Consider the following 55,491-nt stretch of genomic DNA (forward strand, 5'->3'; position numbering starts at 1 on the left):
ACCTCCACGGCAAACATCCCTGGCCGCTCCAAAAGGAACAACCTTATCCAATGGCTGGTTTTTACACCGCCGCGCTCAGCAAATCGCCGGCGCTCCATTGGCCTGGTTTGTCACCGCCCTGCACACAACTTCACGTATGTCCCGGCCCTGTCCGAGGAACCCGAGGGCAGCGACTGGGACGGTGCACGCGGTTTCGTCCACGAAGCGGCAGGTGCCTTTTTCGACAACGATTTCCGGGGGCACAAGGCCTATCTCTGCGGCCCGCCGATGATGATCGAGGCCTGTATCCGCACGCTGATGCAGGGGCGCCTGTTCGAACGCGACATCTATACCGAAAAGTTCCTTTCGGCTGCGGATGCCCAGCAGGTGCGATCGCCGCTGTTCAAATCGATCTGACGGAGGATGCGGTGACTGAAGAAGGCCCGGATTGCCCCGTCGAGATCGTAAGCGATGGTACGGCGTTCACCTGCAAGGCGGGCGAACATCTGCTGGGTGCCATGATCCGGGCGGGCCGGACCGGGATCAAGGTCGGCTGCCGCAATGGCGGATGCGGGATCTGCCGCATCCGCATCCACTCCGGCGATTACTCCAGCGGAAAGATGACCCGCTCCAGGATCAGCGAGGAGGATGAGCGCGCCGGGGTTGTGCTGGCCTGCAGGATCTATCCGCAAGCCGCGCTCCAGGTGGAGGCCCTGCCTCTGCCCAGCTGAGGCCCGTTGGCGCGGAAACCTTCCGCCCGCCTGCCGCTCCAAAATACGACACCCCGACAACCGGAGTTGACGTCGCTGCTGCGGGGCGCATTGCTGGCCGCCCGCGCGCGCAGATCGGGCCGCGCTGTTTTCAGGTCACCCCGGATGGGAGAGCGGCAGGCCGTGTCCGAACGTTTCCGTTTCAAGCCCTTGCTGGCGCTCGCCGGTGCATTCGTTCTGGGAAGCGCGGGGCCGGGCCAGTCCACCGCCGCGCAGGACACCCATCCGCCCGAGGTCGTTGCGCCGGCTGAGGGGCCCTATCCGTTCTACATGCCGATGCAGGGGCTGCGCCCGCCTGCGATCAGGCTGTTCATCAAATGCGATGCCTCGCGTGCGGCGGGACGCGAAGTCTACGCGGGGCGCGACGCGGCTTCGCTCTACGGCCGGGTCGAGGGCGGCTACGAATTCGTCTACGAGGCGCTCGATTCCGCCGGCAAGCCCTGCGTCTATCCGTTTGCCCCGTGGATGCCGCAGATCGTTGGTCCGCTGCAGGGCACGCAGTACATTCTGCGGTCGTCGATGCCGGGCCAGCCGGTTATCTTTCGCACCGCGGACGAGTGGGCGAGCGTCGATCTCAGGCTGTTCGACATCGGCCGCCAACGCATCCACTTCGAGATGCAGGACGTGCACCTGGACTTTTCCGGCGCGAAGCAGCCCAAGGGGGCGCTTCACCTGGAAGTCTTCGGGGGCGAACGTCCGGGGCTGTTCACGGCTGTCGTCCGCCGGGCCAGTATCTTCGGCGGCAAGAACGCCATCTTCGTGCCGGGCGGCCAGACCATGCTCTATGTCGAGGACAGCGACATCGCCGGCAATATCAGCTCCAGCCCCGACCAGGAGCATACCACCTACATCAACGGCACGCTGGTCACGCATCTGCGCAATTCGATCTGGCGCGGTCAGCGCGGCTGGTCGAACGTGGCCAGCGGTCACCAGCTCAAGGACAAGGCCTACCTTCGCATTTACGAGAACGTGACGGTGGCCAACACACCCAACGGCGCCCCGCCTTCGGCGATGCCGTTGATCGACGCTTCGATCTACGGCTTTACCTGGTCGAACAACTTGCGGATCCTGCGGCAGGAACCTGCGCAGGCGGTGCGCGACGGGCTTGTCGACCTGCGCAGCGAGAACACGTATGCGCCGCCGCAAAGCTATCCGTGGAACGTGTTGGCGAACCCCGGCTGGAACATGCCGGCTGAGCCGCTGTCGGTGCTCGACAAGGTCTATCTCTCGGTCTTCCTGAACACCTCGGTGCAGAGTTTCCGCACCGAACCCCATGTCTTCGCGATCAGGCCGCAGGGAACCCGGATCGTGCCGGGCACCACCCTGGTCGAGGGCAACGACACGACCACGCGCAATCAGCAGCGCGCGGTATCGCTCGCCTTCAATACCACCGGCGACATAAGCCGGGTCTATTCGAAAGAGGGATGGGGCTTCGTCGATCCGCAAGTTCCCGCGCAAGGCCAGTGGATATTCGATCGCGACGCATTCATCCGTCATGCGCTGGACCTGATCGGACGATAGTGCCTGCATGCATCCGGTAAGGCAGGATCACGCGGCTATGGCGCGCGCCCGTTCATTGTCGCAAAGTACGATCATGCTTCCGCCGACGCAGGGAGAGGACTCGACAGGCCATGAATGGCAAGGACGTTGCATTGGATGAGAGCCTCGCCTTTCGCGGGGAGGGGCTGGAAAAGGTCTATCAGACCGGTGAAACCAGCGTGCGCGCGCTGCGCGGGGTCGATCTGGCCATCCCGCTGGGGGAAATGCTGGTGCTGCTGGGGCCGTCGGGCAGCGGCAAGTCGACCCTGCTCAACATCATCGGCGGACTGGACCGGCCAACCTCGGGCCGGCTCTTCTACCGCGATACCGAACTCACCGCGCTTGATGATCGCGAACTGACGCGGTTTCGCCGGGCCCAGATCGGCTTCATCTTCCAGTTCTACAACCTGATTCCCAGCCTGACGGCGGAAGAGAACGTACGTCTGGTGACGGACATTGCCAACAATCCGATGGAACCGCGCGACGCGCTGGAACTGGTCGGACTTGCGGACAGGTGCGATCACTACCCGGCGCAGCTTTCCGGCGGCGAACAGCAGCGCGTCGCCGTGGCGCGCGCCATTGCCAAGCGGCCGGGCGTGCTGCTGTGCGACGAGCCCACCGGTGCGCTGGACAGCAGCACCGGCGTGCGCGTGCTCGAGACGCTGGAACGGGCGCACGCCGAACTGGGCACGACGGTCGTGATCATTACCCACAACGTCGGCATCGCTGTCATGGCGCATCGCATCCTGCATTTCCGCGATGGCCAGATCGCGCGGGTCGAAACGAACGAGCATCCGGTGGAACCGCGGCAGATAAGCTGGTGAAGGCGCTCGACCTCAAGCTGGCGCGCGACTTGTGGCGCATGCGGGGGCAGGCGCTGGCGATTGCGCTGGTGCTGGCGGCGGCAACCGCGACGTTCGTCCTGTCGGTGGGCGTCCATGGTTCGCTGGTCGCGACCCGCGATGCCTATTACGCACGCAGCCACTTTGCCGACGTCTTCGCCACCCTGAAGCGTGCACCGCGCAGCATCGTCGCTCGGATAGCCGACATTCCCGGCGTGCAGCGCGCCGAGGGCAATATCATCCAGTATGCGACGCTCGACTTCCCCGGGCGGGAAGAGCCGATCCGCGCCCTGATCAATTCGGTCGACGAGTTCGGCCGCTCGCGGCTCAACGCGATCACCTTGCGCAAGGGCATCCTGCCGCGCCCGGAGCATGCGAGCGACGTTGTCGTCGATGAGAATTTCGCGAAGGCCAACGGGCTGGGGCTCGGCAGTACGGTAGCGGCGCAGATCTATGGCCGCAGGCAGACTCTCGTGATCGTCGGGATCGGCATGGCGCCCAACTACGTCTATGCCCTCGCGCCTGGCGACCTCGTTCCCGACGAGCGGCGGTTCGGCATCTTCTGGATGGGGCGCAAGGCGCTGGAAGCCGCGACCGACCGGCGCGAGGCGATCAACACGCTCTCACTGACGCTCGACCGGGGCGCCTCGCAGGCCGAAGTGATTCGCAAGGTGGATTCGATCCTCGCACCTTATGGTGGGACGGGCGCCTATGGCCGCGAAGACCATCTCTCCAACGCCTTCCTCGACAGCGAGCTGAAGCAGCTCAGTGCGATGACGCGCATCATCCCGCCGATCTTCCTGCTCGTGTCGACGTTCCTGGTCTATATTGTGCTCGGCCGCATGATCCGCACCGAACGCGAGCAGATCGGCCTCATCAAGGCCTTCGGCTATTCGGGCTGGGCGATCGGCTGGCACTATCTCAAGTTCGCGCTGGCAGTGGCGCTTCTGGCGATCGTGCTCGGGTCGCTGGCCGGGATCTGGATGGGGCAGGCGATGACGCGGCTCTATGCCGAGTACTACCGGTTTCCGTTCCTGACCTACCGCTTGTCCCCACCTGTCTTCCTCGCCGCGGGAGCCCTGGCGATCGGTGCGGCGGCGCTGGGCGCGCTGGGCGGCGTGCGTTCGGCCATGGCGCTCCAGCCCGCCGTCGCCATGTCACCGCCACCGCCGCCGGTCTATCGCGCGGGAACGGTCGAGCGGCTGGGCCAGCTCGCCGGTTTCAGCGCTCTGGGGCACATGATCGTCAGGCATGTCGCGCGTTGGCCGGGGCGGTCGGCGATCACCGTGCTGGGGGTGGGGCTGTCGATGGGGTTGCTGTTCGCGACGATGCAGTTCGTCGATGCCAGCAAGGCCATGCTCGACCAGTTCTTCGCCCGCTCCCAGCATCAGGACCTGACGGTCACATTCACCGAAGCCCGCAACGAGCACGCGATCCACGCTCTCGCGCAGATCCCCGGCGTGTTGCGGGTGGAGGCCTCGCGCACCATTCCGGTGATGTTGCGGCTGGGTGCCCGAAGCAAGCGGACGGCGATAGAAAGCGCCGATCCCGCCTCGCAGCTCACGGCGCGGATCGACGGCACCGGTCAGGAGGTTGCGCTCCCGCCCGCCGGCCTCATGCTCAGCCGACAACTCGCTGACCAGTTGAGGGCGAAGATCGGCGATCCCATCGAAGTCGAACTGCTCGGCGGACGCCGCACCCGCTCCGTGCAGCAGCTTGTCCGCATCGTCGACGAGGTCGTCGGTGCCCGGGCCTATGCCGGGCAGGGCACGCTCGAACGGATAGCGCGCGATGCCGCGCCCGCGGATGCCGTGCTGCTCAGGATCGATCCGCAGGCGCGCACCCGTATTCTGACACGGCTCAAGGACATGCCGGTCGTGCTCGGTGTAACCGAACGCCAGGCGGCCCTGGAGAAGTTCACCGAAGTGATCGACAGCAACATCCTGACGATGATCAGCTTCTACATCGCCTTCGCGGCGGCGATCGCGGTCGGCGTGGTGTACAACAGTGCGCGTATTCTCTTTTCCGAACGGGCGCATGAACTCGCCACGCTGCGCGTGCTCGGCTACCTGAACAGTGAAGTTGCCATCGTCCTTCTGGGCGAAATCGCGCTGCTGGTGGTGCTGGCGTTGCCGCTGGGCTGCATGCTGGGCTATGCCATGGCCCAGCTCATGATCGCGATGTTCAGCTCGGACCTCTTTCGCCTGCCTTATGCGGCGACGCGCGCAAGCTATGGCTTCGCGGCGGTCGTGGTCCTGAGCGCGGCGCTGGCGACGGCCCTGCTCGTCGCCCGGCGCGTGATGAAGCTCGACATGGTCCGCGTTCTCAAGGCCCGCGAATGATCTGGCAAACCATCAAGCGCTGGCGCTGGGCGCTGGCCATTGGCGGCCTGCTGCTGCTCGCCATCGGCTATGCGTTCTGGCCGGAAACCCGGGCCGTCGATATCGGCAAGGTCGGCAAGGGGCCGATGGCGGTAGGCATCACCGATGACGGCGTGACCCGCGAGGACGAACTCTACGTCGTATCGGCCCCCGTCACCGGCTTCGCCTCGCGGATCACGCTCGAGGCCGGGGACCGGATCGAAAAGGGGCAGGTTATCGCCCGCATGACCGGCCGCCCCGCGCCGCCGCTCGATCGCCGGACCCAGGAGGAACTGCGCAGCGCACTGGCTGCCGCGCAGGCTGCCGAGAGCAGCACGGCGGCCAGTCTGGTGCAGGCGCGTCGCGATCTTGCCCGTGCCGAGGAACTCGCGCCAAGCGGCGTCACCTCGCGTGCCGACCTGGAAGCCGCGCGCACGCGGGTTTCCACCGGGCAGGCCTCGCTGGCGCAGAACAGGGCCGAAGTCCGGCGGATCGAGGCCTCGCTGGCCGCGTCCGGACGAGCGGCCGGCGGTGCTCCCATCCCGGTCGTGGCTCCCGCCAGCGGCATGGTCCTGCTGGTGCAGGGCAAGAGCGAAGGCGTGATTACGGAAGGAACCCCGCTCGTCACTCTCGGCGATCCGGAAAGGATTGAGATCGTCGTGGACCTGCTCTCGCGCGAGGCGGTTCGCGTGAAGCCGGGGGACCGGGTCGAGATCACCCAATGGGGTGGCGACACGCCGCTGGTGGGGCATGTCAAATATGTCGAGCCCTACGGGCGCCTGAAAGTCTCCGCGCTCGGGATCGAGGAGCAGCGTGTCAACGTCGTGATCGGCTTCGATCCGGCTTCCGCCCGCGATGCGGCGCGGCTGGGCCACGGCTATCAGGTCGATGCCACGATCATCGTGTGGAGCAAGGCCGATGCGCTGCGTGTCCCGGTCGGCGCGCTGTTTCGCGGCAAGGACGGAACCTGGCACGCCTTCGCGGTCGAAGGAGGCCGGGTGCATGACCGTCCGGTGAAGATCGGCCACGTCAACGACGACTACGGCGAAGTGCTCGGCGGGCTTCCCGAAGGTGCGAGCGTGGTGCTCAACCCCGCCAACGACATCCTGGACGGTGAGCGCGTCAAGGCCCGCTGAGGCTTGCCGCGCTCAGGGCCGATTGCCACCGACACCCCGAACCGGCTGATCGTCCGTAGAAGGCTTGTCGGCAGGGGCTTGGGCGGGCTGTGTACCCGAGCATATCCGGAAAATGCTGTCCTGACCGGTCCGGAACAAGGCAGGTCGGCGAAAATGCCCGTCACCGGGCATCGCCGACAACGACGAACGGGGCCCAGGAACTGGGATGCGCTGCAGTTTCGTCGGGGGAGTTCTTCCGGATGTCGATCATCGTGCGGCGCAGAGCTTCGGCCCTGCTGATGGACGGGTCTTCCTGGCGCAGCAACACGGTGCGGCTGGACAACAGGGCGGCCATGTCATCGCGGACCTGCCAGTGCGAAGCAAGGAGGCTCTTTGCGCCGGCATAGAAGAAGGTGCGCGCCAGACCGGAAAGGGCCTCCGCGTTCGTGCCTTCACCGCCAGCAGTGTTGCAGGCGGACAGAATTACCCAGTCGGCAGACAGCGACAACTGCATGACTTCGGAGGCGGTAAGAAGCCCGTCGTCCATCTCCGTCGCTTCCTCGGGAGGCGTGAAGACGAGGCCGGGTTCGACCACGGAATCGATTTCGCCGGCCAGCAGGCCGTGCGTGGCGAAGGCCAGGATGCCGACGTGGGACAGGTCTGTTTGCTTGACCATCGTCTCGGTGGCGTTCCGGCCCAGGAAGAGGCCGTTCTTGGAAGCGTGGAGCGCCGAGCGGATGGCTTCGAGTTCCGTGGCCGTTCCCGGCAATCTGGAAAGCTGCGCAATGCTGTCGATATCGGCAAGGCTGCCACCACGAAAGGGATTGACCCGTGTGTCGATGAAAGTCCCGTCGAATGCCCCGCGCGTGGCGGCCTTGCCTTCGAGCACGGGGTCTCCGAAACCGGCGAAACTGGCCGGTATGGAGCTCTTTTCGCCTGTCGTCTTTTCGCGCAGGAAGCGCAGCGATTGTACCGACGGGATCTGCACGACGGCAAAGTCGTCGATCAGCCAGTGCGTTGTGCGCATGGCTTCCAGATCGTCGTCGTCCCCTTCGGGCGGCGCTGTTACCAGAACGCCTGGAGGCAGGCGCGCCAGGTCTCCGGAAAGCGCGAAATAGAGCGTGTCCTTGCCTTTCAGCGCACCGTGCAACGGCATGAGCAATTCGGTGTAGAGCTGGTAGGCCAGCGTTCTGCGAAAGATGTAGAACCATGGCGGCGGGATCTTGCTCCCCGCGGGATCCAGATCTTCCCGCAAGGCTGCTACCAGCGCGCCGATCTTGCCGCTGTCGAGATCCGAACGGTGCCAGACCAGTCCTTCGCGTGTCACTGCCATGGCATGGGTGCCATGGCTGGTCGGTACCAGCAGGACGATCGCCTCGTTCGGCCCCAGCATGTCCTGCACCTCTGCCAGCGGCAGCGCCTCCGGTCGCATGAGCCTGAAGAAACCGGGGGCTGCCTTGCGCAGCTCGAGATCGACTTGCGCGCGCTTGTCGCGGGCTCGGGCGAGGGTCGTCAGGTCGCGTTGTGTGTTCAGATTGCTGCTCGCGGCATCGCTTTCCGCGAGGAGCCTGTCACGTTCTTCCAGAAGGTTCGCGACCCCTGCGTTTTTGAGCAGGTCCCTGGCCGCAGAGCGCCCGACGGCCAGCGTGACGCCGCTCGTCATCGCATCCTGCAGGGCCGAGAACGCTTCTCGGTCGGCGTCCGAGACCGCGCTCTTCCGCTGCCAGAGAGCGTCGGCCAGCAGTTCGAATTTCTTTTGTCCCGCCACGTGAAGATTGGCGAGGAATCCAGTGCCGAGCAGCGCTTGTTCGTACAGTTTCTGATCTGCCTCGCTGAAGCCCAGCGATTGCAGGTAGCCGCGATGGCCGGTTGCCGCCATTCGGGCGGCTTCGAGGGCTGCCGCGTCGTCCTTGTCTGCATCCAGCAGAAGAATGGCCAGCCGGGCGTTGAGGGTCTCGAATTCACCGAACGGGTCGTCGAAAGCCAAGGACGTCGCGCGCCGATAGGCGGCGGGATCGGCGAAGACGTTTGCCTTGGCCCGGTTCACATCGCTCCCCAGAACCGCCTCTAGCGAGGCAATCGCTTCTTCGGCCCGGCCAAGATCGACGAGCACATCCACCTGATCGCCCAGTGCCGCGTAAACGGTGAAATAGTCGTCCGGGTGGGCGGCGCGTTGCAGCGCCAGATTGCGCTTGGCGATGGCAAGGGCGGCAGCGGGGTCTTCGCCGTCCACCACAAAGTAGAGATCCCGGAGCCTGTCGAACTGTTCCTGGCTGCCATCGCCGTGGAGTTCGGTCGCCAGGTCCACCATTTCCCTCAGGACGGCAAGGTGTTCGGGGCTGCTCCGGGTCATGCTGTCCGCCTGTTTGTCCAACTTCTCGAGCTGGGCCTTCAGGCTCTCCTGCCCCAGGGTCGAGGCGAACAGGTCGCTCTGCGAGACGGACGCAAGAAAAGCCTTTCCGCGCTCGCGCGCCCCAAGCCTGGAGGCGAGCGAGGCATAGGTCTTCAGTTTCGCCTCGATGTCTTTGACCTCGTCCTGCTCGTCACTGGAAAGGCTGTCGCCGTTCCGCCGGAGCCAGCCGGATTCGCTCATCGACAGCCGGATGATGGTCTCCAGCGGTCCGAGCCGGTCTTCCTGCCTGCCAAGGCCGTCGAGCGCGCCGTCGAGGTCGCGCCAAGCACTGCGGATCCGGTAGTTGCTGCAGTAGCGATCGTTCTCGCGCAGACAGGGTTCGAAGCGTGCGGCCTTGCTGGCAAAGATGCGCTGGTAGATCTCCGCAGCGCGGGCCTTCATGCCGTGGTTTGCGAAGTAGTCGGCTTCCGCGCTGTCTATATGTTCGCGATCCTCGGGGACTTCGGAGCAGTCGAACTTCCATCCGGGGCCGCCGCATTGGCCCCATTTTGTCTCGAGTTCACCCCTGACCCGGTCGAACAACGCCGGCACCTCTTCGCCGCGTCCCGCATCGGCCAGCGTGCCGGCGAGCACGCCCAGCGACGTGGCGAACAGTGCCTCGTTGTTGTTGCATCCCAGGATCAGCCCCGGTGTCACCCGGCCACAATTGAGCACATCGGCAAGCTCTGCTTCGAAACCTGTGAGATTGGCTTGCGCGGCTTCTTCGGGATAACCGGCCAGTGAGAGGGCCCTGGCATATTCGTTGTGGATGAGGTGGTACTGTTCGCTCTCGGCACCGTAGAGCTTTTCGTTGAGCGAGATGATCTCTGGGTACAGCAACCTTGCCTCGGTCACCCGGCTGGGCACTGTCAGGTCGCGTGCGTGCGCTTCCAGCTCATAGAGGAAGAGTTGGCTCTCCTTGCCGTACTTGTCTTCGACGTAGTCGACGAGCTTTTGGGACGCGTCCGCTATGCCGGGGTCGTCCACCAGGAAGGCGCCGCTGCGCCTGCGTTCTGCCTCGGAAAGCAGGCGATCATACCGCGGGTCGTTTTGTGCAGCCTCCTGCTGGACCGGCGCGCGATATTGAGCCTCGGCCGGAGATGCCAGGACGGCGCAGAGGAGCAAAGCAATACGAATCCACCGAGACAAAACCAGATCCTGTTCCGAGCAAGCAATGTGTGAGCTGGCGTGTGATTACACGCCGAATGTTGCCATCAACTTGCCCAAGCAGCGTCTTGCTTTCAAACGCATTGCATTGCTTGGCAATTACGGGCCGCCGTGCCTTCACGGCAAGCGGCCGGTGTCAGCGCAGCCCGTGGGGTTGAACTGCCGAAAGGGTGCCTCGCCCTGAGGTCCCTCATTGTACGATCTCCGCCTTACGCAGCTTGCCGATGATCTCTTCCGGTTTGTGCTTCCGCGCCATTCCATTCCTCCTTCGTGGTCCAGACTACGATAGTCGAGGGAACACCCAGAAGGGGGGCTGATCAGAGGCCTGGCCATCCTGTCAGAGTGCCCTCGGCCGGTCTGCGACTGACCCGGATTATCGGGTCGCGACGGCCTGGCTTTTGCCCGACACGCCGGAGCGATCGGGCAGGCGCAGAACGGCGCAGAACCGTTCTGCCCGCGTCTCGAACGACAGTGTGCCGCCGTGCGCTGCCGCGACCCGCTCGGCGATGGCAAGGCCAAGGCCGGCACCGTCTCCGCCGCGCGAACTGTTGCCGCGGGCGAAGGGGCGGACGAGCTGCGCGGCCGTGCGGGCATCGAAGCCTTTGCCGGCATCGCTGACCACAATCTCGAGCGCTGTTCCCGTCTGTCTGGCCGAAAGGGCGACGGGCGGCGCGCCGTGGCGCAGGGCGTTGCCTACGAGATTGCCGAGAGCGCGGCCGACGGCATCGCGGCGCAGGGGTATGCGCAGGCCATCGGGGGCATCGACCGCGATCGCCTCTTCGCCGGCGTGATCGCTTGCCACAGCGAGCAGCAGCGCCCGGACATCGCATGGCGACACCGGCTCGTTCTCGAAGCCGCGCGCATAGTCCAGGAACTGTTCGAGCATGGCCTCGATCCGGTCGACCTGCCGCGCGGCTGTCGTTTCCAGTTCGGCATCGTCGACGTTCATCATCTCGAGGCACAGGCGCAGGCGAGTGAGGGGCGTGCGCAGATCGTGGCTGACTCCCCCGAGCATCAGCGATCGCTCCGCCTCGTCGCGCGCGAGGCGCTCGGTCAGGCGGTTGAGGGCGCGGGCTACGGCGGCGACTTCCTCCGGCCCGGACGTGTCCAGCGCGGGTGGGACCTGAGCCTTCTTGGCATCGTCCGGGCCATAGGCGTCGACCTCGGCCGCCAGCCGTCGCAGCGGTGCGTCGAGCCGGCGCTGCAACAGCAGCCCGCAGGCGACCGCGACGAAAAACGCCACGGCCAGCGCATAGAAGAGGCTCATGATCGCGCTGCGCCGTGTCGGCGGAGTCACGCTGATCCACGTCTCGCGTCCGCCGAGCTGCAGGTGGAACCACAGGCGGTTCTCGTCTCCCGTCCGCCAGACCAGTTCGGGATGGCTCGACAGGCGCGACGACATGGCCCTGATGAACTGTCGCTCGATGAAATTGGGAAAGCGCGGGCGGCCTTCGGGTTCGGCCTCGTTCTCGCGCACGAGCACGTCGCCGCCCCGTTCCAGCCGGGCGATCAGTTGCGCGCGGCGCTGTTCGGGCATTTCCTCCATGACTTGCGAGAGCGCGACGATCATGTCTGCGCTGACATTGGCGACACGGTCGATCTGCGGCCGGATCACGAACGCGAGCACCAGCAGCCCGGCGACGACCTGCCCGGCCAGTACGACGCCGACCATCAGCGTGACGTTGCGCCGAAAGAGCGTGCCGGCCATCAGCCTCAACCGTCCTGCCCTGTGGTGAGAACGTAGCCCACGCCCCAGACGGTGCGAACGAAGCGCGGGTCCGCGGCATCGTCGCCGATCGCCCGGCGTAGCCGCGCTACCTGCACGTCGATGGCGCGGTCGGTCACTGCCGCGTCGCGACCGAGCGCACGGTCGATCAGCTGCGCGCGGCTCAGCGGGCGGCCCGGGCTGCGGGCCAGCGCCGCGAACAGCGCGAACTCGCGCGAGGACAGGGTGAGCGCCTGCCCGTCACGGCTGACCGCCATGGTGGAGAAGTTTACCGCGAAGGGCCCGATCTGCGCCGTCTCGTCGTTCGAGACGCCCCGCTCCGGTGCGATTCTGCGCAGCAGCGCGGCCACGCGTGCCACCAGTTCGCGCGGCAGGAAGGGTTTTCCCAGATAGTCGTCCGCGCCCATTTCCAGGCCCAGTACCCGGTCCACCGGATCGCCGCGCGCGGTCAGCATGATGACCGGAACCTGCTCGCCCTGGCCGCGCAACCGCCGCAGGATCGCGAGGCCGTCCTCGCCGGGCATCATCAGGTCGAGCACGATCACGTCGGCGGGCTCGCGCTGCAAGGCCGTGTCCATCGCCTTGCCGCCATCGACCGCGCGCACCGCGTAACCGTGTTCGGAAAGGAAGCGCTGCAGCAGGCTTCGCAGTTCGGGATCGTCGTCGACGACAAGAATACGCGCGGGTTTCTCGCTCATGGGATCTTTCCTGCCACCGCCTCCGTCGCCCTGCCAGCCCGCAACCTGTGACAAACCGTGACATGGGCCGGTGTCTGTCGCCTTGTGCCACGAGATCCGGTTTTCGCGACACCACCGTGATGCACTCCGGTGCCAGAAGGGCCCTCGTCCACCGGACACAACCGGATCCAACACGGGAGTAAGCGAAATGACCAAGTTGCCAACCATCCTGACCGCCGCAGCCGCCCTTGCCGCGACGGCTTTCATCTCCACGGCAGATGCCAAGGGCACGCTGCGGGTGCGCGGCCAGAACGGCCATGGCGCCGCTGCCGCCGGGCAGCGCGGTGTCGCCGGCCGCGCGGCGGGAACCGTGGTGGCCGACGACGGCACCGTGACCCGGACACGGGGCGGCGGCTTCATGGGCGCCAACGGCGCGCGCGGCGCCAGTGCCGCGACCACTTCCGTCTCTCCCGATGGCACCGTCAACCGCCAGGCCGGAGCGGCAACCAGCGGTGCACGCGGCAGTGCGTCGTCGCAGGGCGCGTTCACCCGCAATGCCGACGGCACGACTTACGGTACCCGCACCACCAATGCGACCAATGCCCAGACCGGCAACAGCTATTCGGGTTCCACCACGGTGGACAATGGCGCGGTCAGCCACACAGGCACCTGCACCAATGCTGGCGGTGAGGTGATCCCCTGCCGCTGATCGTTCGGACTTCCTGACCCTGAAGTCCCCCCTTTGGCACGGTCCGGCGTGGCCGCTTCTGTCCCACCCCCCGCACCTCGCGCGGGCCGTGCCGCCTTTTCTTCCGGAGACCCGACCATGGTTCTTTCCCGCATCCTGCCCCTCGGGTTCGCGCTCTCGGCGTTCGTCCCGGCCAGCGCACAGGCCTCGGCCCTGGCGATGGCCGGGCGCAATTTCGACGGCAGCCAGGCCGTGGAGCGCATAAGGGCCGCCGATACCAACCACGACGGTACTGTCAGCCGCGCCGAACTCGGATCGTACCGCAAGAGCCAGTGGCAGCGTCTGGACCGCAACGGCGACGGCTATTTCAGCCAGGGTGATTTACCCCGGTTCGTGCGCGATCGCTGGAACGGCGAAAAGCTCGCCGGGATGCGGGCTACCTACGACCGCAACAAAGACGGGCGTATCAGTCGCGACGAGTTCATTTCCGGCCCGACGCCCGCTTTCGATCTGGCCGACACCAACAACGACAACCGCGTGACAGAAGCTGAACTCAAGGCGCTGCTCGCGGCTGCCGGAAACTGAGGGAGCTTGCACCATGCGTCTTGCCCTTCAGCATCCCTGGATCCTGTTCGTCATGCTGACGCTCGTGGCTGCGGAAATGACGTGGCGGCGGCGCAGCGCTCTCGGTTATGACGGGCGTGCCGCAGCCGCCAGCCTCGGCGTCGCGCTCGGTCAGACGGTGTTCCGCCCGCTGACCGGTATCCTGCTCGGCATGATCCTGTTTGCGCTGGCCGATGTCGCGCCGCTGCATTTTCCGGCCGAAGACTGGCGCACCTGGGTGGCGGGCTTCTTCGCGGTGGAGTTTGCCTATTACTGGTTCCACCGCTGCAGTCATACCGTGCGCTGGATGTGGGCGACCCACGCGGTGCACCATTCCTCACCCGAATTCGTGCTGCCGAGCGCCATTCGCCTTGGCTGGACCGAGTTCTTCTCGCTCGGCTGGGTGTTCTTCGCCGCGCTGGTATTGGTCGGCTTCCCGCCGCTGGTGGTGGTCACGCTGCTGGGCGTGAACCTGATCTACCAGTTTCCGCTCCACACCGAGGCGGTAGGCCGGCTGGGGCCGCTCGAATGGCTCTTCAACACCCCTTCGCACCACCGCGCCCACCACGGCAGCGAGCCGGAATTTCTCGACTGCAATTTCGGCGGCGTCCTGATCGTCTGGGACCGGATGTTCGGCACGTTCCGCGCCGAGCCCGTGAACCGGCGGCTCCGTTATGGCCTGGTTCACGAACTCCGGTCGCGCAATCCGGTCCGCATCGCGCTTCACGAATGGGGCCGAATGCTGGGCGACATGCGCCGCGCCAAGGGGGCAGGGGCGAAGTTGAAAGTGGCGTTGGGCCGGCCCTGACCGGCATGACGCAGGTCGATACGGTGTGCCACGATCCGGGTGTGGCATTCCCGTTCACGATGCAGTTTGCGGGCAGGGCCCTCGGCTCAGGCGGCGAGTATGACCTTCATCGCCTTCTCGCGCGCGGCATTGCCGAACACCTCGTAGGCTTCCAGGATCTCGTCGAGCTTGAAGCGATGCGTCACCAGCTTCGACGGATCGACCTTGCCGCCGCGCAGGGTCTTGAGAAGCATCGGCGTGGTGTTCGTGCTCACCAGACCCATCGAGATGTTGATGTTCTTGATCCAGAGTTCTTCGATATGCAGCTCGACCGGCTTGCCGTGCACACCGACGTTGGCGATGTTCCCGCCCGCCGACACGATCTTCTGGCAGATGTCGAACGTCGCCGGCACGCCGACGGCCTCGATCGCCACATCGACGCCCAGTCCTTCGGTCCATTCCATGATCTTCTCGACAGGGTCCTCTGCGCCGACCTGTACTGTGTCGGTCGCGCCGAACTGCCTTGCGAGTTCGAGGCGGGAGGCATCCATGTCGATCATCACGATCCGGCCCGGCGAATAGAATTGCGCCGTCAGCAGCACCGACATGCCGACAGGCCCGGCGCCCACGATCGCGACCGTGTCTCCCGGTTTCACCCGGCCGTACTGGACACCGATCTCAAGCCCCGTGGGCATGATGTCCGACAGCATCACGAGTGCTTCCTCGTCGGAGCCTTGCGGGATCGGATAGAGCGAATTGTCGCCATGCGGGATCCGCACGTATTCGGCCTGCGTTCCGTCGATCAGGTGGCCCAGGATCCAGCCGCCGTCGGAACAGTGCGCATAGAGCTGGCGCTTGCAGTTCGCGCATTTCCCGCAAGAGGTGACGCAGGAAATGAGGACGGCGTCGCCCGGCTTGAAGTTCTGCACCGCCGAGCCGACGGATTCGACCACGCCGACACCTTCATGGCCCAGCGTCCGCCCCGGGGTGACCGCGGGAACATCGCCTTTCAGGATGTGCAGGTCGGTGCCGCAGATCGTCGTTTTCGTGACTTTCACGATCACGTCGGTCGGCTTTTCCAGTTCCGGCTTCTGCTTCTCGATCCAGTCCTTTTGACCGGGGCCCTGATAGACGAGTGCTTTCATGACATTTCTCTCTTGATCTCACGCCGAGCCCATTTCCTTTACCGGGATGGCGCTTCGGACTCCGAAAAGGCGGCAGCCGCCGCAGGTGCGATGCATCTAGTTGGTTCATCGCAAATTGAGGAGCAGCGCAAAGCCGATCGGGGGTTCCGTTTCGGAAATTCATACTCGGAATCGGAAGGATAGTTTGCCGGCGCGATCAGGGGCCCCCGTCGGCACGAGGCGGACTGGCTGCACGCCGACTCCTTGTAAAGAGGCGCGCAGGCGAACGCACGGTGGGCAAGAATTGTCCCGGTCGTGCGTTCAGATGGAGGCGCGTCTGCCGCGTAATGTCTGCGCGGGTTTCTCTCCGAAACGGGCCTGATAACTGGCGGCCATCGCGCTCAGGTTCACATAGCCCAGCGGTCTGGCAACGGCGGCGACCGTCGCGCCGGGCGCCGCGGCCAGCAGGGCCTGCCGAAGCCCGTCGAGCCGCCGGGCATTGAGGAAGGCATGGGGTGTAATGCCGCGAAACCGGCGAAACCCTTCGGAGAGGCTGCGCGCACTGACGCCCAGCTTGAGGGCGATCTCGGCGATCGAAGGTGCGGCCGCGGCTCCCTCGGTCATGAGCCGCTCGGCCTCTCGCACGTAGCGCGGTGCTGCCGCCCGGGCGCCCGTATCGAGGCTGAGGCCCGCGGCTCTGGCCCAGTTGCGCAGGAGTTCGAGGCAGATGGTTTCCTCGATGCGCTGCTCAATCAGGGGATCGCCGATGCCGTCGTGATGCGCGTCGAGCGACCGGGCGGCATAGTCCAGCAGCGACAGCCAGGCCGATTGCGGCTTTCCGAAGACAAGCCTTTTGCGCCACAGATCGTCCTCGGGGACAAAGCCGTACCAGCGCTCTGCGGTCTCCTCCATGAGGGCATGGGGGATTGTCAGGTTCAGTTGCAGGTCTTGTCCGTCGGCGATGTTCCAGTAGTCGATGCGGCTGCAATCGACGACGTAGCTGTCTCCCGCGCGCGTATCGAAGGCGGTATTGCCGTCAACCGGATGGCGCACGCTGCCGCGCAGTGTATTGACCACGATGATGTTGCCCGAACTGGGATCGAAATCGTCCGCCCTCGTGGGCGTTCCGAAACAGAAGCGGCTGAACGCGATGCGCCCGATTTTCAGCATCCGGATCGTGGCATCGGGATCCGATCCGCGTACCAGCGGCCGGGTGGACAAGGGCATGTAGGTCCGCTCGCAAAAGCCGTTGACCACTGCCCAGTCACGCGACTCGTTGAGCTTGCCGTTCAGCAGCGGATCGCCGTTGCCATCTTCCAGGAGCGCCGTTTCCAGCATTTCCGATCTTCCCCATCGCAAGGTTGCCAGGGCCGGTGATGTGCCGTTCGCAATGATAGCGCATCACCCCGCCGATCTTCCAGTCTCGGGATCGAGAAACAGCATACATGTTCAAGGGCATACGGCTCGGCGAAGGAAGGCAATCGATTTCGAGGCGATTCTTACCGACGATCCCGCCGGTCTGGCCAAGCGCAGCAATGTATGCCACCGACACGGCGTATGAGGGCACCACCCAGGTCGTATCGTTGCAGCCGCGCCAATGACGGATGAAAACCAACCGGACCGTCGCAGCCAGATCCTGGCCATTGCGGCGCAGATCTTTGCCCGCAAGGGCTATCGCGGCACGTCGATGCGGGACATCGGCGCGGAGGCCGGCGTGCTGGGCGGTTCGCTCTATCATCACATCAAGTCGAAGGACGCCCTGTTCGTCGAGTTGCACAATGCCGCGCTCGACGCGGCGGCAGAGCGGATCGAGATGGCGATCGCCGGCCACGTCGATCCATGGGACCGCCTTCTGGCCGCTTGCGAGACCTTGCTCGAAATACAGCTTGCACCCGACTCGCTGACGACGCCGATGATGAACGATTTTCGCGAGGTGCCCGAAGCAGTGCGCCGTCAACTCGTCGAACGGCGCGATGCGTTCGAGGCGATATTCCGTTCGCTTGTCGAGGCGCTGCCGCTGGCGGAACGGTTCGACCGGTCGATCTACCGCAACCTGCTGCTTTCCCAACTCAATTCCGCTGCCGACTGGTATCGTCCGGGGCGCTTGTCCCCGGCCGAGATTGCCGCGGAGGTGGTGGCCATCTTCCGCCACGACTGACCTTTCTCTTCGGACGGAAAAGCTGCCGGGCCGCATGTGGCATTTGATTGTAACAGATGTTTGGTGTAGTCGCGCCCCGCGTCCCGCACAGCGAGGAGAAAGACATGCAAGCCTACCTGCCGCCGATCGAGGATTACCGCTTCCTGCTGAGTGAAGTGCTCGGCTTCGACGATGCCATGGGCGAACTCGGGCAGGAAACCGATCTCGATCTGGCCCTTGCGGTGCTGGAAGAGGCGGGGCGTTTCTGCGCCGACGTCCTCCATCCCATCAATCGCGAAGGGGACGAGCAGGGCAGCCGGATCGTCGATGGCGAAGTGCGCACGCCTCCGGGATTTGCCGCAGCCTATCGCGATTTCGCCGAAGGGGGCTGGACGACGCTTTCCGCCAGCCCGGACCATGGCGGGCAGGGGCTGCCCTTCATTCTGCAGCTCTGGTTCGACGAGATGATGTCGGCGACGAACCTGTCCTTTGGCCTGTTCCCGGGACTGACACGCGGTGCCTGCGAGGCGATTGCCGCCCATGCTTCCGATGACCTCAAGGCCATCTGGCTGGAGCCGCTCGTCAACGGGCAATGGACCGGCGCCATGGCATTGACCGAAAGCGGGGCGGGCACCGATCTCGCGCTGCTCAAGGCCAAGGCCGCGCCGAAAGGCGACGGTGCCTATGCGGTGACCGGCACGAAGATCTTCATTTCCTCGGGCGACCACGATTTCGGCGGGAACATCGTCCACCTCGTTCTGGCGCGGCTGCCCGATGCGCCTCCGGGCGTGAAGGGAATCAGCCTTTTCCTCGTGCCCAAGTTCCTGCCGGATGGCGAGGGTGGCTTTACCGTGCGCAACACCATGTCGGTGGGCGCGCTTGAGAAGAAGATGGGCATTCACGCGCAGCCCACTTGCGTCATGAACTATGACGAGGCGACCGGCTGGCTCGTCGGTGAGCCGCACCGCGGGCTGGCGGCGATGTTCACGATGATGAATGCCGAGCGTCTGATGGTCGGCATTCAGGGGCTCGGCATTGCCGGCGGTGCGTACCAGCAGGCGGTGGCCTATGCGCGCGAGCGGTTGCAGGGTCGCAGCGCCGATGGCGCGCGCGGGCCGGTGTCGATCATTGAGCACGCCGATGTGCGTCGCATGCTGCTGCAGGTGCGCGCCTTCGTCGAGGGCGGCCGGGCACTGGCGGGCTGGACTGCCCTGCAGCTGGATCGCGCCCGTTCGCACCCCGATGCCGCAGAGCGGGCGCAGGCCGATGCGCTCGTGGCCTTGCTGACGCCCGTGGTGAAGGCGGGCTTCACCGATTTCGGGTTCGAAAGCGCGGTGCAGGCCCAGCAGGTGTTTGGCGGGCACGGCTACATCCGCGAATGGGGCATGGAGCAGTTCGTGCGCGATGCGCGCATTGCGCAGATCTACGAAGGCACCAACGGGGTTCAGGCCATGGATCTCGTCGGCCGCAAGCTTACACTTGGCGGCGGCAGCGTTGTGACGGGCTTCCTCGACCGGATCGAAAGCGATCTGGCGGCGGCGCAGGCACAGCCGGATGCCGCCCACGTAGCGCAGCGCGTTCAGTCCGCCTTGCAGCGCCTGCGGGAGGTCACGGTGTCGCTTCATGGCGCGGATATCCATGCGACGGGCTCTGCCGCGGTCGATTACCTGCGCATGTTCACGCTCGTGTCCATGGGCTGGATGTGGGCGCGCATGGCAGCGGCCGCCACAACGGGGAGCGAACAGCATTCGGCCAAACGGGCCGTGGCGCGCTTCTTCGTCGATCGCATGCTGCCGCAGGTCGATGCACTGGCGACGGCCATCGCGGCCGGGTCCGAGGCCATCACGGCTCTGGCCGACGACGCCTTTTGACGGCTGGCCCGTCTGATCGGCACCGGCTGCCTTGTCAGGCTGCCGCGTGTTCGGGCGAGATCCGCTTGTCGCTGGTGCGCGCGACTTCGAGAAAGGCGGCGACCAGCGGTGTTGTGTCGTCCTCGCGCCAGATCATCGAGAGGTCGAAATAGACGTTCTCGGCCGGGTCGATCGGCACGTACGCGATGCCCGGCAGCTGCAGGTTCCTCGCCGATTCCACGACGAAGCTGACGCCGATGCCGCTGGACACCAGTGCGACTGCCGTGAACACGTCGTCCACGTTCTGCACGACATTGGGCGTGAGCCTGCGGTCGTGGAACAGCCGCGTCAGTTCATAGGTGAACCCGGTCGGGCGCGACACGCGCGGGTAGAAGATGAGCGGCTCGTTGGCGAGGTCGCTGAAGTGCACCGTTTTCTGCGCAGCGAGGCGGTGCGAAGAGGGGACCACGGCGAGCAGGCGTTCGGTGTAGAGCGGTTCCGAAAGCAATCCGGGCTCGTCGTCGAAGAAGCGGTTGAGGCCGATGGCGATGCGCCGGTCGCGCAGGGCGCGCAGCTGGGTTTCGCGGTCCATGTTGTGCAGGACGAGGTCCACGTCCGGATAGAGGTTGCGGAAGGCCTTCATGATTCGGGGCACGGTGTCGAGCACGGCCGAGCCGAATACGCCCACGTCCAGCCTGCCGAGCTGACCGATGCCGATCCGGCGTGCCCGTTCGGTCGCGCGGTCGAGCAGTTCCAGGATATGGCTCGCATCCTCGAAGAAGGCGGCGCCCGCCGGGGTGGGCTCGACGCCCCGGTTGCGGCGCACGAGGAGTTCGGCGCCGACTTCCTCTTCCAGCTGCTGGATCTGTCGGGTGAGCGGTGGCTGCGAAATGTGCACGGCTTGCGCTGCGGCGCGAAAGCTGCCGTGGCGCACGACGGCCACGAAATAGCGGAGTTGACGGATTCCAATCACGGCGTCCTCTTTCCGGTGATACCTTTTTCGTAATTTTGATCGCAATAATCCGTATTGGACGGTGCAGGTCAAGCCAATTATCCAGAATGTCCAACTAAGGGTCGTGTCGCGCAGCGTCTCGGGCCCGAAGGTCTGAAGGGACAGGATCGCTCGAATGGAAAAGCCTGACGTGATCGATGCAGCAAGCGGCACCGGTGAGGTGGCCTTCCGGCACTTCATCGACGGCCGTGCCGTGAGCAGCGCGCGCACCTTCGAAAAGCGCCGCCCGTTCGACGGCTCGCTGGTCGGCCTGGTGGCCGAAGCGGGGCGCGAGGAAGTCGATGCTGCCGTTACCGCGGCGCGTCGGGCACTCACCGGCCCCTGGGCCGGCATTTCCGTCGAGGATCGTTCCGACCTGATGCGCGCGGTTGCCGACGGCATCACGCGCCGCTTCGACGATTTCGTCGAGGCCGAGATGGCCGATACCGGCCAGCCCCGTTCGATGATGGGCCATGCCTTCGTTCCGCGCGGCGCGGCGAACTTCAAGGCCTTCGCCGATGTCGTGAAGTCGGTTGCGACCGAAGCGTTCCAGACCGCGACGCCCGATGGCGCCGGCGCCATCAACTATTCGATCCGCAAGCCAAAGGGCGTGATCGGCGTGATCTCGCCGTGGAATGCGCCGTTCCTGCTGATGACCTGGAAGGTCGCCCCGGCTCTCGCCTGCGGTAACACGGTCGTCGTCAAGCCCTCGGAAGAGACCCCGGGCACTGCCACGCTGCTGGGCGAAGTGATGAACGAGGTCGGCATTCCGGCGGGCGTCTACAATGTCATTCACGGTTTCGGGCCGGATTCCGCCGGTGCCTTCCTGACCGAGCACCCCGGCGTCGATGCCATCACCTTCACCGGCGAAACCCGCACGGGCACCGCGATCATGCAGGCTGCCGCAAGGGGCCTGCGCGACGTGTCGTTCGAGATGGGCGGCAAGAACAGCGCGCTGGTGTTTGCAGACGCCGATCTCGACAAGACCATCGAGGGGCTGACGCGCTCTGTTTTCCTCAACTGCGGGCAGGTGTGCCTGGGTACCGAGCGGGTGCTGGTCGAGCGCCCGGTCTTCGAGGAAGTCGTTGCCCGGCTCAAGGCCGCCGCCGAAGCCCTGCGCCCCGGGCACCCCGAGGACAAGGCGACGAACTTCGGCCCGCTGATCTCGCAGGAGCACCGCGACAAGGTGCTGTCCTACTATGCCAAGGCCGCGGCCGACGGTGCGACGGTTGTTACCGGCGGCGGCGTTCCCGACCTGCCGGGCGACCTTGCCAGGGGGTCTTTCGTCCAGCCGACGATCTGGACCGGTCTTGCCGACGACAGCGCCGCGGTCACCGAGGAAATCTTTGGGCCTTGCTGCCACATCCGTCCTTTTGATTCAGAAGACGAGGCCATCCGTCTCGCCAACGCTACCGAGTATGGCCTCGCCACGAGCATCTGGACGCGCGATCTCTCCCGCGCCCACCGGGTTGCCGCGGCGGTCGATGTTGGCATCACCTGGATCAATTCGTGGTTCCTGCGCGACCTGCGCACGCCGTTCGGCGGGACCAAGCAATCGGGCATCGGCCGCGAGGGCGGTGTTCACAGCCTCGAGTTCTACACCGAACTCCGCAACATCTGCGTGAAGCTCTGATCATGGCACTGGATCCCGCACTCATCGAACGCGCCGGCGACGAGCTCTACGACGCCTATCGCGCCAACAGCACCATCGCGCCGCTGCGCGATCGCTTCGAGGGCATCGATATCGTCGATGCCTATCGCATCCAGGAACGCTTCATGGACCGCCGGCTCGCGATCGGCGAGGATGTCGTCGGCAAGAAGATCGGCGTGACGTCCAAGGCCGTTCAGGAAATGATCGGCGTGTTCGAGCCGGACTTCGGCCTGCTGACTTCGGTCATGGAAGTCGAGGATGGCAGGGTCGTCGATCTCGACCGCCTGATCCAGCCGCGCGCCGAAGCGGAAATCGCCTTCGTCCTGAAGGAGGACCTCAACGGTCCGGGCGTGACCGCGACCGATGTTCTGCGGGCTACCGATCACGTGCGTGCCTGCTTCGAGATCGTCGACAGCCGTATCGACGGCTGGGACATCCGCATTCAGGATACCGTGGCCGACAACGCCTCCTGCGGCGTCTTCGTGCTGGGCGAGGACAAGGTCGATCCGCGCGACGTGGACCTGACGCTGGCCGGTCTGCTGGTCGAGATGAACGGCGAGCCCTGCGCGGACGGCGTGGGCGCGGCCGTACAGGGATCTCCGCTCAACGCGGTGGCCTGGCTCGCCAACACGCTCGGGCGTCTCGGCATGCCGTTCCGTGCGGGCGAGGTGATCCTTTCCGGCTCGCTGGCACCGCTCATCCCGGTCAAGCACGGGGACAGCCTCATCGCCCACATCGGCGGCATCGGTTCGTGCTCGGTCGGTTTCGCAAACGGCGGGGCGGCCGGTTTCCCCATGACCGATGCTGCCCGTGCGATCATCAAGGAGACGGCCGGTGCTTGATTCCGCAACACTCGACCGCATCACCGCTCAGGTTGCCACAGCGCAGGCCGCGCCGCACACGATGCCCAAGCTGACCGAGGTCTATCCCGGTCTCGATGTCGAGGACGGCTATGCGGTGCAGGACCGCCTGCTGGCCCGATGGCTGGACGAGGGCCGCGAACTGATCGGTCTCAAGGCCGGCCTCACGTCCAAGGCCAAGATGGAGCAGATGGGCGTATCGGAGCCGAGCTTCGGCATCCTGATGCGCGACACGCTCGATCCCGAAGGCAGCATCATCCCCACGCAGTGCCTGATCCATCCGCGCGTCGAGGCCGAGATCGCCTTCGTCATGAAGGACGAACTCGGTGGACCGGAGGTGTCGATCGATCAGGTTCTGGACGCTACCGACTTCGTGCAGCCGGCGATCGAGATCCTCGACAGCCGCTTCGAGAAGTTCAAGTTCGACCTGCCCAGCGTGATCGCCGACAATGGCTCGTCCGCGCGTTTCGTGATGGGCGGGCGGCCGCGCCGGGCGCGCAATGTCGATCTGCGAACGATCGGCATGGTCATGGAACTCAATGGAGAGATCGTGGCGATGGCCTCTTCGGGCGCGGTGCTGGGCCATCCGGCACGCTCGATCCAGATGCTGGTCGCCTGGCTTCACGGGCGAGGCCGCACGCTGCCGGCGGGAAGCATCGTGCTGACCGGCGGGGCGACCGCCGCCATCGCGGTCAAGCCGGATGACGCGGTCATCGTGCGCTATCAGGACATGGGCGAAATCAGTGTTCGTTTCGGCTGACAGGCCGGCGACGCAGGCCTGCCGGGAAACGGAGATCCGCCGCGCGACGGCGGACCGATAGGGAGGATTGGATGCCGATCATTTCGGTGGTCTTGGGCGAAGGGCGAACTGTCGAGCAGAAACGGCAATTGTGCCGTGAGCTGACCGAAGCAACCGTGCGCACGCTGCTGGTGCGCCCGGAACAGGTGCGCGTGATCATTCAGGACACGCCTTTGGAAAATTATGCGGTGGCGGGCGTCACGTTCGCGGACCGTGGGGATTTCTGTCCGGAAGGGACGATGAAATGAGCAAGATCAAGTGTGCCATCATCGGGCCGGGTAACATCGGTACCGACCTGCTCTACAAGCTGATGCGCTCCGACGTTCTGGAGCCTGTGTGGATGGTGGGTGTCGATCCCACATCCGCCGGTCTGGCGCGCGCGCGCGATCTGGGCCTGAAGACGACGGACCAGGGCGTCGACGGCATGATCGACCACGTGATCGCGGACGGCGTGCAGATCGCCTTCGATGCGACCTCGGCCTATGTCCATGCCGAGAACAGCCGCAAGCTCAATGCGCTGGGCGTGCTCATGATCGACCTTACGCCGGCCGCTATCGGCCCGCTCTGCGTGCCGCCGGTAAACCTTGCCGGGCTGGTGGGGCGTCAGGTGATGAACGTGAACATGGTCACTTGCGCGGGGCAGGCGACGATCCCGATGGTCAATGCCGTCAGCTCGGTCCAGAAGGTCGACTATGCCGAGATCATCGCGACGGTGGCCTCGCTCTCGATCGGGCCCGGCACGCGCAAGAACATCGACGAGTTCACCCGCACGACTTCGGGCGCGGTCGAGAAAGTCGGCGGTGCGAGCAAGGGCAAGGCGATCGTGGTCGTCAACCCTGCCGATCCGCCGCTGATGATGCGCGATACGGTCTATTGCGAGACGGCTGAGGAGCCTGATCGCGAGGCGATCACCGCTTCGGTCCACAAGATGATCGCCGAAGTGCAGAAGTACGTTCCCGGCTATCGCCTCAAGAACGGGCCGACCTTCGATGGCCGCAAGGTCGCCATTTTCCTCGAGGTCGAGGGGCTGGGCGACTTCCTGCCCAAGTATGCCGGCAACCTCGACATCATGACTGCGTCGGCGGCACGGGCTGCCGAAATGTTCGCGCAGGAAATCCTGGCGGGCACGCTCGAACTCAAGCCCGTTCCGGCAGAGGAGGCCGCGTAATGGCAACTCTTGAATCCACTGTGCGCGGCAAGCGCGTGAAGCTCCACGACATGAGCCTGCGCGACGGCATGCACTCGATGCGCCACCAGATCCCGCTCGCCAAGATGGTCGAGATCGCCAGCGGCCTCGACGCGGCTGGCGTCCCGCTGATCCAGGTGACGCACGGCGACGGGCTGGGCGGTTCCTCGCTCAACTACGGACGCGGCCTGCATACCGACGAGGAATACCTGCGCGCGGTCGTGCCGGCGGTGAAGAACGCGACGATTTCGGTGCTGCACGTGCCGGGGATCGGCACGCTCGACGAGTTGCGCATGGCGGCCGACTGCGGCGTGGGCTGTGTCCACGTCGCCACCCACTGCACCGAGGCGGACGTTTCCGAACAGCACATCGGGCTGGGGCGCGAGCTTGGTCTCGATACCGTCGGCTTCCTGATGATGGCGCACATGACCACGGTCGAAAAGCTGGTCGAGCAGGCGCTGCTGATGGAAAGCTACGGCGCACAGACGGTCTATTGCGTCGACAGTGCCGGCTACATGCTGCCCGACGACGTGACCGCGCGCGTTTCCGCGATACGGGGCGTGTTGAAGCCGGAAACCGAGATCGGTTTCCACGGCCACCACAACCTAGGCATGGGCTGCGCCAACTCGATTGCCGCGATCGCCTCCGGCGCGACGCGTATCGACGGTTCGGTTGCCGGTTTCGGCGCCGGTGCGGGCAATACGCCGTTGGAGGTCTTCGCCGCCGTGCTGGAACGCATGGGTGTCGAGACGGGCATCGATGTCTTCGCGCTCATGGACGTGGCCGAGGACAGCGTGCTGCCGATGATGGCCAAGCCCCCGCGCGCGGATCGTGATGCGCTGACGCTGGGCTATGCCGGTGTCTATTCGACGTTCCTCTATCCCGCCAAGGATTGCGAACGGAAGTACGGCGTGCCCGCGCGCGACATCCTTATCGAACTTGGCCGCAAGCGGATGATCGGCGGTCAGGAAGACATGATCGAGGATACTGCGCTCACCATGGCGCGCGAGCGCGGGCTGCTCGGCAGCGACAGCAAGGGCGTAGAGGAAACCACGCCTGCCTGACGACGAATAATCCGAGACAACGGTGCTGCAATAAGACGCCGGATCGAAGGGGTGAAGGACGCAAGCAATGCCAAAGGACCAATCCGGAAGTGACAAAGGCGCTCAAGCGTCGGAGACCTTCCGGATCCTCGTCGATGGAGATGCGGCAGGGTTTGCCTGCCGGGCCGACCAGAACGTGCTGCAGGCCATGCGCGCGGCGGGACGTTCGGTCCTGGCTGTCGGCTGCCGTGGCGGGGGCTGCGGCGTGTGCCGGGTCGTGATCGCCGAGGGGCAGTACGAGGCGAAGCATATGAGTGCGGCCTGGGTCACGGCGGAACAGGCCGAAGTCGGCATGGGTCTCGCGTGCCGGATCTATCCGCGCAGCGACCTCAGGATCGAGCAGGCGCCGCGGCGTTGCCGTGCCAGGCGGACGGACGCGGGAAAGGCGGTCGCGGCATGAACACGGGTCTTCCGGCAGATCAGGTCGAACGCGCACTGGGTGCCGCGCGCAAGATGGCTGAGGATCTCGGCGCACGGGTCGCGATCGCGGTGGTCGACGTGGGGGGCAACCTTGGCGGGTTCCTGCGACTGCCCGGCGCGTTTCTGGCGTCGAGCGATCTGGCCATCGACAAGGCGTGGACGGCAGCCAGCTTCGGAGCCTCCACGCGGGGTTTCAGCGAAATGCTGGAGGGTACGCCGCGCGCGGTGCGCGACGGCCTCTTGCGGCGGCCGCGTGTGACGGAGGTCCCAGGAGGGATGCCGATCATGCACGACGGCCGGGTTATCGGCGCGCTCGGTGTGTCGGGCGGCAGCGAAATTGAAGACGAGCAGATTGCCGAAGGCGGCCTTGCCGCTTTCGGCAAGGTATAAGGCGAGGATTTCGAGATGGCGTTAAGCGGGTTGCTCAGGGTCGGCGAAGTGGGTCTTCGAATCTTCGACATGGACGAGGCGCGTCGCCACTATGGTGACCGCATCGGCCTGATCGAAAGCTACGAAGGCGACGACGACAAGCTCTACTACAAGTGCCCGGACGAGCACGACTTGTACTCGCTGGTATTGCGCAAGGCCGACGAGGCCGGGATCGACTACGTCGCCTTCAAGACACTCGAGGACGCCGATCTGGAAAACTACGAGGCCGCGCTGGCCGAGTTCGGCATCGAGGTCACGTATGTCGATGCAGGGGTCTATCCGAAGAGCGGGCGGCGCCTGATCTTCACGCTGCCCACCGGGCACGAGATGCACATCTACGCGCACAAGGAGCAGAACGGCAACGGCATGCCGACGCGCAATCCCGGCACGATCCCCGACGAGGGATACATCCGTGGCATGCGCACGGTGCGTCTCGACCATGTTCTGCTCGGCGGTCCGAACATCGAGACCAACCGTGAGATCTTCGATAAGGTCTTCGGCTTCGCCCTGAGCGAGCAGATCGTCGATCACGAGACCGAAACGCCGTTGGCGATCTTCCTGTCGGCTTCGACCAAGCCGCACGACATCGCCTTCCTGATCCAGCCCGAGTCCAACCGGTTTCACCACGTTTCGTTCCTGCTGGAATCGGTAAACGACCTCTATCACGCGGCCGACCTCATCGGAAAACACGAGATCGCGGTCGATGTTGCGCCCAATCGCCATGGCGTGACGCGCGGGGCGACGATCTATTTCTTCGATCCTTTCGGCAACCGCAACGAGGTCTTCACCGGCGGCTACGTCCATTATCCCGATACGCCGACGCTGACCTGGGACACGACCCAGATCGGCCGTGCGACCTTCAGCCACGACAACATGCCGCGAGAGAGCTTCCTGAACGTATTGACGTAAGACCGGGCGATGGGTTCCCGCCGCCGGGTGGCGGGAACTGACGGGTATTATCCACCCTGGCGGCAGGTGCGTCTCCTCCAAGTGCGCCTGCCGCCTCTTTTGGGAGACGGACAGTGACGCAGCGAACGACAACCGGGGAAACCGCCGTCGTGGTGGGCGTGACGGGGGCGTTCGGCAAGGTGATTGCGGCCCGGTTGCTCGCCGCGGGGCTGACAGTGGTGGGCGTTGCTCGCGATGGTACCGCGCTCGCAGGTCTGCAGGGTGAGCTTGGCCCGGATTTCCTTCCCTGCACGGCCGACATCGGCGACGACACGGCCGTGGCCGTGATCGCCGAAACCTTGCCCGATGCAGCGGTCGCGATGGTCGTGCACTCGGTCGGCCTGCCGGTCGCCGGCGGTGTCGCCAATGCCCCGCCGCAGGCCCTGACGACAGCCTGCAATCTCAAGGCCGCCGGCTTCCTGCGGCTGGTGCGTGCGGTGGAGGGAAGGCTGCGGCGCGGATCGCGCCTCGTTGCCATCGGCGGCCACTATGGTTTCGAGCCTTCGCCCTATGCTGCCACAGCGGGTGTCGCCAACGCGGCGCTGGCCAATCTCGTGCGGCAGATGAGCTGGGCATATGGGGCGCAGGGCATCACCGCGCATCTGCTGGCGCCCGGTCCCGCCGATACCGACCGCCTGCGCAAGGTCGCAGCGGCCCGTGCCGAGCGGGCGGGCAAGCCGCTCGACGAGGAATACGAAGCGATGCGCGGCGATTCCGCCATCCATGCCTTTACCACGCCCGAGCAGGTTGCCTGGGCGGTCAACCTGCTGCTGGCACCGGAAGCGGACGCGCTGGCGGGATCTACGCTCGGCCTCGATTCCGGCCGGCGCCACGGTATTTGAGGAGCCGTCTGTCATGCCTGTAGCCCAGCTCAATCTCGTACGCGGCGCATTCGGCGATGACGCGATCGGCGAGATGCTGATCGAGATCAGCCATTTCTATGCGCGTACGCTCTACCCCGATGTGGATGTCGCACCGATAGAACGCGTGAGGGTGATGGTCACGCTCATCGAACCGCAGCACTGGGCCGCCGGGGGCAGGCTGGCGAGCGAGGGCGGGGCGACTGCGCCCTATTTCTCATGCCTCGTGCTGACGGGACGCACAGAGGAGCAGCATCGGCGCCTGATCGAAGGTTTCACCGACATCATTGCGCGCAACCTCGAGTGCGACCGGCTATCCGTGCGGGGACAGGTCATCCCGATCGCCCCGGAGAACTGGGGGATCGGCGGGATCCCCGCATCGGTGGTGCGCAAGGCGGAGATCGCCGCGCGCGCAGGTCTCTAGGGCGCATTGCAGGCTGCCGTTTCGAGGGGCTTCCGCACGGCTTCCCGGATCGGGCCGCTGCCGCCGATGGATCGTTCAGGGGGACCGCATGCCCCCCTTTCCGAGGGTTCAGCCTATTCCGCCGCTTCCAGCGCGACTGGGGCAGCATTTTCCGCCTCGATCAGCCTTTCAAGGCGGCGGCGCATCTTCGCCGCGGCAAGGTCGTTCGACATCAGGGCAGGATTCATCTCGAAGAAATCCTGCGTGCCCATTTCGCGCTGGCAGGAGTAATTCGGATACTTCCTTCGTATCCGAATATCAGGCTCCCCGGGCCTTCTTGAAACGTAGCTTTGGTTGCACAGAGTGTTGAACGCAGCTCATCCAGACATGCCGCAGAGAGGGGCGATTGTCCCTCACATGTTTGGCAGGGCCGCTCTGGCGGCAGCCCTGCAAAGGGGCTCACACTCTTTCGAGCAGTACCGCAAGCCCCTGACCAACACCGATGCACATGAAGACGAGGGCGTAGCGGCCGTTCGTGCGGTGCAGTTCCTCCACGGCCGAGAGCGCGATGCGCGCGCCCGACATGCCCAGCGGATGGCCGAGCGCGATGGCCCCGCCATTGGGGTTTACGCGCGGGTCGAAGGGATCGACGCCGAGGTCGCGCAGCGTCGCGATGGCCTGACTGGCGAAGGCTTCGTTGAGTTCGATGACGTCGAGCTGGCCGACAGTCAGCCCGCGGCGGGCGAGGACCTTGCGGGCCGCCTCGATCGGGCCGACGCCCATGATGCGCGGGGCGATGCCCGCCGCCGCCATGCCGACGACGCGCGCGCGAGGCGTGAGGCCGTGCGCGGCCGCCGCGCTTTCCGAGGCGACCAGCATGGCGGCCGCGCCGTCGTTCAGGCCCGAGGCATTGCCTGCCGTCACGGTGCCGTCCGCCTTTACCACCGGTTTCAGCTTCGCCAGCGCTTCCAGGCTGGTCGCGCGGGGGTGTTCGTCCCGGTCGAACAGGATCGGATCGCCCTTCCGCTGCGGAATGGAGACTGGCACGATCTCGGCAGCGAACCGGCCGCTGGCCTGAGCCCGGGCAGCCTTTTCCTGACTGGCTAGGGCGAAGCGGTCCTGCTCCTCGCGGCTGACCTGCCACTGTTCGGCGACGTTCTCGCCGGTATGCGGCATGGTATCGACGCCGTAGGCGGCCTTCATCGCCGGGTTCACGAAGCGCCAGCCGAGCGTGGTGTCCTCGATCTTCTGGTCGCGCCCGAAGGCGCTGCCTGCCTTGCCCATGACATAGGGCGCGCGCGTCATGCTCTCGACGCCGCCGGCGATCAGGAAGTCCGCATCGCCGCTGCGGATCGCCTGTGCCGCCATGCCGATGGCATTCAGGCCCGAGCTGCACAGGCGGTTGACGGTCACGCCCGGCACACCCTCGGGAAGCCCGGCCAGCAGCACGGCCATGCGCGCGACATTGCGGTTGTCCTCGCCCGCCTGATTGGCGCAGCCGAGGATCACGTCGTCGAGCGCCGCCCAGTCGGCCGTACCGTTGCGCTCCATCAGCGCCTTGAGGGGGAGTGCGGCGAGATCGTCCGCGCGCACGGTCGCGAGCGAACCGCCGAGTTTGCCGACGGGCGTGCGGATGGCGTCGCAGATGAAGGCTTCGGGCACGATGTTCAGTCTTTCAGAAAGGAGAGGAGTGCTGAGGCGAGCGCTTCAGGCGCTTCGAGCGGGGCGAGGTGGGCGGCTTCCAGCGAGACATGGGCCGCACCGGGAATGCCGGCGACGAGATGTTCGCCATGGCCCTCGAAGGGGGTGGAGGTATCGCGCGTGCCGGTGACGACGAGCGTCGGGCAGGCAATGCCGGACAGGCGCGGGGCAAGCTCCATGTCGCGGATCGCGGCGGCGCATCCGGCATACCCTTGCGCATCCATGGCCAGCAGCTGGCGGCGCACCGCTTCATAGAGCGCGGGTTCGACCTGGTCCGAGAGAAAGCGGCCCATGGCAAGATCGGCGATCGCGGCCATGCCGTCTTGCCGGATCTTCGTCACGCGTTCGTTCCATGCACCGGCGTCCATCGTGGCGGAGGTGCAGACGGGGACGAGCTTTTCGATCCTGTCGGGCGCGCGAAGGGCCAGTTCCATGCCGATCATGCCGCCCAGCGATACGCCTGCGAGCGAGAAGCGTTCGATCCCCGCCGCATCGGCCACGGCCAGCACGTCGGCGGCCAGCATGGCCATCGAGAAATCGCCTGCTTCGGCAGTGGAGGCGCCATGGCCGCGGGCATCGATCCGCAACAGCGCGAAGTCCGCGCGCAGGTGCGGCAGCACCGCGTCCCACAGGTCCATGTCGGTGCCGATCGAATTGAGCAGTACCAGCGCGGGCGCCTCGTCGCGTCCGTCACGCTTCCAGTAGAGGCGTGCGCCGTCGGTATCGAGGAAGGACATCAGGCAGACGCCTCCGCGACCTGATCGTGTGCGAGCGGCGCACCGGTCTTGGCCAGGACCTCGTCGAGCGTGACGCCGGGGGCCAGTTCGACGAGCGTGAGGCCGCCCTGGGCCCGGTCGACCGCGATGACGGCAAGATCGGTCACGATCAGGTCGACGCAGGCCTTGCCGGTCAGCGGCAGCGCGCATTCGGGCAGGATCTTGGGATCGCCCTTCTTGGAGACGTGGTCCATCACCACGACCACGCGCTTGACGCCCGCGACGAGGTCCATAGCGCCGCCCATGCCCTTCACCATCTTGCCCGGGATCGTCCAGTTGGCGAGGTCGCCATTCGCCGAGACTTCCATCGCGCCCAGCACGGCCATGTCGATGTGGCCGCCCCGGATCATCGCGAAGCTATCCGCCGAGGAAAAGAAGCTGGAGGTGGGCAGGGCGGTGATCGTCTGCTTGCCCGCGTTGATGAGGTCGGGATCGACGTCCTCGTCATAGGGGAAGGGGCCGATGCCCAGCATGCCGTTCTCGCTCTGCAGCGTCACCTTGATGCCAGCGGGCACATGGTTCGCCACCAGCGTGGGGATGCCGATGCCGAGGTTCACGTAGAAGCCGTCGCGCAGTTCCCGTGCGGCGCGGGCGGCCATTTCATCGCGGGTCCAGCCCTTGATCTCCTGCACCATCAGGCGGGTTCCTTCTCGCGGACGGTACGCTTCTCGATCCGCTTTTCATTGATGGTGGAGAGCACCACGCGGTCGACGAAGATGCCGGGGGTGTGGATGCAGTCGGGATCGAAGGTGCCTTCGGGCACGATCTCCTCCACCTCGACGACGGTGACCTTGCCGGCGGTCGCCATGTTCGGGTTGAAGTTGCGCGCGGTCTTGCGGAACATCAGGTTGCCCTCGGGATCGGCGCGCCAGGCCTTGATGATCGAAAGATCGGCGCGCAGCCAGGTCTCGCGTACATATTCCTCGCCCTCGAAGACCTCGACCGGCTTGCCTTCGGCGACCACGGTGCCCACGCCCGTCCTGGTGTAGAAGGCCGGGATGCCTGCACCGCCCGCGCGGATGCGTTCGGCAAGCGTGCCTTGCGGATTGAGTTCGAGTTCCAGCTCGCCCGAGAGGTACTGGCTTTCGAACAGCTTGTTCTCACCCACGTAGGACGAGATCATCTTCTTCACCTGCCGGCTTTCCAGCAGCATCCACAGGCCGAAGCCGTCGGCGCCCGCGTTGTTCGAGATGACGGTGAGGTCCTTCACGCCGGAAGCGCGGATTTCGGGGATCAGGCTTTCGGGATTTCCCGAGAGCCCGAAGCCGCCGGACATGATGGTCATGCCATCGAACAACAGGCCTTCCAGAGCGACCCGAGGGCTGTCGTAGATTTTGGACATATCGTGCTTTCCTTTAGCCCAGATCGCCGCCCGCGACGGGCAGGACCGAGCCGGTGACGTAGCTGGCCTCGTCCGATGCCAGGAACAGGATGGGGGCGATTTGCTCTTCCAGCGTGCCGTAGCGCTTCATGAACGCGGAGGAGGTGACCTGCGCCACGGCTTCGGCCATCCAGGCCTGCTCCTGGGCATTGTCGCCCTCGGCATTGCGGGGGACGCGGCGGGGAGGGGCTTGCGTGCCGCCCGGCGCCGTGGCGACGACGCGGATACCGGCCTCGGCGTATTCCATGGCAAGGCTCTGCGTCAGCCCGTTGATCCCGCCCTTCGCCGCCGAATAGGGCACACGGCGGATGCCGCGCGTGGCGTTGGACGAAACGTTGACGATGGTCCCCGCGCCCTGTGCCAGCATCGCGGGCAGTGCGGCATGGCAGCAGTAGAGCGTGGGCATCAGCGAACGGCGGATCTCGGCGTCGATCTGCGCGGGTTCGAACGCGGCATAAGGGCGCATGCGGATCGCGCCACCGACGTTGTTGACGAGAATGTCGATGCGCTCGAAAGCCCCGGTCGCCGCGGCCATGGCCTGCGCGGCGCCTCCGTAGGTTTCCAGGTCGCACTGCACCGAAACGGCCTGTCCGCCTGCGGTCGTGATCGTCTGCTCGACCTCGGTCACGATATCGGCGCGGTCGACGAGGACGAGCCTTGCGCCTTCCGCCGCCGCGCGGATGGCAACACCCGCGCCGATGCCCTGTGCCGCCCCGGTCACCACCATGACCTTGTCTGCGAAGCGTCCCGGAAAGATCATCGTTCGCGTGCCTTCAGACGTGATAGACGTCGATGACCTGGTGAATGTAGTCGTCCTTCAGGACGATCTTCTTCTTCAGGATCTTCGGCGTCTCGCCAGAGGTGTCCAGCGTCAGGAACGTGGTTCCGAAGAACTGCGCCGTCTTCTGGTAGCGATGGCTGAGCGTATGCCAGTTGTAGCGCAGGTCGATCGCGCTGTCGCGGGCTTCCAGAACCTCGACATTGGCAATGAAGTGCGCGGTGCGCTGCTCCGGCGCGCTGGCCGAGGAGCGCTCGGTCTTGAGGCGGTAGACACGGTCCTCGAGGCCCCGGCGGTTCGCGTAGTAGATCAGCGAGATCTCGCGCAGCGGGTCGGTCGTGAGCGTGTCGTCATCGGTCCAGGCCGGCATCCAGTACTCGGCGTCTTCCGAATAGCATTCCAACCACTTGTCCCACGCCCGGTCGTCGAGCAGGCGCGCCTCGCGGTAGAGGAAGGCGCAGATGTCGGCGTGGGACAGCGCCGTGCGGTCCTTTTCGAGAGCGAGGGTCATTCCGCCGCCTCCATCACAGGTTCGGCGCCGGCATCCTTCGCCAGGCCATCGAGCATGATCTGCGCCCAGAATTCGTGCTGGCGGACGAAGAGGCCCTCGTCCTCGCTGCGCTCGCTCGAAAGCAACGGGTTCATGCCTATGGCCTTCGCGTTGGCATCGGGGCCATCGATCCAGCGGGTCGCCCCGCGGCTGAGATCGTTCCACAGAGCGCCCGCGCCCTCATAGGCCGACTGGCAGCTGCGGAATTCCTCCAGATCGTCGGGCGTGCCCATGCCGGTGACGTTGAAGAAATCCTCGTACTGGCGGATGCGGTGCGCGCGGTCCTCGGCGCTTTCGCCCTTGGGGGCGTAGCAGTAGATCGTGATCTCGGTGGTGTGCACGTCGATCGGGCGCACCACGCGGATCTGCGTCGAGAACTGGTCCATCAGGAACACGTTGGGATAGAGCGCGAGGTTGCGGGTCTGCTCCAGGATGAACCGGGCCTTGTCCTTGCCGAGGCGTTCCTCGATCTGGTCCTTGCGGTTCCAGACCGGGCGCACCTCGGGATTGAGGACCTGCGTCCAGAGCAGGATATGGCCATTCTCGAAGCCGTAGACACCGCTTGCCGGGGCCTTGGACCAGCCGTTGGCATCGACCGCCTTGGTGCCGCCCTCGGCGCGGCGGCCCATGGTGGACTGGTAGTTCTCGTGAACGGAGCTGACGTGGTAGCCGTCACAGCCGTTCTCCATCTGCATCTTCCAGTTTCCTTCGAAGGTGTAGGTGGAATTGCCGGTCAGCACTTCCAGCCCTTCGGGGGCCTGATCGACCATCTGGTCGATGATGACCTTCGCCTCCCCGAGATGTCGTTCCAGCGGAACGACATCGTGGTTCAGGGAGCCGAAGATGAAGCCGCGATAGCTCTCCACCCGCACGCGGGTGAGGTCGTGCGAGCCGTCGTGGTCGAAGCTTTCGGGATAGGCGCCGGTACTGGCATCCTTGGCCCGCATCAGCGTGCCGTCGGTCCTGAAACTCCAGCCGTGGAAGGGGCAGACGAACAGCGGCTGGTTACCGCGCTTGCGGCGGCAAAGCTGCGCGCCGCGATGCGCGCAGGCATTGACCACGCAATTGATGTCGCCGTCCTTGGCGCGGGTCAGGATCACCGGGGTGCGCCCGATCCAGGTCGTGAAGTAGTCGTTCTTCTTCTCGATCTGGCTCTCGTGGGCGAGGTAGACCCAGTTGTTCTCGAAGATGTATTTCATCTCCAGTTCGAACAGCTGCGGGTCCGTGAACACATCCCGGCGGCAGCGGAACAGCCCGGTCTCGTTGTCGTCGACGACCGCAGTCGCGACACGCTGCATCAGATGCTCATGCATGATCCTGTCTCCCGTCATTCCCGAGGTCAGGCGGCCTCGTTTTCCGGCTGTGCCTTTGCCTCGGCACGGGTGCGCGAGGAGAAGCCCTCGTCGCCTTCGCTGGCGGCGCGCTGGAGCTGGAAGTCGAAGGCGATGTAGGCGCTGTCGCCCTGGCGGCTCGGCACCGGCAGCAGGCCTTCACGGGTGCCGAAGGCGAAGTCGTCAGCCGCGAAGGGATCGTCGCCGAAGTTGATCTGCGTCGTCAGCGTGCGGTAGCCGGGCGCCTCGATGAAGAAGTGCACGTGGGCCGGGCGGTTGCCGTGGCGGCCGAGCGCCTGCATGAGCTGATCGGTCGAACCCTGCGGCGGGACCGAGTATCCGCTCGGCATCTTCGAATGGAAGGCATAGCGCCCGTCCGTGCCCAGCTTGATGCGGCGGCGGTTGTTGAACGGGGTCTGCTCGCCGGTGGGATCGAAGTGCGAGTACCAGCCCTTGGAGTTTGCGTGCCAGACGTGGAGGATGGCGTTCTCCACCGGCTCGCCGTCGGGGCCGGTCACGGTGCCCGTCATGTGCAGGACCTGCGTGCCTTCGTCGAGGTCGGTGCTGAGGTTGGCGTTGCCTTCCACCAGTGGCGCGCCGGCAACGTAGAGCGGTCCCTCGATGGTGCGCGGGGTGCCGCCGGTCAGGCCGGCCTCGGCGTCCTTGGCGTCCATGTAGAGGTCGAGGAAGTGTTCGAGGCCCGTGCCCGGCACGATCAGGCCGATCTCGCCCGAAGCGTCCGCGAGATACTTCATCGCGAGCCAGAATTCGCTTTCGGAAATGTCGTGCTTCACGATCAGTTCCATCACGCTTTCGGTGAGGTCGCGCATGATCGTCTTGAGGCGGGGATTGCCACCGCTTTCGTTTGCGCCGGTGGCGCGATCGAGAAGCTGCTGGATTTCGGGGGTCTTTACGAAGCTGACGTCCATTTCATTCTCTCCCGTTAAAGTGGTGTTGGCGGCGATCAGCGATCGTCGTCGTGGAGCGAGGAGGGGTGGCGGCACAGCGGCGTCACCTTCATGGTCATGAAGGGATAGAGCGGCAGTGCCATGAGCGTGTCGTGCAGGGCCGTGTTGCTCTCGACATCGAAGATGGAGACGTTCGAATAGAGCCCGACCTTGCGCCAGATGTGCCGCCAGGTGCCGGCGGCCTGAAGCTTCTGGAAGTAGGCCTTTTCCGCGGCCTTGATCCGCGCGGCTTCTTCGGCATCGAAGTCCAGCGGAATGTTGACGTCCATTTCGACCATGAAAAGCATTGCTTCAGGCTCCTGCGTTGACGGCGTGGAGGGCCGGCGCATCGACGACCGTCCTGGAACGATCGCGCCGGAAGAAATCGAGTTTGTCCTCGTCCAGGGCAATGCCGAGGCCCGGGCCGGTGGGAACGGCGAGCGAGAAGTCGCCATAGGCCAGCGGCTCGCTCAGGATCTCCTCGGTCTGCAGCAGCGGGCCGAACAGCTCGGTGCCCCAGGCAAGGTCGGCCACGGTCGCGAAGACGTGCGCGGAGGCGGCGGTGCCGACACCGCCCTCCAGCATCGTGCCGCCATAGAGCCCGATACCGGCTGCCGTGCCGATCGCGGCGACTTCCGCGCCGGCGAAAAGGCCGCCCGACTGCGCGATCTTGAGCGCGAAGACACCGGCCGCGCCGGCCGAGGCGATCCGGAGCGCGGTGCGCGGACCACGAAGCGCCTCGTCGGCCATGAGGGGGATCGTCTGCCCGGTCGACAGCCGTGCCATGGCGGCAATGTCGTCGCCCGCGATAGGCTGTTCGACAAGATCGCAGCCGACGTCGTGGAGCATTGCCATGCCGAGCTTGGCTTGCGCTTCCGACCAGTTCTGGTTGACGTCGACGCGCACGCTGGCGCGGTCGCCCAGTGCCTTGCAGATGGCGCCGACGTGGGCGACGTCGTCGCGAACCGCGCGCTTGCCGATCTTGAGCTTGAAGATGTTGTGGCGGCGACGCTCCAGCATTTCCTCGCCCTCGGCGATGTCGCGGGCGGTGTCACCGCTGGCCAGCGTCCAGGCGACCGGCAGGCTGTCCCGTACGCGGCCGCCGCCGATCAGTTCGGAAGCGGGGAGGCCGAGGCGCTTGCCGGCCATGTCGAGCAGTGCGGTTTCCACCGCGCACTTGGCGAAGTGGTTGCCGCGTACGCACCGTGCGACCTTGGCCATCGTCGCGCCAACCTGGGTGAGGTTGCAGGTTTCGAGCACCGGCAGGATGTAGGTGTCGATCGCGGACTTGATGCTCTCGGGGCTTTCCTCGCAGTAGCTGAGGCCGCCGATGGTCGTGCCTTCGCCCAGGCCCTCGACGCCATCGGCATCGGTCAGGCGGACGATTACCATCGACTGGGCGTGCACGGTCGCCATCGCCAGAACGTGCGGGCGAATGGTCGGTACATCGACGATGAAGGTATCGGCGCGGCTTAACGCGACCATTGCAGCGACTCTCCCGAATGCTTAGGTTTCGGGCCAACGGTAGCCCCGCGTGGCGCTGCCATCAAAGATCAATGTGGTCATCATTCAATACCCGGGAGGTATGGTTTGTGATGGATATACGCCTTCTACGCTACTTCGTGGCGGTGGCGGATGAAGGCAATTTCAACCGTGCGGCCGATCGGCTGCACATGGCCCAGCCACCGCTTTCGCGTGCGATCCAGCAGCTGGAAGCACACGTGGGCGCGCCCTTGCTCGATCGTTCGAGCCGGCCGCTGCGGCTGACCGCGGTCGGCCGGTTGCTTTACGCGCAGGCGCTGCAGGTCCTCGCGCGCATGGAAGACGTGGAGGCCATGGTGAAGGCGGCGGCGGTCAGCAAGCGGCGGCGGCTGGTGATCGGCTTCGTCTCGTCCACCATCTACGCGCGCCTGCCGGAACTGATCCGTGAATTCCGCAAGACGGCGGACAACATCGAACTGGTCATGCTGGAAAGCACGACGCTCGACCAGATCGCCGCGCTGAAGGAAGGGCGCATCGACATCGGTTTCGGTCGCATCCGCTTCGAGGACCCCGCCGTGCGCCGCATCGTGCTGCGCGACGAGAAGATGATCGCGGCCTTTCCGATGGACCATCCTCTGGCGACAGGCGAGGGGCCGATCTCGCTACACGACCTCGCGGACGAACCGCAGATCATTTATCCGCGTACGCCGCGCCCCAGCTATGCCGATCAGGTGATCTCGCTGTTCCGCGATCATGCCATCGAACCGCGCGTGGCGCACGAGGCACGCGAACTCCAGATCGCCATCGGGCTCGTCGCGGCGGAGGAGGGCGTGGCGATCGTCCCCGAATCGGTGCGCCGCGCGCGCAGCCATGACGTCGCGTTCCGCGAACTCGTCGAGCCGGCCACCTCGCCCATCATTATGAGCCACCGGCTTGGCGACCAATCGCCCGAACTGGCGCTGATGATTTCCGTCATTGCCCGCAAGTACGAGGACTGGGGTTACGACGTGCCGGCGGCACTTTGCGATCGGCTCTGAAAGTCCGGGGCGAGTAGCCGGCGAGCTGCCCTTGCAGGATCGGCCCTGATTACCCCGGGCGCTTCATGCTGAGGGGAAGTCCGGCGGCAACGAGCACGACTTCATCGGCTACAGCTGCGATACGTTGATTCAACCGGCCGGCCTCGTCGCGAAATCGCCGCGCGAGGGCGTTTTCCGGCACGATGCCCATCCCGACCTCGTTCGCGACAAGCGTAACGGGGACGGGGCAGACCTTCAACGCGCCGCACAGTTTCTCGATCCCCGTTTCAACGTCGTGATTCGCCAGCATGAGGTTCGAAAGCCATAGCGTGAGGCAATCGACCAGCAGGGCGTCGGCATGCCGCGCGGCACCGTCGATGGCGGCGGGCAGGTCGATAGGCGCCTCGACGGTTTTCCAGCGTGGCCCGCGATCCGCGCGGTGGCGCGCGATGCGCGCTTCCATCTCCGTGTCGAAGGCTTGCCCGGTGGCGATGAAGGCAAGCCGTCCGGGCAGCGCCTCTATGCGCGTCTGGGCATGGCGGCTCTTGCCCGATCGCGCGCCGCCGATGACGAACAATACGCTCACGTGCCAGCCCCACGGGCCAGTGCCAGAAGCGCGTCGATGTCGAGATGCTGTTCCAGCCCGGCGGCGAGTTCGTCGAGCGCGGCATCGACAAGGGCGCCGTGATCGCGGGCATGGCTCCGCACGCCGATTTCGGCAAGGAGCGCGCGGCGCAGGCCGCCTGAGGCCAGCAGGCCATGGCAATAGGTTCCGATCACTTTTCGGTCGTTTGACATAGTTCCGTCGGGGCGCCCGCTGTCGAGCAGGGCAAATGGGCGGCTGGCCGGGGCGCCGTGCGTCTCGCCCATGTGCATTTCATAGCCGTCGAAACGGGCCGCCAGCGCTGTGCCGCTGACCTGCCGCAGTGCCTTTTGCGGGCCTAGCACGGTTTCGTGGTCCAGCAGGCCAAGCCCGGCGATGCTGCCCGGCGCTCCCTCGATCCCCATGGGATCGGCGATGGTGCGGCCGAGCATCTGGTAGCCCGCGCATATTCCCAGAATGGCGCCGCCGCGCCGGTGATGGGCAAGGATGTCGATGTCCCAGCCCTGTTCGCGCAGGAAGGCCATGTCGGCAATGGTCGCTTTCGATCCGGGCAGGACGATCAGGGCGGCCCCGGCTGGGATAGGCTTACCCGGCGGGATCATCGCGACGTCCACGCCGTCTTCCGTCTTGAGCGGATCGAGGTCGTCGAAATTGGCGATGCGGGGCAGCATGGGGCAGGCGACCAGCGTCCTGCCTGCGGATGGGGAGAGCCCGCGTTCGAGCACGACGGCATCCTCGCTGGGCAGGCGGGCGACGGCGGGGAGCCATGGCACCACGCCAAAGCCGCGCCAGCCGGTCAATTCGGCGATCATGGCATAGCCATCGGTAAACAGCGCCGGATCGCCGCGGAACTTGTTGACGATGAAGCCCCGGATCATCGCCGCGTCCTCGGGATCGAGCACGGCGCGGGTTCCAGCCAGCGCAGCGATCACGCCGCCCCGGTCGATATCGCCCACCAGCACGACCGGCACATCGGCAGCGCGGGCAAAGCCCATGTTGGCGATGTCGCCCGCGCGCAAGTTGATCTCGGCAGGCGATCCCGCCCCCTCGACGATCACCAGATCGCATCGCTGCGAAAGGCGATGCCAGCTTTCCAGAACCTCGTTCAGCAAGCTGCGCCGCGTCTCGCGGAAATTCGCGGAGCCAAGCGTGCCGCGCACTTTGCCGTGCACGATGAGCTGCGAGGTCCGGTCCGCCTGGGGTTTGAGCAACACGGGGTTCATGTCGGTGTGCAGTTCGGCCCGCGCGCCGAGCGCCTGCAGGGCCTGCGCGCGCCCGATCTCGCCGCCATCGGCCGTCACCGCCGCGTTGTTCGACATGTTCTGCGGCTTGAACGGAAGGACGCTGAGCCCTCGGCTGGACAAGGCGCGGCAAAGTCCAGCGACCAGCACCGACTTGCCGACGTCCGACCCGGTTCCCTGCAACATCAAGCCAGCCATGCCACGCCTCCCGCCCCCAGCCATGCCAGCAGGCAGGCCCGCAGATATACCTTTCCGGCGCGGGCCATAGCGCCTGCATCGGCCTCTGCGCCATCGCCGATCCACGGCTTTTGCGAAAGCACGCCGTCGTAGCGCACGGGCCCGGCGAGCCGGATGCCCAGCGTTCCCGCCATGGCCGCTTCGGGCCAGCCCGCGTTGGGGGAGGCGTGGCGAGCATGATCGCGCCAGAGGATACGCCAGCCCCGTCCCCAACCGGCAAGACAGATCAGGACCGCGCTCAGGCGCGCCGGGATCAGGTTTGCCGCATCGTCGATCCGGGCGGCGGCCCAGCCGTAGTCGCGCAAGGGCTCCTCCGGGTGGCCGATCAGGCTGTCGGCGGTGTTGATGGCCTTGTAGATCCACGCGCCGGGCAGGCCGAGCACCAGTAGCCAGAACAGCGGGGCGATCACGCCGTCGCAGAAGCTTTCGGCGAGGCTCTCGATCCCTGCGCGGGCCACGCCGGGGCTGTCGAGCATGGCCGTGTCGCGTCCGACGATCATCCCGACAGCCTTGCGCGCAACGGGCAGATCGTCGCGCGCCAGCGCTGCCTGCACTGGCTGGAAGTGATCGTAGAGGCTGCGCTGCGCCAGCGCGGGCGAGGCCGCGAAGGCGAGCGGCAGCCAGGCCCATGGCCCGGCCAGCACGCGGATGATGCGTTCGGCGGCGAAGGCCGTGCCGCCACTTGCGAGCACGAGCACCAGTATGGTCGCCACGCCCGAAAGGCGCCGCAAGCGGGCCGGGCGCTCCGGCCGGTTCCAGCGGGTTTCGCACGCCGCGATGATCCGCGCGAAGCCTCCCACGGGATGGCCGATCCGGCGGTAGAGACCGTCCGGCCATCCGACTGCGGCATCCAGCGCCAGTGCGCCGAGGGCGACGGGCTCAACCATGGGCGGACCACAAGGCCAGCGCGGCATCGAGGCGCGCCAGCTGGGCATCATCCGCCGGCAGCCCGAACCGCAGCAGGCGCGGATAGTGTGCGAAGGGGCGCGTCAGGATCTGCGCGTTGGCCAGCGAGGCGAACAGGCCCGCGGCATCGGGGACAGTGGCAAGCCGGAACAGCGGGCAGGCCCCCGTGGGCCGCAATCCATGGCGTTCCAGAACCGCATCGAGCCGGGCCGCCCTTTCCGGCAGGCGGGCCCGGGTGGCGGCGATCCAGCGCGCGTCGGCATAGGCTTCGACCCCGAAGGCCAGCGCGGCGGAGCAGACCGGCCAGTCCCCCAGCAGCCTGCGCAGCTGCGTCAGCAGCGGTTCGGGCGCCAGTACGAAACCAAGCCGAACCCCGGCAAGCCCGAAGAACTTGCCGAACGATCGCGTCACGGCGAGGTTGCGTTCGTTCGTCACCAGACCGGCCATGCTCGCTTCCGGATGGCAATCGGCGAAGGCCTCGTCGGCGACCAGCCATCCGCCGCCGGGCTGCTGTTGTTCCAGCGCGGAGGCAAGATGATCGCGCTGGTGGAGTCGTCCATCCGGGTTATTGGGGTTGGTGACGATCAGCACGGTGGGGCCGCTATGACCCGGCGGCGGGCTGGCGAAGGCCTTGGCGTAAGTCCCGTAAGTCAGTGGCACATGGCGGGCGGGCAGGCCGAGGATGCACCCGAGCGCGCGCAGGCCGGCTTCGCTGCCGGGAACCGCGCAGCACAAGGCCGGATCGGCTCCGAAACAGGCCGCGGCGGTCTCTTCCAGCCGCCTGAGCGTCCGCACGTCGGGCAGGGTGCGCCAGGCCGGACGGATCGCCTCGGCGCCGGGCCATGGGCAGGGGTTGATGCCGGTCGATAGGTCCAGCCAATCGGCGGGATCGCCGCCGAAGTGCGTGCAGGCCTCATCCAGACGGCCGCCATGGGTGAGGAACGCGTTCATGCGAAAAGAACCAGTGCGGCCAGAGTGGTCGTTTCGACCAGTTCGATCCCGGCGCCATGGCCATCGCCCGAGATGCCGCCGATGCACTGGCGCAGCCAGATGCCCCAGACGGTTATGGCAGCGGGGGCCTGCAGCAGTGCAGGCGTGGTCCACCACGCCGAAGCACCCAGCACGAGGAACCAGACGGCGCAGACAGGCCAGTTTGCCCCGGCCCCGAAGCTGGTTCCCATTCCCCGATGAAGGGGCGGCAGGGTCAGCGTCCAGAGCATCGGTCCGATCCTTGCCGCGATCGGCACAGCCACCAGCGCGGCGAGGGGGACCGTATCCATCGCCAGACGCAGCAGGACCAGCTTGGCGATCAGCTGCAGGCCGATCGCGGTGACGCCGAAGCTGCCGATGTGCGGGTCTGCCAGAACCGCCGAAAGCCGTTCCCGGTCTCCGTGGGCCGCTCCGGCGGCATCGGCGATATCGCCAAGGCCATCGAGATGCAGCGCGCCGGTGATCGCCACCCAGACCAGCAGCGCGGCCAGCGCACCGGTCCAGGGATCGTGGCGCAGGCCCGCCCATGCCGCTGCGGCGACGCACAGGCCGACGAGAATGCCTGCCGCGGGAAACCAGCGTATCGCCCGCGCAAAGTCCCGTTCGCTCGCGGCGATGGCGGGCAGCGGCAGACGCGTCATGAACTGCACGGCGAGGACCAGCGCCTTCATTCGCGATACCCTGTTTCAAGCCCGACGATTTGGCCGGACATCGGCTCTCCGGGCCAGATCCGCAGGGAAGCGAGCGCGCGGTAGGGCAGGTCGATGGCCCAGACCGCGCGATGGTCCAGCCCGGTCAGCACCGAAAGCGCGGCGCGCATGGCACCGGCATGGGTGACAACCAGCGTTTCCGTTTCGAGCCCGGCCAGACCCTCGCGCACGCGCCTGCACAAGTCCGACCAGCGTTCCCCCCGCGGCGGCGGATTGGCATCGGGGTCTTCCCAGAAGCGGGAAAGCGCCGTTTCATCGATGTCCTCTGGCGAAAGCCCGTCCCACGCGCCGAAATCCAGTTCGCGCCAGCACGGATCGCGCAGGAACGGCACGTCCAGCCATTCGGCGAGGTGCGCGGCCTGCAGGCCAGTGCGGCGCAAGTCCGAGCTGACGATCGCGCGGACCGGCAGCTGCGCCACCCGGCCCAGCATGACCGGGCATTCGGGCACAAGCGGCGGCTCGTCCAGATGGCCCAGCAGCAGCCCGGTCCGGGCCGGCGGGCCGTGCCGCAGCAGATGGACGATGCGCGCGTTCACGATCCGCTGGCCACGGCGGCTTCGGCGAATGTCGCCATCTCGTTGTGCGTGGCCAGCGCGGCACGGACGATGGGGACGGCGGCGGCCGCACCCGATCCTTCGCCTAGCCGCATCCCGAGCCGGAGCAAGGGCTCCAGCCCGAAATAGCCGAGCAGCCGGACATGCCCGGGCTCGGCCGAGCAATGCGCGGCGAGGCAATGGGCCGTGAAGCCCGGCACCCGGGCCACTATCGGCGCGATGGAAGCGCAGGCGATGAAGCCGTCCAGCAGCACTGGAATGCGCATCATCCGCGCGGCCAGGATCGCGCCTGCCATGGCCGCGATCTCGCGCCCGCCAAGGCGGCGCAGCGTTTCGAAAGCATCGTCGCAATCGGGCAGATGCAGCGCCAGCGCCTGCTCCACGGCGAGGATCTTGCGCGCCACGCCCTCGTCGTCGATGCCTGATCCCTTACCGCACCACAGCGCGGCCTCGCCGCCGAAGGCAGCGGCGCACAATGCGGAGGCGGGTGTCGTATTGCCGATTCCCATTTCGCCCACGAACAGCAGCTGCGTATCCGGGCTGACGGCCGCCGCTCCGGCGTTGAGTGCGGCGAGGCACTCCGCCTCGCTCATGGCGGCTTCCTCGGAAATATCGCCGGTGGGCCGTTCAAGATCGAGCGGCACGACCGAAAGATCCGCGCTGCACGAACGGCACAGGGCATTGATGGCAGCGCCCCCGGCCCGGAAATTGGCGACCATTTGCTCTGTGACTTCCACCGGGAAAGCACTGACGCCGCGTGCGGCGACACCGTGGTTGCCAGCGAAGACGACGGCCTGCACCCGGTCGATTCGGGGACGCGGCGTGTTCTGCCATCCGGCCATGAACACCGCGATGTCCTCCAGCCGCCCGAGCGAGCCGGCGGGCTTGGTCAATTCGGCCTGACGCGTGCGGGCCGCAGTGACGGCGGCTTCACCGGGGCCGGGCAGGGCGGAAAGCGCGGCTGTGAAAGCGGCGCGATCGGCAAAGCGGATCATGTGCAGAGGTATCCTTCGGGAGGTGTGCGGGTGATGAAATGGCCCTTCACGCCCTCGGGCCAGTCGGCATAGCGAACGACGCCTTCCTCGCTGGCGGCGTGATGCGCGGCGTATTCCAGAATGGCGCGGGCGGCGTCGCGGTCCGGCGCGAAATCGCCGAGCACGTAGCCGACCTTGCCCGGCGCGCGGATATGGATGACGCAGTGGCGTTTGCAGGCGAAGAGGCAGGGCATTTCCTGCACTGCCACGCCTGCGAGGTCCGGCGCGTCCGCCTGTACCGCCCGCAGGGCTTCGGCGAGCAGCGCGCCGCCGCGCTGCCCGCCTTCGTTCTCGCGCGCGGCCGCGCTGAGGCGGCAGGTGGAGCAGACTACCACCGCCGCTCCGGCCTCGACCGCGCGCAGCATCAGAAGCGGCTCCTCAGGCCCAGGTAGAATGTCCGCCCAAACGCGGCATAGCCGCCTGCCGTCTCATAGGTCTTGTCCGCCAGGTTCTCGACCCGGCCCTGCAGCATCAGCCCTTCGGTGACCGGCCATTGCGCGCGCACGTCGAACAGCCAGTAGCCGTCCAGTTCGGTGGTGCCACTGGCGCTGTCGAAGGTCCGGCCCGAATAGCGCGCGGCCACGCTGCCGCGCAGGCCCGAGGGCAGTTCCACGCCAGCCTGGGCATTGGCGAGATGGCGCGGCACGCGGGCAAGCTGACGGCCATAGGTGCTGCTGTCCGGCGTGCGGTCTTCCGCCTCGATCCAGCTGTAGTTGGCCTCGGCAAAGAACACGTTCCACCGTGCCGAGCCTGCGAGTTCCAGACCCCGCGTATGGCTCTTGTCGACATTGGCGTAGTGGCCGAAGCGGGTCGTGGTGGTGCCCGGGATGTAGCACGCATCGGGCAGGGTGCCGCTGGTGGGGCAATAGGCGAAGTTGATCAGATTTTCGGTATCGCGTTCGAACCAGGTGGCGGACACGCGAAGGATCTGGCCGAGGCTCTGCTCTGCGCCCACTTCCCAGCCCTTGGCCTTTTCCGGGCCGAGGTCGGCCACGCCATAAGCACTGAACATCTGGTAGAGCGAGGGCGCCTTGTACCCTTCGCTGTAGCTGGCGCGCAGCATGGTGGCGCCATCGTTGGGTGTATAGGCCGCGCCGCCGCTTATCACTGTATTGCCACCGAAGCGCGACTGGTGATCGTAGCGCACGCCGGCATCGACCGTGAAGCCCGTCGCCGGCGTCACGCGGAGCTGCCCATAGACGCTGTTGGTATCGGCCTTGTGCGGGATCTTCGCATAGGCCGCCGTGCTGTTCGAGGGCGAAGCGGTGGTCATCCGCTGTTCCTCGCGCTCGGCCCCGAACATGAGCTGGATTGCATCGGAAAAGCTGTAGGTGCCCTGGTATTCGAAGCGGCGCACCCGGCCATGCGCGTCGAACGTGATGGAACGAATGTCGCGGGTGGGGTCGTAGTTCTCGCGGTCGGTCATCGACTGCATCACCGCAAGACGATTGGTCAGCTTCCCGTCCAGAAGGCTGAAATTGAGTCCGGCGTAACCCGACCATTCCTGCGTCAGGCCATAGGCGGGCGAATCGCCTGCGTAGCCGTCGAAGTCGTTGCGCGCGTCGGAATAGTAGCCGCGCAGATCGAGCGAGACCTGCGCGGCAAGGCGCACGGTCACGGTGCCGCTGGCGGCGCTGCGGCGATAGCCGTCATCCTCGGTGCCATTGGCGCGCGCCGAGATGCCGTCCGTGGTGAAAGTGGAGCCGGACAGGCGCCAGTCGACGGCTTCGCTGGTGCCGCCCGCACCGGCGCGGGCGGAGAAGGTCTCGTGGCTGCCACCTTCCACCGCGAAGCTGCCTTCCAGCGCCTTTTCGGGCTTGCGGGTGGTGACGTTGACCACCCCGCCGATGGCATCGCTGCCCCACAGGATCGACTGCGGTCCGCGCAGGATCTCGATTCGCTCGGCATCGTCGAGCAGCAGGTTGGCAAAGCCGAAACCGCCTGCGGTCGAGGAGGGATCGGACAGCCGCATACCGTCCAGCACCATCACGGTCTGGCCGCCGTCGGCGCCGCGGATGCGCAAGCTGGTAACGGTTCCGTAGCCGCCGTTGCGCGACAGGCTGATGCCGGGCGTGCGCAGCAGGATGTCGGTCAGCGCTATCGGCTGGTTCTCGACGATGGCGGCCTCGTCGAGCACTGTCACACTGGAGGACACCCGGTCCTGCGCGACGGGAGTGCGCAGGGCGGTGACGACGATACTGCTGTCGGGGGCTTCATCGGCCAGCGCGGCGGCCGGCAGGGTGACAGAGAGGAGAGCAGGAATGGCCGGAACGGCGGCCAGGCGAATCAATTTGGACATGGGACAGGTCCCTTCATGCAAACGGCGTTGTGCCCGCCGGTGGCAATCCGCACGAAGGAACAGTCCCGCAGGCCCTCCCGGGAACGGGTGGGCACGACATGACGCCCCTCGCACGGATCTGGCCGGCAAGGCGGTGGCTGTCGTTGCGCGAGGGATGACCCTGCATTTCGCAGGGCCCTCGAACACCCGGTGCACCCTGCCCGGATGAAGAACGACTGCGTCAGGCAGGTCTCCTGGCTTGCGGGTCAGGGCCGGTCCGGCCGCCTTCTCAGGACGTTTCGGTCCCAATGGCGTAGTGGCCGGATGGCTCGCCGCTTACAGTTGCAGGGGCAGCCCGGGTTTCTCACCCGGTTCCCTTTTGATCCCTTGTCGGGGAACCTGTCGCGGCGCGGCAATTATCGTGCAGGCAGGCTGTGTGCAAGTGCAATATGCTTGCGGAGCGGGGCAATCTCGCTTAGTCGTGGGTGTGTATCGGGTGCCCGAGAGGGCTTAATCGGGAAGTCCGGACGGTGGCGAAAGCTGCCTGAGCCGGCACTGCTCCCGCAACTGTGACCGGTGAGCGCATCGCCAGATGCCATTGGGAGTTTTCCTCCCGAGAAGGCGGCGAAAAGCGCGGCGAACCGGAAGTCAGGAAACCGGCCCGATGCCGTCGTTCCTTCGCGCGGGCGGGATGAACCGGGCGGACGAGGGCCTCGCTGATGCGGGGATATTCCCTTGGCGGACGACATTCGTGTGTCGCGTCGAAGGGAGCCTGTGAAGTCATGCCGAACTGCTGAACCTTCCGGGGCTTTTTGCCCCCCGGCTCCCGCGCAGGCCGCCTTGGCCTGCGCGCCCTGACGCATTCCTCCCGACCTTATCCGGAGATACCGACGATGTTTCGTTCCACCGCTTTGCAATCCAATCGCTTCCAGCTCATGGTTTTCGGCATTCTTGCCGCCGTGATGCTGCTTACCCGATCGCATGCGCTGACGCATCTGATCCACGTTCCGAGTACCGCGCTCGCCAGCTATTTCGTGCTCGGCTACTTCGTGCGCCGCTTCGCCGGGTTCATCGGCCTGTTTGCGCTCGGCTACGCGATCGATGTCGTTTCGATCTCGCTGCTCGGCGTGTCTGACTTCTGCTATACGCCCGCTTACGCCATGCTGATCCCGGCCTATGCGACGATGTGGCTGGCGGGCCGCTTTGCCGCGCGCATGCCTGAACGCCTGCAGTCGCTGCCCGCGATCGCCGTGCTGCTGGTGGGCGCGACGTTCGTCTCTCACCTGTTTTCCAGCGGCGGGTTCTACTTCCTCGGCGGTCGCTTCCCTGATCCCACGATCGAAGGCTTCCTGCCGCGCATCGCGCGCTATTTCCCGTTCTCGCTGATGTCGAGCCTGATGTGGTCGGGTGTCGCGGTAGCGCTCTGGGCCCTGCTGCTCACCGCCCGGCCGGACCTGCGCCGCGAGCATTCGCGGTGAGCACCACGGAAGACCTTACCGAAGAGGAACGCCGCCACAAGCAGCGCACCCGCAAGCACAAGGCGGTGGTCGATGCGAAGATCGCCGCTGCCAAAGTGGACAAGGGGCTGGTGCTGGTCCTGACCGGAAACGGCAAGGGCAAGTCCTCCAGCGCGTTCGGCATGGTCGCGCGCACGCTCGGCTATGGCCGGAGGGCGGCGGTGTTCCAGTTCATCAAGGGCAAGGAAGACGTGGGCGAACGCGCTTTCCTTTCCCGCCAGCCCGGCGTGACCTGGGAGAACTGCGGCGAGGGCTTTACCTGGGAAACGCAGGACCTGCGGCGCGATATCGCCACGGCCCGTGCGGGCTGGGAGAAGGCGAAGCAGGCGCTGGCCGATCCGGCGGTGTCGCTGGTGGTGCTCGACGAACTGACCTACCTCATCAACTACCGCTACCTCTCGCTGGACGAAGTGCTGCCGCCGATCCGGAACCGTCCGGACATGCAGCATGTCGTCATCACTGGCCGCGCTGCCCATGCCGATCTGGTCGATCTGGCCGATACGGTGAGCGCGATCCGTGACGAAAAGCACGCTTTTCGCGCGGGCGTGCGGGCACAGGTGGGCATCGACCTGTGACGCAAGCGGCGCGCTGCCCGGCCTTTCTGGTCTCCGCTCCGGCATCGGGGCAGGGCAAGACTCTGGTGACAGCCGCGCTTGCGCGGCTGCACCGCAAGGCCGGGCGGCGCGTGCGCGTGTTCAAGTGCGGGCCGGACTTCCTCGACCCGATGATCCTTGAACAGGCGAGCGGCGCCCCGGTGCACCAGCTCGACCTGTTCATGGTGGGCGAGGACGAATGCCGCCGCCTGCTGCATGAGGCGGCAGGGCAAGCGGATGTCATTCTCGTCGAGGGCGTCATGGGTCTCTACGATGGCGATCCTTCTGCCGCCGATCTCGCTGCACGCTTCGGCCTGCCGGTGCTCGCGGTCATCGACGGATCGGCCATGGCCCAGACGTTCGGGGCGCTTGCCCATGGGCTCGCCAGCTATCGCGAGGACGTGCATCTTGCCGGCGTGCTCGCCAACCGCGTGGGGAGTGAGCGGCATGCGCGGATGCTCGAAGAGAGTCTGCCATCGTTTCTCGCATGGCTGGGCGCCTTGCCGCGCGATGCTGCGGCAGCCTTTCCCGAACGCCATCTGGGGCTGGTACAGGCGGCCGAGATCGCCGATCTCGATACCCGGCTGGACCGCGCGGCGGACAACTTGCCCGCCAGCGCGGCATGGCTTCCTCCGGCGGTTGCGTTCGAGGCACCCGCCGGCGAGGCCGGAACGCCTGCTCGAGGGCGTGCGCGTGGCCATTGCCCGCGATGCGGCCCTGGGTTTCATCTATCCCGCCAACCTGGCCTGTCTCGAGGCCATGGGTGCGGCGCTGTCGTTCTTTTCTCCGCTTGAAGACACCAGCCTGCCGGCGTGCGACGCGCTCTGGCTGCCCGGGGGCTATCCCGAACTCCATCTTGAGGCGCTGTCCGCGAACCGTTCGATGATCGACGCCGTGCGGGGCCACCATGCCGAGGGCAAGCCACTGCTCGCCGAATGCGGGGGCATGCTCTACTGTCTGGACGATCTGGAGGACCGGCAAGGCGCATGTGCCCGAATGGCCGGACTGATTGCCGGCAAGGCGGTCATGCAGCCCCGCCTCGCCGCGCTCGGACTGCAGCAGGTGGAACTGCCGGGCGGGGCGCTTCGAGGGCACACGTTCCACTATTCACGCATGGATACGGAACAGCCTGCCCAAGCCTGGGCGACAACGCGGGATGGACGCAAGGGAGAGCCTGTTTTTCGCAGCGGTTCGCTGACGGCAAGCTACATGCACTTCTACTTTCCGTCGGCGAGGCGGGCCGTTGCCCGTATCTTCAGGCCACAGGCGTATGGTTGTGCAGGGCAGGAGAACCGGATGGCCGGTACGGCGGGGTGAACCTGCCGCGCGTGCCGGTGAAGGCGGTTTGCTCCTCGTCGGTAAAGTGGATCTCCGGAACGGTCAGCGCGCTTCGCTGTTCGAGCAGGTCCATGATCTGATTTCGTTTGCCGTTACGGTTGCCATCCTCACTCTCCTGCCCGTCTGTCACATTGGGGAAGGCGTGCATGGCATCTGGCGAAAGCCTTGGGCGGTCCCTTCCCAGCGCCGCATCTTGCGCCTTGTTTGCCCGGGAATTCAATCTTTCTCGTCTGAGCCTGTCCTGCGTGCACATGGGGGACTGCTGCGATCGAGATCGCTTTCGGAGGTCGAGCCTTGGTCGCGCGTCGATCTGAAATGGAGGGCTGGAGGGGGTGGCCGTTATGCCCAATCCTCCAGCCTTGTTCCCGCTGAGACTGGCATTGAAAGCAGACATCAACTAATTACGCGGCCATTGCAGGCAGTGCTCAAGGAAGCGGATTGAATGCGGGACAAGAAGGAAAATCTGGAAGTGGAGATCCTGCACGGGGCGGATCAGCACAAACCGGGCCCCCCGGGGCCGCAACATATCTGGTTCAAGTTCCAGCGCGCGCGCGACCGGCTGGCGGCGCAGTTCCGCAGAGTATTCGATCCTTTTGATCTGACCGATCCGCAATGGCGCGTCCTGCGCGCGCTGAGTGTCGCGGGTGAACTGGACACGATGACTCTCGCCGATCGTGCCTTTCTGCTCAGCCCCAGCCTTTCGCGCATCCTGCGCGACCTCCTGGCGCGCAAGCTCATTCAGCGGTGCGTGGATGCGACCGATGCCAGGCGCTTTTTCTACACGCTGACGAACGAAGGGCACAAGATGGTCGAGCGCGTCCAGCCGCGCTTCCAGCCGATCTACGACCGGATCTCGCAGGAGATGCCGGAAGCCGATGTCGTTCAGCTTTGCGAATTGCTCGACCGGATGTCTGCCATTCTCCTGCGCGACATCGCCCTGGACGACGCGGCGCTGGAATCGGCCGAGAAGTAGGCGCGCCACGGAACTGCAAACGGTTTGACATAAAAACTTAATACGTTAAATTTTTTCGGAAAGAGCCTGACGCGATTCTCGAATGGCTGCAGGCTCTTGCCTGTGAACGCGCGGCCGGGGCCGCGCCGGCATCCGGAAAATGGGAAGCGTAAATGGTGAAATTCGTGGGTCGTGCAAGGACGGTCGCTCTTGCCCTGTTCTCAACAGCTTCGGTTCTGGCGGTAGCGCTTCCCGTGGCGCATGCGGCGGATAGGAAGCCGAAGGTTAGTGCGGAGGCCGCCGTCGAGAAGGCCGAGGCGACCGAAACCGAAACCGGCAAGGTGCGTCGTATCACGGTGGACGGGAAGAGCATCAGCTACCGCGCCAGCGCGGGTACGCTGATCATCCGCGATGACGCGGGCAAGCCGACCGCGAGCATGTTCTACGTCGCCTATACCAAGGAAGGTGCCGCGGCGAAGGACCGGCCGGTTACCTTCCTGACCAATGGTGGACCCGGTTCTGCCAGCCTCTGGCTCAACATCGGGGGTTTCGGCCCGGTGCGTGCGCCGACCGCGACCCCCAAGGCAACGCCGCCCGCGCCATACCGGGAGCAGGAAAATCCCTTCACGCTGCTGGGAAATTCGGACCTCGTGTTCCTCGATGCGATCGGAACGGGCTATTCGCGCACGATCGGCGATACGCCGGTTAACGCCTACTGGGGCGTGGATCAGGACATCGATGCCTTTGCGCGGGGCATCACGCGCTACATCACGAAGTTCGACCGCTGGAACTCCCCGCGTTTCCTGCTCGGAGAATCCTACGGCACGACGCGCTCGGCGGGGCTGGTCTACAAGCTGCAGAACCAGGGGCTGGATTTCAACGGCGTCGTCCTGCTCTCCACCCTGCTGAACTTCGGCACGGGCTTTCAGGGCAGCGACATCGATGCGATCAACTTCGTGCCCACGCTGGCGGCGACGGCCTGGTATCACAACCGTTCGGCCACTCATCCGGCCGATCTGGACACTTATCTCGAACAGGCGCGGGACTTCGCTTTCGGCCCTTACGCTTCGGCGCTGCTGAAGGGTGACAGGCTTTCGGCAGAAGAAGAAGACAGCGTTGCGCGCCAGCTCGGCGGGTTCACGGGCCTTTCGGTCGAATTCCTCAAGAAGAACAAGCTGCGTGTCGGGATGGAGCAGTACCGCAACGAACTGCTGGCCGATAAGGGCATCATCATCGGGCGCTTCGACACGCGCTTCACGGCGCCGGCATCCTATGCCTCCGGCGATGGCGCCTTCGATCCGGCGACCAACGATGCCGCGACCGCAGGCGTGACGAGCGCGCACCTCTCGCTGTTCCGCCAGCACCTGGTTCGCGACATCGGCTACACCAGCGAGATGCACTACCGCCCGCTCTACAACGCCGTGATCGAGCCGCAGTGGGACAACCAGCACAAGGCGCCGGGCATCGACAGACCGCTTCCTTTCGCCAACACCGGTCTGGATCTTGCCGGAGCCCTGCAGCGCAATCCCAACCTCAAGGTGCTGGTCATGGGCGGGGTCTACGATCTTGCAACGCCTTACGCCGGTGCGGAGTACGACATTTCGCAGCTCTATCTGACGCCGAACCTGCGCCAGAATGTGCGTTTCGCACACTATCGCTCGGGCCACATGACCTATGTCGACGATACGGCCTCGGCGGAGATGAAGGCCGATCTCGACAATTTCTACGGCTGGGCGATGCAGCGGTGATGCGGTCCATGTACCCTTGGCGCGGCGGTATTGCGGCGCTTGCACTGCTCGCCGCCACGTTTGCCCCGGTTTCCGTCCGGGCGGAAGCGGACAAGCAGGAGGCGGGCGAAACCGCGTCCGAAATCCGTCCGTCCGTCGCCGAGCGCCGGGTGGATACCCGCCACAGCGTGACCGCGGACGGCCGCAAGATCGCCTATACCGCCACCGCCGGCACGCTGACTCTGCGCGACGGGGAAGGGCATCCCAAGGCGAGCATGTTCTATGTCGCCTATGTCGCTGACCGCGCGAAGGGGGAGCCGGAACGGCCGGTTACGTTCTTCTACAACGGCGGCCCCGGCTCGTCCTCGATCTGGCTGCACATGGCGTCGTTCGCGCCGGTGCGGGTCCCGGTGGGGATCGACGTCAAGCCGGGCACGGCGCTGCGTCTGGCTCCCAATCCCGAGACGCTGTTGGGCCAGACCGACATGGTTTTCCTCGATGCGGTCAGCACCGGCTATTCCGATGTGTTCGATCCGAAGGACGGCAAGGCCTATTGGGGGCATGATTCGGACTCCGCCTCGTTCACGCAGGCGATCCGGCGCTATCTGGAGATCAATGGCCGCTGGCAGTCGCCCAAGTACCTGTTCGGCGAATCCTACGGCACGACGCGCTCCGCGATCACCTCTCTGATGCTGCACAAGGCCGGCGTGGAGCTGGACGGGATCGTGCTGATGTCGTCCATCCTCAACTTCGCGCAGCAGGCGCCCGGGCTCGATCGCATGGCGATCAACCAGGTACCGACGTATGCGGCATCTGCCTGGTATCACGGCAAGGTGGATCGCAGCCTCAGCCTCCCGGATCACGTCGAGAAAGCGCGCCGCTTTGCCGAAGGCGCTTATACGCAGGCACTGGCCAAGGGGCATGATCTTCCCGATGCCGAGCGTGACGCGGTAGCTGCGCAAATGGCGGTGCTCACTGGCTTGCCGGTGGACTATCTGGTCCAGTCGCAGCTGCGGGTCATGCCAAGCCGGTTCCGCAAGGAACTGCTGCGGGGCGAGGGCAAGGTGCTGGGCGTGCTCGATACCCGCTTTACGGGGTACGAGGGCGACGGGGCGGCTTCCGGCGCGTCGAGCGATCCTGCGGGCGATGCCATCAGCGGACCAATCATTTCGAGCTTCCTCACCTACATCCGCGAGGATCTGAAGTACCGGACGGACCAGCCCTATCATGTCTCCAGCCCGAAGAACCTGCTGGGCATCTGGGACTGGAGCCATATTCCGCCCGATGGTGAGAAGCAGAACTCGCTGGCGGATGTCGCGCTGGATCTTGCCGAGGCGATGCGCCGTAATCCGGCGATGCGCGTGCTCTCGCTGAGCGGCTACTACGATTTGTCGACGCCGTTCTTCGCGACCGAGTACGACCTGTCCCACATGCTGCTGCCG

At 65.8% G+C, this 55,491-nt stretch carries 55 protein-coding genes, 1 pseudogene and 2 riboswitches (1 of these 58 only partly in view); of the genes and pseudogenes, 30 read left to right on the forward strand and 26 right to left on the reverse strand.

The features are described from left to right. The 6 genes and pseudogenes from NZK81_RS17660 to NZK81_RS17685 form a co-directional block, all read left to right on the forward strand. Nucleotides 1-396: pseudogene (locus NZK81_RS17660) on the forward strand (hypothetical protein); the annotation flags it as partial. A gap of 11 nt (nucleotides 397-407) precedes the next feature. Further along, on the forward strand, nucleotides 408-710 hold the full coding sequence (locus tag NZK81_RS17665) for a 2Fe-2S iron-sulfur cluster-binding protein (RefSeq protein ID WP_260047409.1): 303 nt from the start codon (nucleotides 408-410) through the stop codon (nucleotides 708-710). 162 nt (nucleotides 711-872) lie between these two features. After that, nucleotides 873-2,270, forward strand: coding sequence for a hypothetical protein (locus tag NZK81_RS17670; RefSeq protein ID WP_260047410.1), 1,398 nt, complete (start codon nucleotides 873-875; stop codon nucleotides 2,268-2,270). A gap of 110 nt (nucleotides 2,271-2,380) precedes the next feature. Continuing rightward, entirely contained in the window at nucleotides 2,381-3,112 is a 732-nt protein-coding gene (locus NZK81_RS17675) for an ABC transporter ATP-binding protein (protein WP_260047411.1), read from the forward strand. Then, nucleotides 3,109-5,472 (forward strand): ABC transporter permease, encoded by a 2,364-nt coding sequence (locus NZK81_RS17680; protein ID WP_260047412.1) that lies wholly within the window; start codon nucleotides 3,109-3,111, stop codon nucleotides 5,470-5,472. The genes NZK81_RS17675 and NZK81_RS17680 overlap by 4 nt, the downstream gene beginning before the upstream one ends. After that, entirely contained in the window at nucleotides 5,469-6,626 is a 1,158-nt protein-coding gene (locus tag NZK81_RS17685) for an efflux RND transporter periplasmic adaptor subunit (RefSeq protein WP_260047413.1), read from the forward strand. Before NZK81_RS17680 ends, NZK81_RS17685 begins: the two co-directional genes overlap by 4 nt. A 160-nt stretch (nucleotides 6,627-6,786) precedes the next feature. On the opposite strand, the gene NZK81_RS17690 is transcribed toward NZK81_RS17685, so the two are convergent. From NZK81_RS17690 to NZK81_RS17700, 3 genes are all read right to left on the reverse strand, one after another. Next, nucleotides 6,787-9,984 (reverse strand): CHAT domain-containing protein, encoded by a 3,198-nt coding sequence (locus NZK81_RS17690; protein ID WP_260047414.1) that lies wholly within the window; start codon nucleotides 9,982-9,984, stop codon nucleotides 6,787-6,789. A 553-nt stretch (nucleotides 9,985-10,537) separates the two neighbouring features. Further along, the gene (locus tag NZK81_RS17695; protein WP_260047415.1) at nucleotides 10,538-11,872 is read right to left on the reverse strand and encodes an ATP-binding protein; all 1,335 of its coding nucleotides are present in this window, start codon (nucleotides 11,870-11,872) and stop codon (nucleotides 10,538-10,540) included. Between the two features lie 5 nt (nucleotides 11,873-11,877). After that, nucleotides 11,878-12,588, reverse strand: coding sequence for a response regulator (locus NZK81_RS17700; RefSeq protein ID WP_260047416.1), 711 nt, complete (start codon nucleotides 12,586-12,588; stop codon nucleotides 11,878-11,880). A 187-nt stretch (nucleotides 12,589-12,775) separates the two neighbouring features. Here NZK81_RS17700 and NZK81_RS17705 point away from each other — a divergent pair, with 187 nt between their 5' ends. The 3 genes from NZK81_RS17705 to NZK81_RS17715 all read left to right on the forward strand — a co-directional run bounded on the left by NZK81_RS17705 (nucleotide 12,776) and on the right by NZK81_RS17715 (nucleotide 14,666). Continuing rightward, nucleotides 12,776-13,276 carry a hypothetical protein gene (locus NZK81_RS17705; RefSeq protein WP_260047417.1) on the forward strand — a complete coding sequence of 167 codons (501 nt, stop codon included), beginning with the start codon at nucleotides 12,776-12,778 and terminating at the stop codon, nucleotides 13,274-13,276. Nucleotides 13,277-13,393: 117 nt separating this feature from the next. Then, complete coding sequence (locus NZK81_RS17710; protein ID WP_260047418.1) at nucleotides 13,394-13,840, forward strand: EF-hand domain-containing protein; 447 nt, start codon at nucleotides 13,394-13,396, stop codon at nucleotides 13,838-13,840. A 13-nt stretch (nucleotides 13,841-13,853) separates the two neighbouring features. Further along, the gene (locus NZK81_RS17715; protein WP_260047419.1) at nucleotides 13,854-14,666 is read left to right on the forward strand and encodes a sterol desaturase family protein; all 813 of its coding nucleotides are present in this window, start codon (nucleotides 13,854-13,856) and stop codon (nucleotides 14,664-14,666) included. A gap of 86 nt (nucleotides 14,667-14,752) precedes the next feature. Here the strand turns inward: NZK81_RS17715 and NZK81_RS17720 are convergent, their stop codons facing one another. After that, entirely contained in the window at nucleotides 14,753-15,790 is a 1,038-nt protein-coding gene (locus NZK81_RS17720; RefSeq protein ID WP_260047420.1) for a zinc-dependent alcohol dehydrogenase family protein, read from the reverse strand. 300 nt (nucleotides 15,791-16,090) lie between these two features. Beyond that, nucleotides 16,091-17,107 (reverse strand): AraC family transcriptional regulator, encoded by a 1,017-nt coding sequence (locus NZK81_RS17725; protein WP_260047421.1) that lies wholly within the window; start codon nucleotides 17,105-17,107, stop codon nucleotides 16,091-16,093. Nucleotides 17,108-17,366: 259 nt separating this feature from the next. Between NZK81_RS17725 and NZK81_RS17730 the strand changes: the two genes are divergently transcribed. Together NZK81_RS17730 and NZK81_RS17735 are read left to right on the forward strand one after the other, a co-directional pair. After that, the gene (locus tag NZK81_RS17730) at nucleotides 17,367-17,927 is read left to right on the forward strand and encodes a TetR/AcrR family transcriptional regulator (RefSeq protein ID WP_260047422.1); all 561 of its coding nucleotides are present in this window, start codon (nucleotides 17,367-17,369) and stop codon (nucleotides 17,925-17,927) included. Nucleotides 17,928-18,031: 104 nt separating this feature from the next. After that, nucleotides 18,032-19,777 carry an acyl-CoA dehydrogenase family protein gene (locus NZK81_RS17735; protein ID WP_260047423.1) on the forward strand — a complete coding sequence of 582 codons (1,746 nt, stop codon included), beginning with the start codon at nucleotides 18,032-18,034 and terminating at the stop codon, nucleotides 19,775-19,777. A 34-nt stretch (nucleotides 19,778-19,811) separates the two neighbouring features. Here NZK81_RS17735 and NZK81_RS17740 read toward each other — a convergent pair whose 3' ends face one another. Further along, nucleotides 19,812-20,729: a LysR substrate-binding domain-containing protein gene (locus tag NZK81_RS17740; protein ID WP_260047424.1), complete on the reverse strand. Its 918-nt coding sequence runs from the start codon at nucleotides 20,727-20,729 to the stop codon at nucleotides 19,812-19,814. A gap of 154 nt (nucleotides 20,730-20,883) precedes the next feature. Here NZK81_RS17740 and NZK81_RS17745 point away from each other — a divergent pair, with 154 nt between their 5' ends. From NZK81_RS17745 to NZK81_RS17795, 11 genes are all read left to right on the forward strand, one after another. Further along, nucleotides 20,884-22,380 carry a 2-hydroxymuconic semialdehyde dehydrogenase gene (locus NZK81_RS17745; RefSeq protein ID WP_260047425.1) on the forward strand — a complete coding sequence of 499 codons (1,497 nt, stop codon included), beginning with the start codon at nucleotides 20,884-20,886 and terminating at the stop codon, nucleotides 22,378-22,380. Between the two features lie 2 nt (nucleotides 22,381-22,382). Then, on the forward strand, nucleotides 22,383-23,240 hold the full coding sequence (locus NZK81_RS17750) for a fumarylacetoacetate hydrolase family protein (protein ID WP_260047426.1): 858 nt from the start codon (nucleotides 22,383-22,385) through the stop codon (nucleotides 23,238-23,240). Further along, on the forward strand, nucleotides 23,233-24,018 hold the full coding sequence (locus NZK81_RS17755) for a 2-keto-4-pentenoate hydratase (RefSeq protein ID WP_260047427.1): 786 nt from the start codon (nucleotides 23,233-23,235) through the stop codon (nucleotides 24,016-24,018). The genes NZK81_RS17750 and NZK81_RS17755 overlap by 8 nt, the downstream gene beginning before the upstream one ends. Then, entirely contained in the window at nucleotides 24,015-24,305 is a 291-nt protein-coding gene (locus NZK81_RS17760; RefSeq protein WP_260047516.1) for a tautomerase family protein, read from the forward strand. Before NZK81_RS17755 ends, NZK81_RS17760 begins: the two co-directional genes overlap by 4 nt. After that, entirely contained in the window at nucleotides 24,302-25,225 is a 924-nt protein-coding gene (locus NZK81_RS17765; RefSeq protein ID WP_260047428.1) for an acetaldehyde dehydrogenase (acetylating), read from the forward strand. Before NZK81_RS17760 ends, NZK81_RS17765 begins: the two co-directional genes overlap by 4 nt. Then, nucleotides 25,225-26,307 (forward strand): 4-hydroxy-2-oxovalerate aldolase, encoded by a 1,083-nt coding sequence (dmpG, locus tag NZK81_RS17770; RefSeq protein WP_260047429.1) that lies wholly within the window; start codon nucleotides 25,225-25,227, stop codon nucleotides 26,305-26,307. Before NZK81_RS17765 ends, dmpG begins: the two co-directional genes overlap by 1 nt. A gap of 67 nt (nucleotides 26,308-26,374) precedes the next feature. After that, nucleotides 26,375-26,746: a 2Fe-2S iron-sulfur cluster-binding protein gene (locus tag NZK81_RS17775; protein ID WP_260047430.1), complete on the forward strand. Its 372-nt coding sequence runs from the start codon at nucleotides 26,375-26,377 to the stop codon at nucleotides 26,744-26,746. After that, entirely contained in the window at nucleotides 26,743-27,156 is a 414-nt protein-coding gene (locus tag NZK81_RS17780; RefSeq protein WP_260047431.1) for a GlcG/HbpS family heme-binding protein, read from the forward strand. The genes NZK81_RS17775 and NZK81_RS17780 overlap by 4 nt, the downstream gene beginning before the upstream one ends. A 15-nt stretch (nucleotides 27,157-27,171) precedes the next feature. Next, nucleotides 27,172-28,104 carry a catechol 2,3-dioxygenase gene (locus tag NZK81_RS17785; protein WP_260047432.1) on the forward strand — a complete coding sequence of 311 codons (933 nt, stop codon included), beginning with the start codon at nucleotides 27,172-27,174 and terminating at the stop codon, nucleotides 28,102-28,104. A gap of 113 nt (nucleotides 28,105-28,217) precedes the next feature. Further along, nucleotides 28,218-28,985 (forward strand): SDR family oxidoreductase, encoded by a 768-nt coding sequence (locus NZK81_RS17790; RefSeq protein WP_260047433.1) that lies wholly within the window; start codon nucleotides 28,218-28,220, stop codon nucleotides 28,983-28,985. Nucleotides 28,986-28,998: 13 nt separating this feature from the next. After that, nucleotides 28,999-29,427 carry a tautomerase family protein gene (locus NZK81_RS17795; protein WP_260047434.1) on the forward strand — a complete coding sequence of 143 codons (429 nt, stop codon included), beginning with the start codon at nucleotides 28,999-29,001 and terminating at the stop codon, nucleotides 29,425-29,427. Between the two features lie 438 nt (nucleotides 29,428-29,865). Here NZK81_RS17795 and pcaF read toward each other — a convergent pair whose 3' ends face one another. From pcaF to NZK81_RS17845, 10 genes are read right to left on the reverse strand one after another with little or no spacing between them, the layout of a single operon-like run. Next, nucleotides 29,866-31,068, reverse strand: coding sequence for a 3-oxoadipyl-CoA thiolase (pcaF, locus tag NZK81_RS17800; RefSeq protein ID WP_260047435.1), 1,203 nt, complete (start codon nucleotides 31,066-31,068; stop codon nucleotides 29,866-29,868). 5 nt (nucleotides 31,069-31,073) lie between these two features. Further along, nucleotides 31,074-31,844 (reverse strand): 3-oxoadipate enol-lactonase, encoded by a 771-nt coding sequence (gene pcaD / locus NZK81_RS17805; protein WP_260047436.1) that lies wholly within the window; start codon nucleotides 31,842-31,844, stop codon nucleotides 31,074-31,076. After that, nucleotides 31,844-32,518, reverse strand: a complete 675-nt coding sequence (locus tag NZK81_RS17810) for a 3-oxoacid CoA-transferase subunit B (protein ID WP_260047437.1) — start codon at nucleotides 32,516-32,518, stop codon at nucleotides 31,844-31,846. The genes pcaD and NZK81_RS17810 overlap by 1 nt, the downstream gene beginning before the upstream one ends. Next, the gene (locus NZK81_RS17815; RefSeq protein WP_260047438.1) at nucleotides 32,518-33,225 is read right to left on the reverse strand and encodes a CoA transferase subunit A; all 708 of its coding nucleotides are present in this window, start codon (nucleotides 33,223-33,225) and stop codon (nucleotides 32,518-32,520) included. The genes NZK81_RS17810 and NZK81_RS17815 overlap by 1 nt, the downstream gene beginning before the upstream one ends. A 13-nt stretch (nucleotides 33,226-33,238) precedes the next feature. Continuing rightward, nucleotides 33,239-34,024: a benzoate diol dehydrogenase BenD gene (gene benD, locus NZK81_RS17820; RefSeq protein WP_260047439.1), complete on the reverse strand. Its 786-nt coding sequence runs from the start codon at nucleotides 34,022-34,024 to the stop codon at nucleotides 33,239-33,241. Between the two features lie 13 nt (nucleotides 34,025-34,037). Further along, nucleotides 34,038-34,553, reverse strand: a complete 516-nt coding sequence (gene benB, locus NZK81_RS17825; protein ID WP_260047440.1) for a benzoate 1,2-dioxygenase small subunit — start codon at nucleotides 34,551-34,553, stop codon at nucleotides 34,038-34,040. Next, nucleotides 34,550-35,905 (reverse strand): SRPBCC family protein, encoded by a 1,356-nt coding sequence (locus NZK81_RS17830; protein ID WP_260047441.1) that lies wholly within the window; start codon nucleotides 35,903-35,905, stop codon nucleotides 34,550-34,552. Before NZK81_RS17830 ends, benB begins: the two co-directional genes overlap by 4 nt. 26 nt (nucleotides 35,906-35,931) lie before the next feature. Next, the gene (locus tag NZK81_RS17835; protein ID WP_260047442.1) at nucleotides 35,932-36,852 is read right to left on the reverse strand and encodes a dioxygenase family protein; all 921 of its coding nucleotides are present in this window, start codon (nucleotides 36,850-36,852) and stop codon (nucleotides 35,932-35,934) included. Nucleotides 36,853-36,887: 35 nt separating this feature from the next. Then, nucleotides 36,888-37,178 (reverse strand): muconolactone Delta-isomerase, encoded by a 291-nt coding sequence (gene catC / locus NZK81_RS17840; RefSeq protein WP_260047443.1) that lies wholly within the window; start codon nucleotides 37,176-37,178, stop codon nucleotides 36,888-36,890. A gap of 4 nt (nucleotides 37,179-37,182) precedes the next feature. Further along, on the reverse strand, nucleotides 37,183-38,355 hold the full coding sequence (locus NZK81_RS17845; protein ID WP_260047444.1) for a muconate cycloisomerase family protein: 1,173 nt from the start codon (nucleotides 38,353-38,355) through the stop codon (nucleotides 37,183-37,185). 110 nt (nucleotides 38,356-38,465) lie between these two features. Between NZK81_RS17845 and NZK81_RS17850 the strand changes: the two genes are divergently transcribed. Next, a complete protein-coding gene (locus NZK81_RS17850) occupies nucleotides 38,466-39,389 on the forward strand; it encodes a LysR family transcriptional regulator (protein ID WP_260047445.1) in 924 nt (307 codons plus the stop codon). 49 nt (nucleotides 39,390-39,438) lie between these two features. On the opposite strand, the gene cobU is transcribed toward NZK81_RS17850, so the two are convergent. Genes cobU through NZK81_RS17895 form a run of 9 tightly spaced genes read right to left on the reverse strand, consistent with a single transcriptional unit; the run spans nucleotide 39,439 to nucleotide 47,943 of the window. Next, the gene (cobU, locus tag NZK81_RS17855) at nucleotides 39,439-39,954 is read right to left on the reverse strand and encodes a bifunctional adenosylcobinamide kinase/adenosylcobinamide-phosphate guanylyltransferase (protein WP_260047446.1); all 516 of its coding nucleotides are present in this window, start codon (nucleotides 39,952-39,954) and stop codon (nucleotides 39,439-39,441) included. Beyond that, the gene (locus tag NZK81_RS17860; RefSeq protein WP_260047447.1) at nucleotides 39,951-41,411 is read right to left on the reverse strand and encodes a cobyric acid synthase; all 1,461 of its coding nucleotides are present in this window, start codon (nucleotides 41,409-41,411) and stop codon (nucleotides 39,951-39,953) included. Before NZK81_RS17860 ends, cobU begins: the two co-directional genes overlap by 4 nt. Next, a complete protein-coding gene (gene cbiB, locus NZK81_RS17865) occupies nucleotides 41,399-42,337 on the reverse strand; it encodes an adenosylcobinamide-phosphate synthase CbiB (protein WP_260047448.1) in 939 nt (312 codons plus the stop codon). The genes NZK81_RS17860 and cbiB overlap by 13 nt, the downstream gene beginning before the upstream one ends. Next, nucleotides 42,330-43,307 (reverse strand): threonine-phosphate decarboxylase, encoded by a 978-nt coding sequence (locus NZK81_RS17870; protein WP_260047449.1) that lies wholly within the window; start codon nucleotides 43,305-43,307, stop codon nucleotides 42,330-42,332. The genes cbiB and NZK81_RS17870 overlap by 8 nt, the downstream gene beginning before the upstream one ends. Next, nucleotides 43,304-44,017: an adenosylcobinamide-GDP ribazoletransferase gene (locus NZK81_RS17875; RefSeq protein WP_260047450.1), complete on the reverse strand. Its 714-nt coding sequence runs from the start codon at nucleotides 44,015-44,017 to the stop codon at nucleotides 43,304-43,306. The genes NZK81_RS17870 and NZK81_RS17875 overlap by 4 nt, the downstream gene beginning before the upstream one ends. Then, nucleotides 44,014-44,592, reverse strand: a complete 579-nt coding sequence (locus tag NZK81_RS17880) for a histidine phosphatase family protein (protein ID WP_260047451.1) — start codon at nucleotides 44,590-44,592, stop codon at nucleotides 44,014-44,016. The genes NZK81_RS17875 and NZK81_RS17880 overlap by 4 nt, the downstream gene beginning before the upstream one ends. Then, entirely contained in the window at nucleotides 44,589-45,605 is a 1,017-nt protein-coding gene (gene cobT / locus NZK81_RS17885) for a nicotinate-nucleotide--dimethylbenzimidazole phosphoribosyltransferase (RefSeq protein WP_260047452.1), read from the reverse strand. Before cobT ends, NZK81_RS17880 begins: the two co-directional genes overlap by 4 nt. Then, nucleotides 45,602-46,009: a DUF1636 domain-containing protein gene (locus NZK81_RS17890; RefSeq protein ID WP_260047453.1), complete on the reverse strand. Its 408-nt coding sequence runs from the start codon at nucleotides 46,007-46,009 to the stop codon at nucleotides 45,602-45,604. Before NZK81_RS17890 ends, cobT begins: the two co-directional genes overlap by 4 nt. Next, nucleotides 46,009-47,943: a TonB-dependent receptor plug domain-containing protein gene (locus NZK81_RS17895; RefSeq protein ID WP_260047454.1), complete on the reverse strand. Its 1,935-nt coding sequence runs from the start codon at nucleotides 47,941-47,943 to the stop codon at nucleotides 46,009-46,011. Before NZK81_RS17895 ends, NZK81_RS17890 begins: the two co-directional genes overlap by 1 nt. 206 nt (nucleotides 47,944-48,149) lie before the next feature. Continuing rightward, a riboswitch (cobalamin riboswitch) is annotated at nucleotides 48,150-48,340 on the reverse strand. A gap of 59 nt (nucleotides 48,341-48,399) precedes the next feature. After that, nucleotides 48,400-48,601: riboswitch (cobalamin riboswitch) on the forward strand. A gap of 214 nt (nucleotides 48,602-48,815) precedes the next feature. Here NZK81_RS17895 and NZK81_RS17900 point away from each other — a divergent pair. The 4 genes from NZK81_RS17900 to NZK81_RS17915 are packed head-to-tail and all read left to right on the forward strand — an operon-like array spanning nucleotide 48,816 to nucleotide 51,349. Continuing rightward, nucleotides 48,816-49,400, forward strand: coding sequence for a hypothetical protein (locus NZK81_RS17900; RefSeq protein WP_260047455.1), 585 nt, complete (start codon nucleotides 48,816-48,818; stop codon nucleotides 49,398-49,400). Then, on the forward strand, nucleotides 49,397-50,014 hold the full coding sequence (gene cobO, locus NZK81_RS17905; RefSeq protein WP_260047456.1) for a cob(I)yrinic acid a,c-diamide adenosyltransferase: 618 nt from the start codon (nucleotides 49,397-49,399) through the stop codon (nucleotides 50,012-50,014). The genes NZK81_RS17900 and cobO overlap by 4 nt, the downstream gene beginning before the upstream one ends. After that, nucleotides 50,011-50,826, forward strand: a complete 816-nt coding sequence (locus NZK81_RS17910) for a nucleotide-binding protein (protein ID WP_260047457.1) — start codon at nucleotides 50,011-50,013, stop codon at nucleotides 50,824-50,826. Before cobO ends, NZK81_RS17910 begins: the two co-directional genes overlap by 4 nt. Continuing rightward, complete coding sequence (locus NZK81_RS17915; RefSeq protein WP_260047458.1) at nucleotides 50,726-51,349, forward strand: hypothetical protein; 624 nt, start codon at nucleotides 50,726-50,728, stop codon at nucleotides 51,347-51,349. Before NZK81_RS17910 ends, NZK81_RS17915 begins: the two co-directional genes overlap by 101 nt. Here NZK81_RS17915 and NZK81_RS17920 read toward each other — a convergent pair. Then, nucleotides 51,288-51,623 (reverse strand): hypothetical protein, encoded by a 336-nt coding sequence (locus NZK81_RS17920; protein WP_260047459.1) that lies wholly within the window; start codon nucleotides 51,621-51,623, stop codon nucleotides 51,288-51,290. The two genes, NZK81_RS17915 and NZK81_RS17920, sit on opposite strands and share 62 nt — an antisense overlap. Nucleotides 51,624-51,812: 189 nt before the next feature. On the opposite strand from NZK81_RS17920, the gene NZK81_RS17925 reads away from it, so the two are divergent. From NZK81_RS17925 to NZK81_RS17935, 3 genes are all read left to right on the forward strand, one after another. Beyond that, the gene (locus NZK81_RS17925; RefSeq protein ID WP_260047460.1) at nucleotides 51,813-52,343 is read left to right on the forward strand and encodes a MarR family transcriptional regulator; all 531 of its coding nucleotides are present in this window, start codon (nucleotides 51,813-51,815) and stop codon (nucleotides 52,341-52,343) included. Between the two features lie 152 nt (nucleotides 52,344-52,495). After that, nucleotides 52,496-54,070, forward strand: coding sequence for a S10 family peptidase (locus tag NZK81_RS17930; RefSeq protein WP_260047461.1), 1,575 nt, complete (start codon nucleotides 52,496-52,498; stop codon nucleotides 54,068-54,070). 8 nt (nucleotides 54,071-54,078) lie between these two features. Then, nucleotides 54,079-55,491, forward strand: partial view of a S10 family peptidase gene (locus NZK81_RS17935; protein WP_260047462.1) — the 5' portion only. The gene runs 129 nt beyond the window's last position; the window shows 1,413 of its 1,542 coding nt (coding positions 1-1,413); its start codon is at nucleotides 54,079-54,081; its stop codon lies beyond the right edge, outside the window.

The sequence above is a fragment of the Novosphingobium mangrovisedimenti genome (assembly GCF_025153475.1).
GTDB classification, from domain to species: Bacteria; Pseudomonadota; Alphaproteobacteria; order Sphingomonadales; family Sphingomonadaceae; genus Novosphingobium; species Novosphingobium mangrovi_A.

Excerpts from the sequence above, each read along its gene's own strand:
- NZK81_RS17675 (WP_260047411.1), top strand. The coding sequence starts at position 2,381 with ATGAATGGCAAGGACGTTGCATTGGATGAGAGCCTCGCCTTTCGCGGG.
- NZK81_RS17685 (WP_260047413.1), top strand. The coding sequence starts at position 5,469 with ATGATCTGGCAAACCATCAAGCGCTGGCGCTGGGCGCTGGCCATTGGC.
- NZK81_RS17695 (WP_260047415.1), bottom strand. The coding sequence starts at position 11,872 with ATGGCCGGCACGCTCTTTCGGCGCAACGTCACGCTGATGGTCGGCGTC.
- NZK81_RS17700 (WP_260047416.1), bottom strand. The coding sequence starts at position 12,588 with ATGAGCGAGAAACCCGCGCGTATTCTTGTCGTCGACGACGATCCCGAA.
- NZK81_RS17705 (WP_260047417.1), top strand. The coding sequence starts at position 12,776 with ATGACCAAGTTGCCAACCATCCTGACCGCCGCAGCCGCCCTTGCCGCG.
- NZK81_RS17710 (WP_260047418.1), top strand. The coding sequence starts at position 13,394 with ATGGTTCTTTCCCGCATCCTGCCCCTCGGGTTCGCGCTCTCGGCGTTC.
- NZK81_RS17715 (WP_260047419.1), top strand. The coding sequence starts at position 13,854 with ATGCGTCTTGCCCTTCAGCATCCCTGGATCCTGTTCGTCATGCTGACG.
- NZK81_RS17720 (WP_260047420.1), bottom strand. The coding sequence starts at position 15,790 with ATGAAAGCACTCGTCTATCAGGGCCCCGGTCAAAAGGACTGGATCGAG.
- NZK81_RS17725 (WP_260047421.1), bottom strand. The coding sequence starts at position 17,107 with ATGCTGGAAACGGCGCTCCTGGAAGATGGCAACGGCGATCCGCTGCTG.
- NZK81_RS17730 (WP_260047422.1), top strand. The coding sequence starts at position 17,367 with ATGACGGATGAAAACCAACCGGACCGTCGCAGCCAGATCCTGGCCATT.
- NZK81_RS17735 (WP_260047423.1), top strand. The coding sequence starts at position 18,032 with ATGCAAGCCTACCTGCCGCCGATCGAGGATTACCGCTTCCTGCTGAGT.
- NZK81_RS17745 (WP_260047425.1), top strand. The coding sequence starts at position 20,884 with ATGGAAAAGCCTGACGTGATCGATGCAGCAAGCGGCACCGGTGAGGTG.
- NZK81_RS17750 (WP_260047426.1), top strand. The coding sequence starts at position 22,383 with ATGGCACTGGATCCCGCACTCATCGAACGCGCCGGCGACGAGCTCTAC.
- NZK81_RS17765 (WP_260047428.1), top strand. The coding sequence starts at position 24,302 with ATGAGCAAGATCAAGTGTGCCATCATCGGGCCGGGTAACATCGGTACC.
- dmpG (WP_260047429.1), top strand. The coding sequence starts at position 25,225 with ATGGCAACTCTTGAATCCACTGTGCGCGGCAAGCGCGTGAAGCTCCAC.
- NZK81_RS17775 (WP_260047430.1), top strand. The coding sequence starts at position 26,375 with ATGCCAAAGGACCAATCCGGAAGTGACAAAGGCGCTCAAGCGTCGGAG.
- NZK81_RS17780 (WP_260047431.1), top strand. The coding sequence starts at position 26,743 with ATGAACACGGGTCTTCCGGCAGATCAGGTCGAACGCGCACTGGGTGCC.
- NZK81_RS17785 (WP_260047432.1), top strand. The coding sequence starts at position 27,172 with ATGGCGTTAAGCGGGTTGCTCAGGGTCGGCGAAGTGGGTCTTCGAATC.
- NZK81_RS17795 (WP_260047434.1), top strand. The coding sequence starts at position 28,999 with ATGCCTGTAGCCCAGCTCAATCTCGTACGCGGCGCATTCGGCGATGAC.
- pcaD (WP_260047436.1), bottom strand. The coding sequence starts at position 31,844 with ATGTCCTTCCTCGATACCGACGGCGCACGCCTCTACTGGAAGCGTGAC.
- NZK81_RS17810 (WP_260047437.1), bottom strand. The coding sequence starts at position 32,518 with ATGGTGCAGGAGATCAAGGGCTGGACCCGCGATGAAATGGCCGCCCGC.
- NZK81_RS17815 (WP_260047438.1), bottom strand. The coding sequence starts at position 33,225 with ATGTCCAAAATCTACGACAGCCCTCGGGTCGCTCTGGAAGGCCTGTTG.
- benD (WP_260047439.1), bottom strand. The coding sequence starts at position 34,024 with ATGATCTTTCCGGGACGCTTCGCAGACAAGGTCATGGTGGTGACCGGG.
- benB (WP_260047440.1), bottom strand. The coding sequence starts at position 34,553 with ATGACCCTCGCTCTCGAAAAGGACCGCACGGCGCTGTCCCACGCCGAC.
- NZK81_RS17830 (WP_260047441.1), bottom strand. The coding sequence starts at position 35,905 with ATGCATGAGCATCTGATGCAGCGTGTCGCGACTGCGGTCGTCGACGAC.
- NZK81_RS17835 (WP_260047442.1), bottom strand. The coding sequence starts at position 36,852 with ATGGACGTCAGCTTCGTAAAGACCCCCGAAATCCAGCAGCTTCTCGAT.
- catC (WP_260047443.1), bottom strand. The coding sequence starts at position 37,178 with ATGCTTTTCATGGTCGAAATGGACGTCAACATTCCGCTGGACTTCGAT.
- NZK81_RS17845 (WP_260047444.1), bottom strand. The coding sequence starts at position 38,355 with ATGGTCGCGTTAAGCCGCGCCGATACCTTCATCGTCGATGTACCGACC.
- NZK81_RS17850 (WP_260047445.1), top strand. The coding sequence starts at position 38,466 with ATGGATATACGCCTTCTACGCTACTTCGTGGCGGTGGCGGATGAAGGC.
- NZK81_RS17860 (WP_260047447.1), bottom strand. The coding sequence starts at position 41,411 with ATGGCTGGCTTGATGTTGCAGGGAACCGGGTCGGACGTCGGCAAGTCG.
- cbiB (WP_260047448.1), bottom strand. The coding sequence starts at position 42,337 with ATGGTTGAGCCCGTCGCCCTCGGCGCACTGGCGCTGGATGCCGCAGTC.
- NZK81_RS17870 (WP_260047449.1), bottom strand. The coding sequence starts at position 43,307 with ATGAACGCGTTCCTCACCCATGGCGGCCGTCTGGATGAGGCCTGCACG.
- NZK81_RS17875 (WP_260047450.1), bottom strand. The coding sequence starts at position 44,017 with ATGAAGGCGCTGGTCCTCGCCGTGCAGTTCATGACGCGTCTGCCGCTG.
- cobT (WP_260047452.1), bottom strand. The coding sequence starts at position 45,605 with ATGATCCGCTTTGCCGATCGCGCCGCTTTCACAGCCGCGCTTTCCGCC.
- NZK81_RS17890 (WP_260047453.1), bottom strand. The coding sequence starts at position 46,009 with ATGCTGCGCGCGGTCGAGGCCGGAGCGGCGGTGGTAGTCTGCTCCACC.
- NZK81_RS17895 (WP_260047454.1), bottom strand. The coding sequence starts at position 47,943 with ATGTCCAAATTGATTCGCCTGGCCGCCGTTCCGGCCATTCCTGCTCTC.
- NZK81_RS17900 (WP_260047455.1), top strand. The coding sequence starts at position 48,816 with ATGTTTCGTTCCACCGCTTTGCAATCCAATCGCTTCCAGCTCATGGTT.
- NZK81_RS17920 (WP_260047459.1), bottom strand. The coding sequence starts at position 51,623 with ATGTGCACGCAGGACAGGCTCAGACGAGAAAGATTGAATTCCCGGGCA.
- NZK81_RS17925 (WP_260047460.1), top strand. The coding sequence starts at position 51,813 with ATGCGGGACAAGAAGGAAAATCTGGAAGTGGAGATCCTGCACGGGGCG.
- NZK81_RS17930 (WP_260047461.1), top strand. The coding sequence starts at position 52,496 with ATGGTGAAATTCGTGGGTCGTGCAAGGACGGTCGCTCTTGCCCTGTTC.